The organism is Streptomyces sp. NPDC029041, assembly GCF_040637515.1.
Classification (GTDB): domain Bacteria; phylum Actinomycetota; class Actinomycetes; order Streptomycetales; family Streptomycetaceae; genus Streptomyces.
Map to the genome: position 1 here is coordinate 740,600 of NZ_JBEZWO010000002.1, position 57,671 is coordinate 798,270.

A 57,671-nucleotide genomic window follows, 5' to 3' on the forward strand; every position below is an offset into this window, starting at 1 on the left:
AAAGGGACACCGGCACCGGCGACATCACCGGCACGCGGGGCGCCGAGGCCGCGACACACGCCGCACGCAGGGGCGTCACGGCGCCCGTAACACCGGATGCACGCAAAGTCGTTGGTGGCGCAGCCGGCCGTCACCGGCACGCCGGGCGCCCGGCGCCGAGACCACGAGCACCGGCCCCGCACAGGACCCCCGGGCACCCGGCCCGTCTCAGGTGCCGGTGTTCCCTCGGGGGGTGCCGCCCTGGCCCCTGCCGGGGTCGGCTGCCCCTGGGGCTTCCGGACCCGTCCGGCCCTCCGCACCTGCCGCGGGCGGGACCTGGCGCAGCCTGTGGCGCGGCATCGACCGCATCGGCGGCCTGGTCAGGGTGATCTGGCGGACGACCTGCTGGAAGCACGCCAGGGCCGCGAGGCCGGGCAGGGCCGCCGCCGCGATGCCGAGGATGGTCCGGGGTGCCTGGACGACGCACAGCAGCACGGCGATGCAGGAGAAGACCAGGACCACGCACCAGGAGTGCACGGCACGGCGCTGGTGCAGCGCGGCCCGCAGGACGGACAGGGAGCCCACCAGCCACGGCCCGTACACCAGCAGGGGCCACCAGGTGCGCAGCCCGCGGGCCGCGGGGGACACGGCGACCAGGCGCAGCGGGTCGTAGGCGACGACACCGCTCAGGAGGCTCACCGCGGACGCGATGACGGCGGCCAGGGCCGCGACGAGGAGGCTCGTGGTGCGGAGCACGCCCGCGGCCTTGCGGGCCCGCACCTTGCGGTGCCGTCTCGGGATGTCCCGCACGGGCGGCAGTTCCTCGGTGATGTCCTGGAGGCGCCGCATGTGGGTCACCGGTGCGGGGGCCGGGGGCGGCTCCGCGACGGGGGGCAGGTCCTCGTCACGGGGGGCGGGAACCCTCGCCTGCTCCCCGAGTGCTTCCTCGAGGATGAACGCGAGTTCCTCCGCGGGGTCCCAGGTGGGGTCCGGGGGTGTCAGGGGTGTGATGAAATCCCGGGCCGGAGCCCGGTGCCGGCCGGTGCCCTCAACTTTGTCGTACACGGCGCGCCCCGCTTATTCCGCGAGAGCGAAAGCGGGCCAATCCGTGGCACTGATCCACCGCCGGGCAAGATCCTTTTCCAGCGTGCTCATGGCGTCGATGAAGTCGCGCAGCACCGCCTCGGTCACCTGCAGCGTGACCGGGCAACCGCCTTTGGTGAGCGTCCCGTTGACTGTCGCCGACGAGTGCGCGGGAGCGGGAATGTAGGTGTACGGGCCGAGCGTTACCGCCCACCCGTCTTTCCTGGTCGCCTCGGTCATGTACCGACTAACCGTCGGCCCACTACGGCGGATGCGCGGCAAACGAGTGAAGGAATTTCCCGAATGAGCATCTTTTTCATGCGCTATGAGGAGCATCAGTAATCTCCATATCCCTGTATGAAAAACAGAGAGCGAACGCTTCGCGCCATGGGCTTTTCGGCCTCGCGTCGGGATTCACAACACGGATGCGTGAGTGTGCACCGAACAGGTGTTGGACCTCCTGATCGTCCACGGGCGACGGTGGCCGCATGCCCCGACTCTCCCCGTACCGCCGCCTGTTCCGCCTGCCGGGCACCCGCGCGTTCACCGCGGGTAACCTCATCGCCCGCCTGCCGATGGGCATGTTCAGCGTCAGCGCGGTCGTGATGATCGCCGGAAGCCGTGGCTCGTACGCCCTCGCCGGTGCCGTCACCGCGACCGGACTCGCGGCGACCGCACTGGTCGCGCCGTGGATCGCCCGGCTCGTCGACCGGTACGGCCAGGCCCGGGTGGCCCTGCCCGCCACGGTGATCGCCGTGCTCGGCTCCCTCTCCCTGCTGCTGTGCGTGCGGTACGACGCCCCCGACTGGACCCTGTTCGCCTCCTACGCCGCCACCGCCACGACCCCCAACACCGGCGGCATGTCCCGGGCCCGCTGGGCGCATCTGCTGGCCGGCGACCCCGAGGCGCTGCACACCGCCAACTCCTTCGAGCAGGCGGCGGACGAGCTGTGCTTCATGCTGGGGCCGGTGCTCGCGGCCTTCCTGTGCGGGACGCTCTTCCCGGAGGCCGGCACCTTGGCCGGCGCGGTGCTGCTGCTGACCGGCATGGCCCTGTTCACGAGCCGGCGCGCGACGGAGCCCCCGGTCCGCGCTCCCATACCCGGCAGGGCGCCTCTGCGCGCCCCCGGGATCCCACCGCTGCTCGCGGTCTGCCTGGCGATGGGCGGGGTCTTCGGCGCCACGGAGGTCGTCACCTTGGCGTACGCCGACGCACAGGGGCGGCAGGCGGTCGCCGGTGCGGTGCTCGCGCTGCAGGCCGCGGGCTCCTGCGCGGCGGGCCTGCGGTACGGCGCCGTGAAGCCCACCGGCCCGGCCGCGGCCCGGCTGCCGTGGTGTGTGGCCGCGATGGCCGCGCTGCTGACCCTGCCGCTGCTGGCCGCGGCCCTCACCGGTTCGCTGCTGCTGCTGGCGGCCGCCCTGCTCGTCGCAGGAATGGCGACGGCCCCGACGATGGTCACCACCATGACGCTGGTCCAGGAGCGCACTCCCGAGGGCCGGCTGAACGAGGGCATGACCCTCGCGGTGACCGGTCTGCTCGGCGGCATCGCCTGCGGCAGCGCGACCGGCGGCTGGGCGGTGGAGCACCTCTCGCCGACGGCGGGTTACGTGGTCCCGGTGACAGCGGCGGCCGTGGCACTGACCCTGTCCTTGGCTCTGTCAGCGCAGTCCTCTTCGAATCGCTTCACCAAGACGCTTACGCACCATTGACGCTTTCAGCCGCCCCACATACGTTCGACCGTCGAAGCGCTTCGACATCGGGCGCGCCGGGAGAAGAGGGACCTCATATGAAGTTCACCGACGGCTACTGGCTCCTGCGCGAGGGCGTGACCGCGTCGTACCCGGCCCAGGTCCTCGACGTCACCGCATCGGACGGCGCACTGGAGATCCACGCGCCGACCCGGCCCATCCGCTCCCGCGGCGACCTGATGACCGGCCCGGTGTTCACCGTCCGGGTGCACTCCCCCATGCCCGACGTCATCGGGATGACCTTGACCCACTTCACCGGTGGGGAACCTCGCGGCCCCGAGTTCGAGCTCACGACGTCGGACACCACCGCGGAGGTCTCCTACGACGACGAGCACGCGACCCTGACCTCCGGCGACCTGTCGGTCCGGCTGGCCCGCGGCGGCCCCTGGGACGTCGAGTTCCTCGCCCACGGCCGCACCCTCACCCGCAGCGGCCACAAGAACGCGGGCATCATGCGGGACGCCTCCGGCGCGCACCACCTGCGCGAACAACTGGTCCTGACGGTCGGCACGTCGGTCTACGGCCTCGGTGAGCGCTTCGGCCCGCTGGTGAAGAACGGGCAGGTCGTCGACATCTGGCAGGCGGACGGCGGCACGTGCAGCGAACAGGCCTACAAGAACGTGCCGTTCTACCTCACGGACGCCGGCTACGGCGTCTTCGTCGACCACCCGGGCCAGGTGTCCTTCGAGGTCGCCTCGGAGGTGGTCTCCCGGGTGCAGTTCAGCGCGCAGACCCAGGAACTGACGTACTACGTCGTCCACGGCCCCACCCCGAAGGACATCCTGCGCCGGTACACGGCCCTGACCGGCCGCCCGGCCCTGCCGCCCGCCTGGTCGTTCGGTCTATGGCTGTCGACGTCCTTCACCACCTCGTACGACGAGGAGACGGTGACGTCCTTCATCGAGGGCATGCGGGAGCGCGAACTCCCGCTGTCCGTCTTCCACTTCGACTGCTTCTGGATGCGGGAGTTCCACTGGTGCGACTTCCGGTGGGACCCGCGGGTCTTCCCCGACCCCGAGGGCATGCTGGCCCGGCTGAAGGCCCGTGGCCTGCGCGTCTCCGTCTGGATCAACCCCTACATCGCCCAGCGCTCCCCGCTGTTCGCCGAGGGCAAGGCGCTCGGCCACCTGCTCAGGCGGCCGGACGGCGGTGTCTGGCAGTGGGACATGTGGCAGCCCGGCATGGCCCTGGTCGACTTCACGTCACCGGCCGCCCGCGACTGGTACGCCGCCAAACTGGAGGCGCTGCTCGCGCAGGGCGTCGACTGCTTCAAGACCGACTTCGGGGAGCGGGTGCCCCTCGACGTGGTCTGGTCGGACGGCTCGGACCCGGAGCGGATGCACAACTACTACACGTACCTGTACAACCGCACGGTCTTCGAGGTGCTGCGCAAGCACCGCGGTGAGCAGGAGGCCGTGGTCTTCGCCCGCTCGGCGACGGCGGGCTGTCAGCAGTTCCCCGTGCACTGGGGCGGCGACAACGAGGCGACGTACGAATCGATGGCGGAGTCACTGCGCGGCGGGCTCTCGCTCGGCCTGTCGGGCTTCGGCTTCTGGAGCCATGACATCGGCGGCTTCGAGGGCACTCCCACCCCTGCCCTCTTCAAGCGCTGGCTGGCCTTCGGCCTGCTCTCCTCGCACAGCCGTCTGCACGGCAGCCGGTCCTACCGGGTCCCCTGGCAGTTCGACGAGGAGTCGGTCGACGTGGCCCGCCACTTCACCCGGCTGAAGCTCCGCCTCATGCCCTACCTGTACGAGACGGCCCGCACGGCCCACACCGAGGGCCTGCCCATGATGCGGGCCATGGTGCTGGAGTTCCCGGACGACCCGGGGTGCGCCCACCTGGAACGGCAGTACATGCTCGGCCCGGACCTGCTGGTCGCCCCGGTGTTCAGCGACGAGGGCGACGTCACGTACTACGTCCCCGAGGGCACCTGGACGCATCTGCTGACCGGCGAGCCGGTGACCGGCCCGCGCTGGGTGCGCGAGCGGCACGGCTTCCTGAGCGCGCCGCTGCTGGTCCGGCCCGGCGCGGTGATCCCGCTCGGGGCGCGGGACGACCGCCCCGACTACGACCACGCCGACGGAGTGACCCTGCGGGCGTACGGCCTGCGGCCCGGCGACGAGGTGACGGTGCCGGTCGGGGACGTGACCTTCACGGTCGCCCGCACGGGGAACACCCTGCGGGCGACGTGCACCGCCCCGGCAGCCGCCTGGAGCCTGGCCGCGGGCGACCACGAGGTACAGGCCCCGCCCGGTACGGGCCTCCTCACGCTGGAACTCGGCTGATCGCCGGCATCACGCCGGGTACCGGCCCAGCAGCGCGGCCTCCAGAGGCTCCCCGGTCATCTCGATGACCACGGCGTCTTCCCGCATGCCCACGGGCAGGTGCGCGCACTCCTCCCGCCGGCACACGATCCTGCCCTCGCGCGGATCGATGGCGACCGCTCCCAGCCGGGACACCAGTTCCGCGACGATGCCGAAGACCGCGCCAGGGTGCGGGCGCTCCACCAGGACGCCGGTTTGACCGGCGAAGATCTCGGCTTCGCTGCCGTCGTCGGCACGGATCCAGAACTGGAGGTCGCCGTCGGGGTCGAACCGGAGCCGGGGGTCCCCGACGTCGTGGGGTTCCAGGACGGCTCGGACCAGCTCCAGGTCGAGTGGGACGGGGACGTCGGCGTCCTCGGCGAACTTGTGGATCCACGCGCTGTAGCCCATGAGGCCTCCCGGCTCTCTGCACGATCGCATGACGAAGGCCCCGCCGCTCGGAAGCGGCGGGGCCTTCGCCCACATGGGATGAGTGGAGATGGCGGGAATCGAACCCGCGTCCAACGGTGCAGAATCAGGGCTTCTCCGTGTGCAGTTCGCTGTGATTTTCTCGGCCCCGGCGATCACGCGAACAAGTCGCCGACGGGCCCAGTCACTGTTTGATTTCCCATCGAACCCCGTGACCGGGCTCGATGGTTTAGTTCCCTAGATTATGCCAGGATCCGGGCCGGGAACACTCCCGGGCTGACACCCATTTAGGGTCCTTCAGTCACTGCTTATTAGGCAGCGAGGGCGAAGGACTGGGAATCGCGCTTGGTGTTGGCGATTATTTTTTGCGACATATGGTTTACGAGATCATTGCCGCTTCCTCGACACGCTTCCCCTGCTTCGACAGCCGCTGTCGAAACCGATCATCCCCATGTTGTGTTGACAATCCCTCCGGAGAGGGGCGCGCACCCGCCCTGGGGTGCAGGCACCATCGTACGTGACCAACGCAGGTCGGTGCCAGCGTATTCCCTACGCCCCGCGCTGCCTCCGCTTCACGGCCGCGATCGCGCGGTCGGTCTCCCGGCGGTCCTGCTTCTCCCGGAGCGCCTGGCGCTTGTCGTACTCCTTCTTGCCCTTCGCCAGCGCGATCTCGACCTTGGCCCGGCCGTCCTTGAAGTACAGCGCGAGCGGCACGATGGTGTGCCCCGTGTCCCCCGACTTCGACTCCAGCTTGTCGATCTCGGAGCGGTGCAGCAGCAGCTTGCGCTTGCGCCGGGCGCTGTGGTTGGTCCAGGTGCCCTGGCTGTACTCCGGCACGTGCACGTTGTGCAGCCACGCCTCACCGTCGGTCAGCTGCACGAAGCCGTCGACCAGCGACGCCCGTCCCTGGCGCAGGGACTTCACCTCGGTCCCGGTGAGGACCAGGCCGGCCTCGTAGGTGTCGATGACGAGGTAGTCGTGCCGCGCCTTCTTGTTCTGCGCGATCAGCTTGCGCCCTTTTTCCTTAGCCATAGTGCCGACCATTTTCGCACTACGGAGGGGCCCTGCGGAAAGTCGATTACGAGGAGCTCGCGAGGCCGCGCAGCACGGTCCCGGCCCGCTGGAGGGCGTCCTCGCCGGTCACGAGGTCGGGCGTGATGCCCCGGCCGTCGACCCCGCGGCCGGAGGGGGTGCGGTAGTGCCCGACGGTCAGCTCCGCGACGGAGCCGTCGGGCAGCCGGCTCGGCATCTGGACCGAGCCCTTGCCGAAGGTGCGGGAGCCCACGACGAGCGCCCGTCCGCGGTCCTGCACGGCGCCGGTGAGGAGCTCCGCCGCGCTCATCGTCCCGCCGTCGACGAGCGCGACCAGCGGTCTGGTGGTGTCCCCGCCGGACTCGGCGTGCAGGGCGCGCTGCTCGCCGTCGACGTCGTAGGTGGCGACGAGGCCGCCGTCGAGGAAGGCGGACGCGGCGGTCACTGCCTCGGTGACCAGGCCGCCGGAGTTGCCGCGCAGGTCGAGGACGATCCCGGCGCGGGGCGGGGTCCGGCGGACGGCTTCGCGGACCTGGTGGCCGGAGCCCTTGGTGAAGGTGTCGACCTTGATGACGGTGACGCGGCCCGCGAGCTCCCGGACGGTGACCGAGTCCGTGGACAGCTGGGCCCGGCGTACGGTCTCGGTCCACGCGCGGCCGTCGCGCTCCAGGCCGAGACGGACGGTGGTGCCCGCGGGGGCGTCGGTGGCGTCACCGCGCAGTAAGGAGACGACCTCGGTGACGGGCCGGCCGTCGGTCTTCTCCCCGTCGACGCTGCGCAGCAGGTCGCCGCGGCGGATCCCGGCCGTGGCGGCGGGCGACCCGGCGCGCACCTTCGTGACCTCGATACGGCCGTCCCGGTCACTGCGGGCCCACAGGCCGACGCCGGTGTACTGGCCGTCGAGGGACTCCTCGAACTCCTCGTACTCGCCGCGGGAGTAGACGGCGCCCCAGCGGTCCCCGCTGCGGCTGACGGCGCGCTTCGCGGCCTGGACCGGGGACGTGCCGTCGGCCATGGCCTCCTCGGCGGCCCGGGCGACGTCCGCGTGGCGTGCGGCCGAACCCGCCGAACGGACCTCGTCCGGAGCGGACTTCCCCTGGCTCTGGGGCAGCGCCCCGGTGGCCGCACCGGCGACGAGCACGCTCGTGAACACCAACGTCAGGGCGGCCCCACGACGGATGCGACGGGGCTGACAGAACGGGTCACGACCTGACATGCCGGTGAGTCTAGGACAAGCGGAAGGGGCGTACGGTCGGTTGACCGTACGGCCCCTCGCGGCATGCGTCACACCTTCAAGTACTTGCGCAGCGCGAAGAACGCGGCCAACGCGGGCATCAGGAGACTCGTCGCGAGGATGAGCGGCAGGTACTTCAACACCGCGCCCCAGCCGATGAAGTTGATCAGTGTCAGCTGGTCGGCCAGGGCGAGTCCGTGGTCGATGAGGAAGTACCGGGCGAGCACCAGGAAGCCGCACGCGAGGGTGCCGCCGATGAGTCCGGCGACCGCGGCCTCCATGATGAACGGTGCCTGGATGTAGAAGCCGGAGGCGCCGACCAGCCGCATGATGCCGGTCTCACGCCGGCGGCTGAACGCCGAGACGCGCACGGTGTTGACGATCAGCATCAGCGCGACGACCAGCATCAGCGCCATCACCGCGCGCGCGGCCCAGTTCATGCCCTCCAGCAACTTGAAGAGGTTGTCCAGAATCTCCTTCTGGTCCTGCACGGACTGCACGCCGTCCCGGCCGTTGAAGGCGGTGGCGACCACCTGGTACTTCTCCGGGTCCTTCAGCTTGATGCGGTAGGACTCCTGCATCTGGTCCGGCGTGAGGGAGGCGGCCAGCGGGGAGTCGCCGAACTGCTCCTTGTAATGCTTGTACGCCTGGTCCTGCGACTCGTACGTGACGGCCTGGACGACGTCCATCTTGTCGAGGTCGGCCTTGATCTGCTTCTTCTGGTCCTCGGTCACCGCGCCCTTGGCGCAGTTGGGGTCGGACTCGGCGTCGCTCTTGTTGCAGAGGAAGATCGAGACGTTGACCTTGTCGTACCAGAAGCCCTTCATGGTGCTGACCTGGTCGCTCATCAGGAGCGACCCGCCGAACAGGGCGAGCGAGAGGGCGACGGAGACGACGACGGCGAAGGTCATCGTCAGGTTGCGGCGGAGACCGACACCGATCTCCGACAGGACGAACTGGGCGCGCATGGCGACTGGTTATGCCTTTCCGTGGATCTCGGGTGCGGTATCAGTGCTGGTAGCCGTAGACACCGCGGGCCTGGTCGCGGACGAGGCGGCCCTTCTCCAGTTCGATGACGCGCTTGCGCATCTGGTCCACGATGTTCTGGTCGTGGGTGGCCATCACCACGGTCGTGCCCGTCCGGTTGATGCGGTCGAGCAGCTTCATGATGCCGACGGACGTCTGCGGGTCGAGGTTGCCGGTGGGCTCGTCGGCGATGAGCAGCTTGGGGCGGTTGACGAAGGCCCGCGCGATGGCGACGCGCTGCTGCTCACCACCGGACAGCTCGCCGGGCATCCGGTCCTCCTTGCCGCCGAGCCCGACGAGGTCGAGCACCTGCGGCACGGACTTGCGGATCTCGCCGCGCGACTTGCCGATGACCTCCTGCGCGAAGGCGACGTTCTCGCCGACCGTCTTGTTCGGCAGCAGGCGGAAGTCCTGGAACACCGTCCCCAGCTGGCGCCGCATCTGCGGGACCTTCCAGTTGGAGAGGCGGGCGAGGTCCTTGCCCAGAACGTGCACCTGCCCGTGGCTGCACCGCTCCTCGCGGAGGATCAGCCGCAGGAAGGTGGACTTTCCGGAGCCGGAGGACCCCACGAGGAAGACGAACTCGCCTTTCTCGACCTCCAGGGATACATCCCTGAGGGCGGGGCGGGTCTGCTTGGGATAGACCTTGGAGACGTTGTCGAATCGGATCACGGATGCACCACGGGTCGCCGGGGGTAGATGAGCGTGACCATACGCGAACCGGGTGGGGCGCCGCAGTCACCGACCGTGCTTGCGCCATGGATGTGCCGTTTTGTTCCCAGCGCCGGGGGGCGTGGGCGGACTGTGCGTACCACCACAGAAAACGCGCAGCCGCGCGGGGGCCGACGGAACCTGGCAAAGTGGAGGGGGAACATTCCCACCCCCACGGACGTTGAACACGTGGAACCGGCGCAAGGAGGGCAAGCGCATGACGTACGACCGGCTGGTGTGCGCGAACTGCGCGTCCCCCGTGAACGAGGGCCGCTGCCCCGTGTGCCGCGCGAACCGCGAGCGGCTGCAACAGGAGAACTTCCTGGCGGGCCTGAATCCGATGGCTCTGATCGCCCTGCTGATGGTGCTGATCGCCGCGGTGGCCCTGCTGGCGCACCAGACCGCGTGACGGCGTAAGCCCCGAGGACACGGCCGAGGGCCCGGAGCGTTCGCTCCGGGCCCTCGGTGTTGCGCTGGGCGCACGGTCCGTACGGACGGGACTACCGTCAGGCGGCAGCGCCGCCGCGGCCGCCGACGAGGCGGGGCAGCAGACGGAAGCCGACACCGCCGGCGATCATCGTGGCGGCGCCGATCACCAGGAAGGTGGTCTGCGCGGCACCCGTCTCGGCGAGCTCCTGGCCGTTGCCCTGGGCCTGGGCCTGCGAGGCCGGGGTGGAGTCCGAGCCGATGTCGGTGAGGGAGGAGGAGCCCTCCTGCTGCGGCGAGGTGCCGCCGTCGGGGTCGGCGTTGTTGCCGCCGCCGTTGCCGCCACCGTTGGCGTTGCCGTTGCCGTTGCCGCCACCGTTGCCGCCGCCGGTGCCGTTCCCGTTGCCCGGATCGCTCGGGGCGTCCGTCGGGTCCTCGGTCGGCTCGGTGGGCTCGTCCGTCGGCTCGGTCGGCTCGGCGGTCGGCTCCTCGGTCGACGGCGGGTCCGTCGGGAGGTCCGTGGGCGGGTCCGTCGGGAGGTCCGTGGGCGGGTCCGTCGGGAGCTCGGTCGGCGGGTCGGTCGGCTCGTCGTCGCCCGTGCTCACGCCGACACCGACGCTGGTGTCGCCGAGGCCGACGTTCACGCCCAGATCGAGAGCGGATGCCGCGCCGGCGGCGGTCAGCGAGGCACCGGCGGCGATCACGGCGCCGGCCGCTATCCGCGCGACACGGATCCGCGTCTTCTTCGTCATGTGGTTGCTACCCCCAGTAGCTCATCGTCATTAGGCAGCGCTCGGGGCTGTGCTCGACGGGGACAACTGCGGTGAAAGGCGCCCCGGTTCACATGCGCCCCAGAGACACGCATGCCGCGCTTTACCCTTCCCATTTTTCAAGAACACGTCAAGGCCGTTTGCGGCCGCCATGTCCAACTACGGGGGCTATGCCGGGAGTCTGAGGGCGTGAGTGTGATGTAAAACCCGGACATGGAGTACGGAAAAGGCAACTGCCGCCCTGGGGGCGGCAGTTGCCTTGTCGACAAACTTACTTCTCCTGCTGCTTGCGCCAGCGAATTCCGGCCTCGATGAAGCCGTCGATCTCACCGTTGAACACAGCCTCGGGGTTGCCGACCTCGAACTCGGTGCGCAGGTCCTTGACCATCTGGTACGGGTGCAGGACGTAAGAACGCATCTGGTTGCCCCAGGAGCTGCCGCCGTCCTTGAGGGCGTCCATCTTGGCCCGCTCCTCCTGGCGCTGCCGCTCCAGCAGCTTCGCCTGGAGCACGTTCATGGCCGTCGCCTTGTTCTGGATCTGCGAGCGCTCGTTCTGGCAGGAGACGACGATGCCGGTGGGGATGTGGGTGAGGCGCACCGCGGAGTCGGTGGTGTTGACGCCCTGGCCGCCGGGGCCGGACGAGCGGTACACGTCCACGCGCAGTTCGGACTCGTCGATCTCGATGTGGTCGGTCTGCTCGACCACGGGCAGGATCTCGACGCCCGCGAAGGACGTCTGCCGCCGGCCCTGGTTGTCGAAGGGCGAGATGCGCACGAGCCGGTGCGTGCCCTGCTCGACGGAGAGCGTGCCGTACGCGTAGGGCGCCTGGACGGCGAAGGTGGTCGACTTGATGCCGGCCTCTTCCGCGTACGAGGTCTCGTAGATCTCGGTCTTGTAGCCGCGCTGCTCCGCCCAGCGCAGGTACATGCGCTGGAGCTTCTCGGCGAAGTCGGCGGCGTCGACGCCACCGGCCTCGGCGCGGATGTTCACCAGGGCCTCACGGGAGTCGTACTCGCCGGAGAGGAGAGTGCGGACCTCCATCTCGTCCAGCGCCTTCTTCACGGCGGTGAGCTCGGACTCGGCCTCGGCGCGGGTGTCCGGGTCGTCCTCCTCCTCGGCCATCTCGAAGAGGACGCCCAGGTCGTCGATGCGACCGCGCAGAGCCTCGGCCTTGCGCACCTCGGCCTGGAGGTGGGACAGCTTGCTGGTGATCTTCTGCGCCTCATCGGGGTTGTCCCAGAGGGACGGCGCGGCCGCCTGCTCCTCGAGCACGGCGATGTCTGCCCTCATCTTGTCGAGGTCCAGAACGGCCTCGATCGACTCCATGGTCGAGGAGAGGGACTTGAGCTCTTCGGATACGTCGACGACTGCCACGCCCTCCAGCGTAACGGCTCCGCCCGGCGGCCATGCCCGGGCGGCCGAGGCGGGCGGCCCGGACGGCACCCGCCGGGGCGCCCCGGCGGGTCATCCGTACTGGGGCGGGAGGCCCCCGGCGTCCTACGACGGCCTGCGGCAGGCTGCCTGCCCGACGGCGAACCGGCTGCGCGCCACGGGAAAGAGCCGAGGGGCCCGGCCACCGAGCCGGCCGACGCGCTGCGGTCCGCGGCGCCGGGGCCGTCCGGGGCTGCCCGGGGCTGTCCTGGGCGGAGTATCCGTGTGCCGCGGCGGCTCCTGCGGCACATCACCCTGCGCCGGCTCAGGGGGTCTGCGGGGCCGAGTTCTGGCTGTCCTGGGGAGGTGCGCTCCCGTCGTCGTCCGACGTGGTCAGCCAGGCTCCGACGCCGATCGCGGCCGCGAGGGCGACCGCACCCGCTCCCAGGGCCACCCGGCGGCGCCGGGCCGCGGCCCGGTTGCGGGCCGAGCCGGGGCGGGGGGCGCCCGCGGTGCGCGGGGCCCGGGCCGTGCCGTGGGCGCCGCCGGCCAGCTCGTCGGGGGCGGGGACGCGCATCGAGGTGTGGGTGTCCCGGTTGGAGTCGGCGGGCTTCGCGCCCGGCACCAGGGGGACCGCGCCCCGCCGCCTGACCCGCTCCCCGGCCGGCGCCGGCCCGGCGGGCTGCTCCTCGCGGTCGGACTCCTCGGCGGACTCGGTGTCCGGCTCGTCGACCTCCAGCGGGGGCATGCCCGCCAGCATCGGCAGCAGCTCCCGCAGCCGGACCCCGAGCTCCGAGGCCCGCAGCCGCGAGGCCGGGGCCTTGGCCAGGCACTGCACCAGCAGCTGCCACAGTTCGTCCGGGATGCCGGGCAGGGGGACGACCGTCTCCGTGACGTGCCGGCGCAGGACCGCGCCCGGGTGCCCGCCACCGAAGGGCGTGAAGCCCGCCAGCAGCTCGTAGAGGACCGTGGCGAGCGCGTAGATGTCGACGGACGCGCGCGGGGGCAGGCCCTCGACGATCTCCGGGGCGAGGTAGTCCGGGGTCCCGATGATCTTCGTGGCCTTGGTGCGGCGCGGGGTGTCGATGAGCTTGGCCACACCGAAGTCGGTCAGCAGCGCGCGGTGGGAGCCGCCGGGGCCCAGTGGGCCCTGCATGTCCAGGAGGACGTTCTCCGGCTTGACGTCCCGGTGCACGACACCCGCGGCGTGCGCGGCCGCCAGCCCGTCGGCGATGTCGGCCGCGATGGCCACGGCCGCCTCGGGGGCCATGCGCCGGTCCCGGTCCAGGCGGGTGCGCAGGTCCGTGCCGCGCACGAGGTCCATGACGAGCGCCAGGTCGTTGCCGTCGACGACCAGGTCCCGCACCGACACCACGTGCGGGTGGTCCAGTCCGAGCAGGGCCGTGCGCTCCTGGACGAAGCGTCCGACGAGTTCCTGGTCGGACGCGAGGTCCTCGCGCAGCAGCTTGATGGCGACGGGACCCTCGGGGCCCTCGCCCAGCCACACCGTGCCGGCGCTGCCCCGCCCGAGGATCTGATGGGCGGTGTACCGGCTGCCGATCTTCCGTGCCAAGGCTGCTCCTACCGACGCGTGTTGTCGCTAAAACTACGCGCACGGAAGGCCAACCTTCACCCGGGAGGCGGAAATCACCCGCCGGGTGTCGACAAATCACCAACGCCGCAGGGCGGTTCAGGTCACTTCGTGCCGGAACCGCTCCCGAGCTTCTCGAACCAGCCGGTCACGGCGTTGAACCAGTCGGTGAGCTGGTCCCAGTAGCCCTTGCCCGTGCCGATCCACTCCTGCAGCGGGCTCAGTTCCCAGACCAGCCAGCCCACGACGAACAGGATGACGATCGTGAAGAGGCAGCCCTTCAGGCAGCCGAGGCCCGGGATCCGCATCGGGTTGGCGCTGCGCTGCCGCGGCTGCCGGGGCTCGCGCTGGGGCCGTTGCGGCTGCTGGGGCTGGGCCGGGGGCGCGGGCGGGGCGTAGCGCTGCGGCGGCTGGGGCCGTTGCGGCTGCGGCTGCGGGGCGTACTGCTGGGGCTGCGGGTTGGCGTAACCCGAAGGGGGCGCCTGACGGCGCGGGGGCTGCTGCTGCTGCGGCCTGGCCACCTGGCGCTGCGGGCGGCGGCGCAGCGGGTCCTCGTTCGGGTCGAGGTACTGGACCTGCGTCTGCTCGTTGCGGTCGCGGGCCGCACGCAGCTGGTTCTGCCAGGGGTGCGGGTCCTCCGGGCCGCCCTGCTGGTTGTGCTGACCCGGGTGGCCGGGTGACCCCGGCGGCACGGGCGGCATGACGGCGGTCGGGTCGGCCGCGCCCCGGTGGGGCATGACGGCGGTGGGGTCGGCGGCGCCGGCCGGGCCGCCGGTGTGCGGCAGGACGCTGGTCGCGGCGTTCGGGTCGTAGGCGCCGGCGCCCTGCGGGAGGACCTGCGTGGGGTCGGCCGAGCCGGACGCGTCCGGTACCGGCGCGGGGGCCGGGTCGGGCACGAGGAGCATGCCGACGCCCTCGGCGGCGGCGATCTGCGCGGAGTTCGCGTGCACCCCGATGCCCTCGGCGACGACGCGCAGGCCGCGGGCGAGGTTCTCGGCACTGGGCCGCTCGTCGGGGTTCTTGCGCAGGCAGCGCTCGATGACCGTCCACAGCGGGTCGGGGACCGTGGAGGGGCGGCGCGGCTCGGCGCTCAGGTGCTGGTGCAGCACCTCCAGGGCGGAGCCGCCGCCGAACGGCGGGCGGCCGGTGACCAGCTCGTACAGCAGGATGCCGGCGCCGTAGATGTCGACGGCGGAGGTCTGCGGGCGGCCCTCGGCGGACTCGGGGGCGACGTACGCGGGCGTGCCGACGAACTCCTGGGTGCGGGTCAGTCCCGGGGAGTCGGCGAGCCGGGCGATGCCGAAGTCGGTCAGCAGCGGGTGCATCTGCCCGTCGTACTGCTGGAGCAGGACGTTGGCCGGCTTGAGGTCGCGGTGGACGACGCCGTCGGCGTGGCTGGCGGCGAGCGCGTCGGCGATCTGGGCGGTGAGCAGGGCCGCGGCGACGGGGGTGAACGGCCCGTTCTCGCGCAGGTAGCGGTGCAGGTCGGGGCCCTCGACGAGGTCCATGACCAGCGCCAGCAGCTCGCCCTCGACCACCAGGTCACGGACCCGGACGATGTTCGGGTGGGTCAGCCTGAGCAGGACGGACCGCTCGCGCAGGAACCGCATGACGATGTCCGGGTCGCCGGCCAGCTCCTCCTTGAGGACCTTGATCGCGACTGTCTCGCCGGGCTGCCCCGGCACGGCCGCCTCGGCGCCCGCGGTCTCGCGCTGGCGGGCTCGCCAGACGGTGCCCGTGGCGCCGCGTCCGAGCGGCTCCTCGAGCAGGTACTTGCTGCCTACCGGCCGCACGTCATGCGCTCCCTGGTGCTTGCCTTGCCTGCTGGCCTGTCCGACCCACTGTAGTGCCGGGGGGCCGGGGACCGGAGTGTCGTCTTTCTGTGGGTCTTACGTAGCGGCCCTCACACTCGTTCGAAGGAAAGACGCTCACCTCGGTCTCGTGGTTGCCGGCAAGGAACGTGAGTGATCCCAAGCGGTCGCCTGTGGGTCATCTCTCAGGCACTTTTGCGGGCAGAGCCGACCATTCAAGATCACCTTTTCCGGAGCGAGGGGCGCACTGTCAGTGGCAGGTGCGAGGATGCTGCCAGTTACTGGCCGACGTGCCGGGGCGGGGTGGGGGACTCCGCGCCCGGGCAGAAGGGACCGCTGACGGCGATGCAGATCCGGCTGACCGTCGTAGATCCGCTGGGCCCGTCGGCGCCGGCGCGGGATCGCGCCCCGCGCACCGACGTGCTGGTCACGGCACCCGCCGGTACGGCGCTCGCCGCGGTGGCGTCGGCGCTCGCCCAGGCGGTCTCCGGCGGTGACGGCTCGGGCACGCCCGTGCTGTACGCCGGGGAGCAGCGGCTGGACGCCCAGCGCTGCACGCTCGGCGAGCCGCCGCTGACCGACGGTGCCGTGCTGTCCGTCGGCGCGCCGGGCGAGCCGGAGCCGCACCCGGAGCTGGCGGACGCCCCGGCGCAGCTGCAGGTCGTGGCCGGTCCGGACGCCGGTGGTGTCCATCTCCTCCACGGCGGCGAGATCCGCGTCGGCCGCTCCGCGGACGCCGACGTGCCGCTCGACGACCCGGACGTCTCCCGGCTGCACTGCGCGGTGACGGTGAGCGCGGACGGCCGCGTCGCGGTCGCCGACCTGGACTCCACGAACGGCACGACGGTGAGCGGCGCGCGGGTGGGCGGCCGGGCGGTCCCCTTCGTACCGGGTGCGCTGCTGCGGATCGGCGAGTCGGCCCTGCGGCTGGCTCCCCCCGGGGGGCCGGGGGGCCGGGTGGAGACGACCCCGGACGGGGAGGGGCACGTGCGCGTGTCCGGGCCCGTGGAGGCACCCGCCTCCGGCGGGGCCGCTCCGAGGACGGCCGGATCCACGGGCTCCACGCACCACGCGCACGGCTCGGCGGCCTGGGGCGCCCCGGCCGCTTCCGCGCGCGGCTCGGCGGATCCGGCTGTGGTGCCGGGACAGGGCGGGGCGCCGTGGATCGAGGGCGAGGGAGCGGGCTCCGGGTCGGAAGCGGTGCGGGCCGGGAGCGGAAGCGTGGGCTCGTGGCCGGAAGCGCTGCGGATAGGCGGCGTGGGCCGGGGGCCGGAAGCGCCGGGAACCGCGGGCAGCGGCACCAGCTCGGAAGCGCCGCGGGAGCGGAGTCACGGCCAGGCGTCCCGCGCTGTGGACGGCGCGGGCGAGGCCCGCTCGGGGGGCCACCGGAGCGAGGTGCCGCACCAGGGTTCCGGCAACGAGGCCCGACCGGGACACCGGAGCGACGTGCCGTCCTCCGGTACGGGCGGTGAAGCCCGCTCCGCGGGACACGGGAACGAGATGCCACCCCGCGGCGCGACGGGCGCCGCCCACGCCGGGAGCCACCGCAACGAAGTCCCGCCTCCGGCCCCCCGCGGCGAAGCCCGGCCGGGACGCCGGAGCGAGGCCCCGGCCCCGGGCACCGGCGGCGAAGCCCGCTCCGCAGGACACCGGAACGAGATGCCACCCCCCAGCGCCGGTGGCGCCGCCCATGCCGGGGACGGTTGGAGTGAGGTGCCGCCGGGGGGCACGGGGGGTGAGGCGCGGCGGCACACGGCCGGGAGTGGGACAGGCCCGGGGGCCGCCAGATCCGCCCAGACCTTCCCGGAGACCCACGGGCCGCGCCCCGGTGCGCCGGAGGACACGCTCCGGACCGCTCGGCACCAGGATGCCGCTCAGGATGCGTCGCCCCTCGCTCCTCCCGGCGCCGCGCGGCAGCGCGATGCGGGCCCGGCGACCGGCGGTGCCGGGGACACGCATGCGGGTCGTTCCGGTGCCTGGGCGTTCGGCGGCGCGGCACCGGACCGCGCCGGACCGGCGTACGGCACCGGTCCCGGCGCCGACGTCGGCGCCGCGGACGGAAGCGGTCACCACCCCTGGAACCCGGACCCCGGCACCGACGACCCGGCCCTCGCCGATGAGCGTGCCGGTCGTGGGCGCAAGGGCACTCCCCTGCGCGGCACCGACGTGCCCCCGGCGCCCCGCCGGCGCGGCGGGCTCGGGGCGTGGGCCCGGCGGCTCACCGGGGGCCGCGGCGAGCAGGCGGCGGAACCACGCGAGACGTACGAGGACGAGCCGGCGGCGACGGTGGCCGCGCAGCACCACCCCCTCGTCGTGCCGTCCGGCCCGGAGACCTGGCCGGACCCGGCCACGCTGCTGCTCACGGCCCTCGGCCCGGGGCCCCGGCTGTGGGAGCGCGGCCCCGGCCACCCGGAGGCGCTCGCCGTGCGCCTCGGTACGGCCGACCGGGCGGCACCGGACGGCTCGGGCCTGCTGCCCGCCGTCCCCGTGACCGCCGGTCTGCGCGAGGTCGGCGCACTGGGACTGGCCGGGCCGCGGGCGCGGCTGGCCGGGCTGACGCGTGCCGTCCTGGCCCAGCTCACCGCCCTGCACTCCCCCGACACCCTGGAGATCGTCCTGATCGCCGCGGACCGCTCCCGTTCCCTCGAGGAGCGCACCGCCGACTGGTCCTGGCTGGGCTGGCTGCCGCACGTGCGTCCGGGGCACGGGCAGGACTGCCGGCTGCTCCTGGCGCACGACCGGGAGCAGGCCGCCGCGCGTACCGACGAGCTGACCCGCCGTCTGGAGGACCATCTGGCGGACACGGGTCAGGCCGGCAGCCACGGAGCCGATGCTCCACCGCCGGGCGGCGGCTCACAGCCCGAGGGGCAGCAGACCGTCCCATCGCCCCGCCGCCCCTCCTGGGCCCAGGAGGGCGCGGGCAGCGAAACGGCAGCCGGCTTCCCCGGCCCGTACACGGTCGTGGTCGTCGACGGCGATCCCGGCGGTGCCGACCTGCGCGGCGCTCTCGCGCGGCTGGCGCTGGAGGGCCCCCGGGCCGGAATCCACGTCGTCTGCCTGGCCGAGACGGCCGCCGCCTCCCCGGCCTCGCCGGTGACCGAGACGTACGAGGCGGCCTGCTCGGTCGCGCCGACCTTCCGGCAGTGCGGCGCGGTCGCGCTGCTCAGCGGGGACGTGGCGACGGCCCTGCGGCTGGTGCGCGTGGCCCGCACCGGCGGCGACGGCTCGTCGGCGGGACCCGTCGGGCACGGCACGGTCGCCACCGTCGACGCCGTCTCGGCGGCCTGGGCCGAGCGGTTCGCGCGGGCGCTGGCGCCCCTGCGGACGGACGGCCCGGCGAGCGAGCGCCAGCCGCGGGTCTCGGCGCCGCTGCCGCAGGCGGCCCGGCTGCTGGACGAGCTGGGCCTGGCCCGCGCCACCCCCGCGTCGCTGATGGCGCGCTGGGCGGACGCGGCCGACGACGCCGAGGCGCTGGGCGGGCGGGTGCGCGCGGTGCTGGGCGCGGGGCCGCGCGGTCCGGTCGGCGCGGACCTCGCCGCCCAGGGGCCGCATCTGCTGATCGAGGGCCCTGCGGGCAGCGGCCGCACGGAGCTGCTGCGGTCGATCGTCGCGTCGCTGGCCGCCGCCGAGCGGCCGGACCGCCTCGGCATCGTGCTGGTCGACGGCCGGGGCGGCCCGGGCGCGGGCGGCGGCAACGGCGAGGGACTGCAGGTGTGTACGGACGTACCGCATGTCACCACACTGCTCATGGCGCACGACCCGGTCCGCATGCGGGAGTTCGCGCAGTCGCTGAGTGCCGAGCTGAAGCGGCGCGCCGAGCTGCTCGGGCGGTCCGACTTCGCCGAGTGGCACACGGGCCGCGAGCTGTCGGGCCGTATGGTCGCGCAGCGCACGGCGACGGCCCGGGGCGGCGCCCAGGCCGACGCGGCGGGAGCGGGAGGGGCGGGTGACCTCGACTCGCCGTCCAGTTCCACCATGCGGCTGCGGCCCGGCGCGGCCCGGCGGCAGACGGAGGCGGCCGCGCCCCCGCTGCCCCGGCTCGTCGTGGTCGTCGACGACCTGGACGCGCTGGTCGCCCCGGCGCTCGGCTCGACCGGGCGGCCGGCGGCCGGGTCGGTGATGCGCGCGCTGGAGGCGGTGGCGCGGGACGGCGAGCGGCTCGGCGTCCATCTGGTGGCGGCCACCGGTCCGTGCGCTCGTACGGCGGAGACGGAACCGGCGCGCCGGGCCACCCTGCGCGTCGTGCTCGACGCCCCCGTCCCGGGCCCGGAGGAACCCGCGCCCGGGCGGGGAAGGCTGACCGGTGCGGACGGGCGGGTCACCCCGTTCCAGGGCGGCCGGGTGACCGGCCGGATCCCGCGGACGGCGACGCTGCGTCCCACGGTCGTACCTCTCGAATGGCACCGCATGGGTGACCCTCCGGCCCGGCGTCCGGTGCGGGAACTCGGAAACGGCCCGACCGACCTGGCACTGTTGGCCAGCGCGCTGGAAAGGGCGGCCCGGGAGGTCGCGGCTGCGAAGGTGCCGTCGCTCCTGTAGGCGGGGAGGGTCATCGGCCCCACCCGTGTCATGGGGCCGCGTCCCTGGTCACGAGGGAGTCACGATCCCCCGCTTGACAGCCGATGCCATCTTGCCGCCCCCGCACACCCGGGCGTAGACCAGATCGCACGGGAGCGCGCTCGACGTTCGACGAGGAACGAAGAAGCGGGGCAGTCATGCGCATGACGAGCAGCACCATCCGGACACGCTGGTCGCCCAAGCGGGACACGGCGACCCCCCAGAGCCGCAGAGCCGTCAAGGCCGCGGCCGCCGTCGCGGCGGGAGCCCTCGCGCTCTCGCTGAGCGCCTGCGGAAGCAGCGACAACGACAGCGGTGGAAGCACGGGCGACACCACGGAAACGAACAGCAACGTCACCCTTCCCAAGCTCGACGGAACGAGCCTGGAGATCGCCGCCGTGTGGACCGGCACGGAACAGGCCAACTTCAAGAAGGTCCTGCAGGAGTTCGAGAAGCGCACGGGCGCCAAGGTCACGTTCGTGCCCGCGCAGGACCCCATCATCAACTTCATCGGTTCGAAGGTGGCCGGCGGGCAGCCGCCGGACATCGTGATGCTGCCGCAGCCCGGCGCCATCAAGCAGGCCGTCGACAAGGGCTGGGCGAAGGAGCTGGGCTCCGACACCGTCAAGGAGCTCGGCGAGAACTACTCGCAGGGCTGGCAGGACATCGGCGAGGTGAACGGCAAGCCGTACGGCGTCTACTACAAGGCCGCCAACAAGTCCCTGATCTGGTACAACAACCAGGTCTTCGAGAACGCGGGGGCCAGTGAGCCCGAGACCTGGCCGGACCTGCTCAACACCGCGCAGACGGTCTTCGACTCCGGCGTCACCCCGTTCTCCGTCGGCGGGGCCGAGGGCTGGACGCTGACCGACTGGTTCGAGAACGTCTACCTCTCCCAGGCCGGCCCGGAGAAGTACGACCAGCTGGCCAAGCACGAGATCAAGTGGACGGACCCGTCCGTGAAGGACGCGCTGACCACGCTCGCGCAGGTCTGGGGCAAGCCCGACTGGATCGCGGGCGGGGCGAACGGGGCGTTGCAGACCGACTTCCCGGCCTCCGTCACGCAGGTGTTCACCGGCGGGGACCAGCCCAAGGCGGCCATGGTCGCGGCGGGTGACTTCGCGCAGGTCAACATCCCGTCGAGCATGAAGATCGGCACGGACGCGAAGGTGTTCCCGTTCCCGGCCGTGGGTGACCAGGGCCCGGTCGTCTCGGGCGGTGACGCGGCCGTGATCCTTCAGGACTCGAAGGGCTCGCAGGCCCTGGCGACCTGGCTCGCCTCGCCCGACGCGGCGCAGATCCAGGCCAAGCTGGGCGGGTACCTCTCGCCGAACAAGAACGTGCCGAACTCCGCGTACCCGAACGCGGTGCAGCAGAAGATCGCCAAGGCGCTCATCGACGCCGGTGACGACTTCCGCTTCGACATGTCCGACCAGGCCCCGCAGGCCTTCGGCGGTACGCCCGGCAAGGGCGAGTGGAAGATCCTCCAGGACTTCCTGAAGAACCCGAAGGACATCGCGGGGACGCAGGCGAAGCTGGAGGCCGAAGCGGCAGCGGCCTACGGGAACTGACGTCATGACGCCGGTTCCGGCGGCAGGGGGCACCGAGCCCCCTGCCGCTCCCAAGTCGCGCAAGAGTGTGACCGGCACCCGCAGGACCGTCGCGGCGCTGTTCCTGCTGCCCGCGCTCGTCCTGCTCGGCGCGCTCGTGGTGTACCCGATCGGGTACTCGGTCGTACGCAGCTTCTACGACCAGTCCGGTGACGGATTCGCCGGAATGGACAACTACAAGGCCCTCTTCACCGACGAGGGCATCCGCACCGCGCTGAAGAACAACATCATCTGGGTGGTGTTCGCGCCGACGATCGCGACCGCGCTCGGCCTGATCTTCGCGGTGCTGACCGAACGGGTGCGCTGGGGTACGGCGTTCAAGCTGGTCGTCTTCATGCCGATGGCGATCTCGATGCTGGCGGCGGGCATCATCTTCCGCCTGGTGTACGACCAGGACCCGGACAAGGGCGTCGCGAACGCGGTGTGGGTGGGCGTGCACGACACGTTCGCCCAGGCCTCGGCGTTCCCGAAGGCCCATCCGGGCCGCGACTCGCCGCTGAAGCCGGCCGGCGGGGGCGCGTTCATCACCACGTCGCCCGTCCGCACGGGCGAGGCGGTCTCGCTGCCCCTGGTGGGCGTGGCACCCGATCTGATGCCCGACGGCGCGAAGACCGCGGCGGCGCCGAAGCCCGAGCCGGACAAGATCACGGGCACGACCTGGCAGGACTTCACCCGCGGCAAGGGCGTCGGCGCACTCAACAGGGTCGATGCATCCGAACTGGGCTACGCCGGCATGCGGGTCGAGGCCGTGAAGGACGGCAGGGTCGTCGCGACGGCGACGGCCGCGGGCGACGGCACCTTCACGCTGCCCGCCTCGGCCGACGGGGCCCAGCTGAGGCTTCCGGCGAGCAACTTCAAGGAACCGTACAACGGCCTGGACTGGCTCGGCCCGTCCCTGGTCACCCCGGCCATCATCGGCTCGTACATCTGGATGTGGGCGGGCTTCGCGATGGTGCTCATCGCGGCCGGGCTGGCGAGCGTGCCCCGGGAACTGCTGGAGGCGGCCCGGGTCGACGGCGCGAGCGAGTGGCAGGTGTTCAGACGCGTCACGGTGCCGCTGCTGGCGCCGGTCCTGGCGGTCGTCGCCGTCACCCTCATGATCAACGTGCTGAAGATCTTCGACCTGGTCTTCATCATCGCTCCGGGCTCCTCCCAGGACGACGCGAACGTCCTCGCGCTGGAGCTGTACCGCAAGGGCTTCTCCGAGGACCAGCCGGGCATCGCCAGCGCCATCTCGGTGTTCCTGCTGCTGCTCGTGGTGCCGGTGATGTGGTTCAACGTACGCAGGCTCAGGCGGGAGGTGCGGCGATGAAGGCCAAGCAGTCGCTGGGGTCGCGGCTGGCCGAGGCGGTCAGCGGCGGGGTGCTGCGGGTGTTCCTCATCGTCGTCGGGCTGTTCTGGCTGGTGCCGACCATCGGGCTGCTGCTGTCCAGTCTCCGTACGCCGGAGGACATCGCGGCGAGCGGCTGGTGGAAGGTGTTCACCGAGCCCTCGCAGATCACCTTCGACAGTTACGCGAAGCTGCTGGAGAACGAGGACATCACCAGCTCCCTGGTGAACACGGTCTGGATCACCGTGCCGGCCACGCTGCTGGTCGTGATCATCGGCTCACTGGCCGGCTACGCCTTCGCCTGGATGGAGTTCCCCGGCCGGGACTGGTGGTTCCTGGGCGTGGTCGGCCTGCTGGTCGTACCCGTGCAGGTGGCGCTGATCCCGATCGCCGAACTCTTCGGCAGCATCGGCATCTTCGGCTCGGTGCTCGGCGTGGTGCTCTTCCACGTCGGCTTCGGCCTGCCCTTTGCCGTGTTCCTGCTGCGGAACTTCTTCGCGGAGATCCCGAAGGAACTGCTGGAGGCGGCGCGCCTGGACGGCGCGGGTGAACTGCGCCTGTTCTTCCGTGTCGTGATGCCGCTCGGCGCCCCGGCGATCGCGGCCCTGGGCATCTTCCAGTTCCTGTGGGTGTGGAACGACCTGCTCGTCGCGCTGATCTTCTCGGACTCCGGGAGCCAGCCGATCACGGTCGCGCTGCAGACGCAGGTCCGGCAGTTCGGCAACAACATCGACGTGCTGGCACCCGGCGCGTTCATCTCGATGGTCATCCCGCTGGCCGTCTTCTTCGCGTTCCAGCGGCAGTTCGTGTCCGGCGTGATGGCGGGCGCGGTCAAGTAGCGATCAGAGCACGGTAGTCGAAGGGGCGGGCCCGGGGCGGTCCGCCCCTTCCGCGTTCCCCCGGATGCCGTAGCGACCGTAACCAAGTCGGCCCATCGGCCGTTCCCGGGCCGAACGCCCGCGCCGACCGATGGATGGCCTCTTGCCCAGGTTCAGTGTCATTGTCCCCGCGTACCAGGTTCAGGCGTACCTGCACGAGTGCCTCGAATCGGTGCTCACCCAGTCCTGTCCCGATCTCGAACTGATCGTCGTCGACGACTGCTCGCCGGACGCGTGCGGCGCGATCATCGACGAGTTCGCCGCCCGCGATGCCCGCGTACGCCCCGTCCACCTGCCTCAAAACGTCGGCCTGGGCCGCGCGAGAAACGCCGGCGTGGCGCACGCGAGCGGGGACTACCTGCTGTTCCTGGACAGCGACGACACCCTCACGCCCGACGCGCTGCGGTCGATCGCCGACCGGCTGAAGGAGACGGGCGAGCCGGACGTGCTGGTCTTCGACTACGCGCGCACCTACTGGACCGGTGAGGCGATCCGCAACCAGGCGGCCGCGCAGCTCACCGAGCAGGGCCCGGCGCCGTTCCGCCTGGAGGACCGGCCGGGGCTGCTGCGGCTGCTGATGGTCGCCTGGAACAAGGCCTACCGGCGGGAGTTCGTCGAGGAGGGGGGCTTCGTCTTCCCGCCCGGGCTCTACGAGGACACGCCGTGGACGTACCCGGTGCTGATGACCGCCGAGTCGATCGCGACCCTCGACAGGGTCTGTGTGCACTACCGGCAGCGGCGGCAGGGCAGCATCCTGCGCACCACCAGCGAGCGGCACTTCGACGTCTTCGAGCAGTACGACCGGGTCTTCGCGTACCTCGACGAGCGCCCCGAACTGGCCCGGTGGCGTCCGGTGCTGTTCCGCCGCATGGTGCACCATCTGGTGATCGTGTACTCCCGGCGGGACCGGCTGCCCCGGGGCTCGCGTGCCGACTTCCTGCGCCGGGCCCGCGCCCACTACCGGCGCTACCGCACCCCCGGCGTCCCCGTCCCGGCCCCGCTCTCGGCCTCGCTCGAGCGGGGGCGCCCCCGCCGCCGCGTCCACCACGTCCTGATCCGCTTCGGCCTGCACCGCACCTACCGCACCCTCCAGCTGGCGTCGGCCCTCCACCGCGCGGCCGCCCGGACCACCGGGAAGCTGCTGCGAGGCCTTCGGGCGGCCGTCCTCCGGACGCATTACCTCGTGCAGCGCTGCCTGCCGCTGCGCGCCGACCGCGCCGTCTTCGCCGCCTACGACGGCCGCGGCCACGGCTGCAACCCCGGCGCGCTGGAGGCCGCGTTCCGCGACCTCGCGCCGCACATCCGCACGGCGTGGATCGCCCGCCGCGAGCACCACCACACCATCCCGCCCGGCCCGCGCCGCATCGTCCCCGGCACGGCCGCCTACTGGACGGCGCTCGCCCGCTCCCGCTACCTGGTCAGCAACACCGGCTTCGACGACCGGCTGGCCAAGCGCCGGGGCCAGGTCCTGATCCAGACCGGGCACGGCACCCCGCTCGGCCACATCGGCCTCGACCTCCAGGAGCGCCCCGCGGCGGCCCGCGGCCGTGACTTCGCGCGGCTCCTGAAGGACGTCGACCGGTGGGACTACGTGCTGTCCGCCAACCGGCACACCACCCTGACGAACGAGCGCGTCCACCCCGGCCGCTACACCACGCTGGAGTACGGCTACCCCCGCAACGACGTGTTCCGGACGGCGACCCCGGCGGACGTGGCCCGGCTGCGGGCCTCACTGGGCATCGCGCGGGGCGTGGTGGCGATCCTGTACGCGCCGACCCACCGCGACTACCGCCGCTCCCAGCGCCGCCCCCTGGACCTGCAGCGGATCGCGCGCCGCCTCGGCCCGCGCTTCATCGTCCTGGCCCGCGCCCACCACGCCTACGACGCCCCGCTGATCAGCACCTGCGGCCGGGTCGTGGACGTCTCCGGCCACCCGAGCGTGGAGTCGCTCTGTCTGGCGTCGGACGTCCTGGTCACGGACTACTCGTCGCTGATGTTCGACTACGCCAACCTGGACCGGCCGATCGTCGTCCACGCCGACGACTGGGAGGCGTACGACGCGGCCCGCGGCACCTACTTCGACCTGCGTGACGTCCCGCCGGGCGCGGTCGCCCGCGGCGAGGACGAGCTGATCGACATCTTCGCCACCGGCCACTGGCGCGGCTCCCGCTCGGCCCAGCTGCGCGCGGTGTTCCGCGAGCGGTTCTGCACCTACGACGACGGGCGGGCCGCCGAGCGGGTGGTGCGCCGGGTCGTGCTCGGGGAGTCGCAGCTGCCGCCCGTCGTGCCGCTCGGCGAGCGTCGTCCGGTGCCCTCGGCGGCGGCCTCGCTGACGCGTGAGCCGCTCACCACGGTGCCGCTCGCGGCCGGTCCCCGCGCCGTCACCGACAGCCTCTGACCACGGTTCGCACTCCGGGGAGTCCGCATGCCCGCCGGCCCGTCGCGGCCGACGCCGTCCCGGCCGCCGGCCTGGCGGCCGTCGGGGCGTCCGGGACGCCCGCGACCCGTGTGACCCGGCCCGCCCCGACAGACCCGCCTCCCGACAGAAAGAGCCACATGCCCCGCTTCAGCATCGTCGTCCCGTCCCATGGGGTCGCGGGCCGGCTGTCCCTGGCGCTGGATTCCGTCCTCGCCCAGTCGTTCGGAGACTTCGAGCTGATCCCGGTGTGCGACGCGCCCGACGCGCCGGCGGCGGACGTCGCCGCCGGGTACGCCGAGCGGGACTCCCGGGTGGCGCCGGTGCACTCGCCGCCGTCGGACGGACTGGCCGGAGCGCGCAACACCGGGCTGCGGGCGGCCGTCGGCGGCCATGTGCTGTTCCTCGACGGCGACGACCTCCTGGCCCCGGGGGCACTGGCGGCGCTGGACGCCCGGCTGGGCGAGACCGGTGACGTGGACGTCCTGTACTTCGAGCACGAGCGCACCCCCTGGTGGGAGGGCGAGCCGGCCAACCCGGCCGCGCCCCTACTGGCCAGGACGCCGGACGGGGCCTTCGCCCCCGGCCGGGCCCCGCGGCTGACGGGCGTGGCGCTCCCGGCGTGGAGCGCCCTCTACCGGCGGGCCTTCCTCACCGAGCAGGACCTCGCCTTCCCCGGGGAGCACTACACCGACATCGGTTTCGGCGGGCTGGCCGGCCTGCGGGCGGAGCGGGTGGCCGTGCTGCGCGCGGTCGTCGTCCGGCACCTGCTGCGCCGGCAGGGCAACCGGCTGGGCCTGCCCGGCGAGCACCACGCCGAGCTGCTCGACCAGTGCGAGCTGGTGCTGGCACGGGCCGCGGAGCAGGGGCTTGCGCCGGACCGGCTGTCGCCGCTGTTCGAGCAGCTCTTCGCCGCCGTGCTGAAGACGGCCGCCCACCCCCGGCGGCTGACCTCCGGCCGCCGGGCCTTCTTCCGGCGGGCGAGCGCGCTCTACCGGCGGCACCGCCCCGCGGGGTACCGGGCGCCCGGCGGCAGCCTCGGCGTCCAGCACCGGCTGCTCGCCTCCGGGTCCTACCCGGCGTTCCGCGCCCTGCGCGCCGTCAACCGGACCGCGGTGCGGGCGGCCACGCTGCTCCCCCGCCCGCGCGGGCTGCGCACCCGGCTGCGCTACGCGCTGGACCTGCGGCTCCCGCTGGACCGGAACCTCGTCGTGTACTGCGCCTACTGGGGCCGCGGCTACGTCTGCAACCCGGCCGCGATCCACGCCAAGGCCCGCGAACTGGCGCCGCACCTGCGCGCGGTGTTCCTGGTCGAGCCGGACGCGGTGGACAGCGTGCCACCGGGCGTCGCACACGCGGTGATCGGCAGCCGGACGTACTGGAAGGTGCTGGCCCGCGCCAAGTACCTGGTCAACAACGCGAACTTCGCCGACGCCGTGGTCAAGCGCCCCGGCAGCGTGCACCTGCAGACCCAGCACGGCACCCCGCTGAAGACGATGGGCGCCGACCAGGCGACGTACCCCGTGGTGGCCGCGGCGACCGGCAGCATCGCCAGGCTGCTGGCCCGGGTGGACCGCTGGGACTACAACCTGACCTCCAACCGGCACTCCACCGAGATGTGGGAGCGGGCGTTCCCGAGCGCGCACGAGACGCTCGAGTACGGCTATCCCCGCAACGACGTCTACTGCACGGCGTCCGCCGAGGACGTGGCCCGTGTCCGCAAGGAACTGGGCGTCCCCGACGGCAAGAAGGCCCTGCTGTACGCCCCCACGCACCGCGACTACGCCACGGGTTTCGAGACGGGCCTGGACCTGGCGCGGTTCTGCGAGGCGATCGGCGACGAGTACGTGGTGCTGCTGCGCGCCCACTACTTCTACGACCGGGGAGCGAGCAGGGGCGGCGGGCGGATCATCGACGTCACCGGGCACCGCTCGTCGGAGGACGTGTGCCTGGCGGCGGACGCGCTGATCACGGACTACTCGTCGATCATGTTCGACTACGCCAACCTGGACCGGCCGATCGTCGTGTACGCCGACGACTGGGACGTGTACCGGGAGACCCGGGGCGTCTACTTCGACCTGATGGAGTTCCCGCCCGGCCGGGTCGCGCGGACGCCCGGGGAATTGGCGGCCGTCTTCCGTGACGGCTCCTGGGCGGACGAGTCCGCCGCGTCGCTGCGGGCCGCTTTCCGGGAGCGCTTCTGCCAGTTCGACGACGGGCGTGCCGCCGAGCGCGTCGTGCGCCGGGTGCTGCTGGGGGAGCCGCCCGAGTCGATCCCGCCCGTGGTCCCGCTCGCGGAGCGCGTCCCGGCCCCCGCCTCCACCCTCACAAGGAGCTGACCGAAGACGTGCCCCGCTTCAGCATCATCGTCCCCGTCTACAAGGTGCAGGGCTTCCTGCGCGAGTGTCTCGACTCGGTACTCGGCCAGTCCTGCGGCGACTTCGAGGTGATCGCCGTGGACGACCGCTCGCCCGACGGCAGCGGCGCGATCCTCGACGAATACGCCGCCCGCGACGACCGGGTGCGGGTGCTGCACCTGCCGGAGAATGTGGGCCTCGGCCGGGCCCGCAACGCGGGCCTCGCGCAGGCGGCCGGCGACTACGTGCTGTTCCTGGACAGCGACGACGCCTACACGCCGGGCCTGCTGGCCGCCGTCGCCGCGCGGCTGGCGGCGACGGGCGAGCCGGACATCCTCGTCTTCGACCATGTGCGCACCCACTGGTGGGGCCGGGGCGGGCGCAGCGAGGCGGCGGACCTGCTGGCCGCGGCGGGCCTGGAGACGTTCGGCATCCGGCAGAGCCCGCAGTATCTGAACCTGTTCCTGGTCGCCTGGAACAAGGCCTACCGGCGCTCCTTCTTCCAGGAACACGGGCTCCAGTACGCGGCGGGGCTGTACGAGGACGCGCCGGTCACCTACCGGTCGATGGTGCTGGCCGAGCGCATCGCCTGCCTGGACCGGATCGGCGTGGAGTACCGCCAGCGCCGGCAGGGCGCGATCACCAAGACACCCGGGCGCCGGCACTTCGACATCTTCCCGCAGTACGAGGGGCTGTTCACGTTCCTGGAGCAGCGCCCCGACCTCGGCTGGGCGCGGCCGCTGCTGCTGGAACGGGCCCTGGACCACATGCTGTTCGTGCTGGCCCGCGAGGACCGGGTCCGGCCCGCCGACCGGGGCGACTTCTACCGCGAGATCCGCTCCTTCCACCGCCGTCACCTCCCCGAGGGCGGCTTCCGGCTGCCGGACGGCTGGCGCGGGGTGGAGATGCGGCTGCTGGCCTCGGCGCCCTACACGTCGTACGCGGCGGCACGCGGACTGCGGGACCTGCGCGCGGCCGCCCTGGGCGGGCGGCGGCGGGTGGCGAGGAAGGCGTCGGAGACCGCCAGGCGCGGCTGGTACGCGGCCCAGTCGAAACGCCCTCTCGATCCGCACCTCGCCGTCTACTCGGCGACCCACCACCGGGGCGTGACCGGTGATCCGGCCGCGATCTACGCCAAGGCGCGCGAGATCGCCCCGCACATCAGGGGCGTGTGGGTGGTCCGGGAGGACGCCGTGGACGCGCTGCCGCCCGGCATCGAGCACGTGACGCCGGGCTCGCGGCGCTATCACGAGGTCGTGGCGCGGGCCACGTACTGGGTGAACAACGTCAACTGGCCCGGCACCCTGGCCAAGCGGCCGGGGAGCGTGCACATCCACACCCACCAGGGCACCCCGCTGAAGTACATGGGCGCCGACCTGCTGACCAAGCCGGGCGCCCGGCACGGCTTCGACGTGCCGCAGATGCTGCGCCGGGCGGACCGCTGGGACTTCAGCCTGGTCGCGGGGCGGTACGCGGAACAGGTCTGGGAGCGGGCCTGTCCGTGCCACTTCACCTCGCTGCGGACCGGCAGCCCGCGCAACGACGTGCTGGTCGGCGCGGGGCCCGAGCGGGGCCGCGCGGTGCGCGAGCGGCTCGGCGTCCCGGCCGGTGACACGGTCGTGCTGTACGCCCCGACCCGCCGCGACTACCGGCGGGGCGGCCACGTCGACCGGTTCGACCTCGCCCGCTTCGCCGAGGACCTGGGCCCCGGGCACACGCTGGTCGTCCGGCTGCACCCGTCGCTGGCGGCGGGTGTCGCGCGGGGCCTCGGCTTGTCCGACCTGCACCGGCGGGGTGTGCTGGTGGACGTGACCGACGAGCCGCACGTCGAGGAGGTGATGCTCGCCTCCGACGTGCTCGTGACCGACTACTCCGCCCTGATGTTCGACTACGCCCTGCTGGACCGGCCGATCGTCGTCCACGCCGACGACTGGGGCGCGTTCGCGGCGAGCCGGGGCGCCTACTTCGACATCACGGCCGACGCGCCGGGCCATGTGTCGCGTTCGTACCGCGAACTGGCCTGGCTGTTCGCGTCCGGCACCTGGCAGGACGCGGAGGCGGCGCGGCTGCGCACCGCCTTCCGGGAGCGGTACTGCGAGTTCGAGGACGGGCGGGCCGCCGAGCGGGTCGTCCGGCTGCTGATGCTGGGCGAGCGGGGCGGGACGCTGCTGCCCGCGGCCCGCCGGACCGAGGGTGTCCGCACCCGGCCCGAGGCGCTGATCGAGAGATGAGGACTCCCGCGACCCCCGAGGCCGTCCCGTCCCTGCCCGGCCAGCGTGCCTCCTCGGCCCCGGCGCCCGCCGTCGCCGGGCGGCTGCGGCCGGCGCACTGGTGGCACGCCGCCCTGGTCGCCGTGCCGACCGCGGCCTTGTTCGTGCTGGGTTACCGGCGCCGCTGGATCTGCGACGACGGGCTCATCTACCTGCGCCCGGTCCGGCAGATCCTGGCGGGCAACGGGCCGGTGTTCAACGCCGGGGAGCGGGCGGAGAGTTCGACGGGCACCCTCTGGCAGTGGCTGCTCGCGCTCGCCGCCCGGGTCTCCGGCGAGGACCCGGCGTTCCTCGCGGTCGGGCTGGGACTGCTGCTGAGCACCGCCGGGTTCGCGTTCGCCCTGGTGGCGACGTGCCGGCTGCACCGGGGCGGCGGGCTGCTGCTGCCGGCGGGTGTGTTCGTGCTGCTGGCCGTGCCGCCGTTCTGGTCGTACATGACGTCGGGTCTGGAGAGCGGCCTGGGCGCCTTCTGGACCGGCCTGTCGTGGTGGCTGCTGACCCGGACCCGGCGTGGCCGGAACGCCCGTGAGACGTGCGCGGCGGCCTTCGTGTTCGGTCTGGGCCCGCTGGTCCGGCCCGATCTCGCGGTGGTCACGGCGTGCTTCCTGGCCGCCCAGTGGTGGGTGCTGCGCCCCTCCCGGCGGGGCACGGCGGCGATGCTGGCGTCGGCGGGGGCGGTGCCGCTGGCGTACGAGGTCTTCCGGGCGGGGTACTACGGGATCCTGGTGCCGCTGCCCGCCATCGCCAAGGAGGCGAGCGCCAGCGACTGGAGCCGGGGCGCCGGATACGTGCAGGAGACGCTCGGGCCGTACTGGCTGTGGCCGGTGGTCCCGGTGCTCGGGGCACTGACCGTGCTGCTGGTGCGGCGGACCCGCCGGGAGCGGCGGGGCCGCGTCCCGGGGCGGGCCTCGCTCGCGGTGCTGCTGGCGCCGCTGACCGCGGGCCTGCTGCTGGCCGGGTACGTGGTGCGGGTCGGCGGCGACTACATGCACGCCCGCATGATCCTGCCCGCGCTTCTGCTGCTGCTCCTGCCGGTGCTGGTCGTGCCCGCGAGCAGGGTCACCGGGGCCGCGAGCGCGCTGCTGGCGGTGTGGCTGTGCGTGACGGTCAGCCCGCTGCGGGCACCGTTCGACGTGCGCAGCACGCCCGGGTCGTTCAACGTGCGCAGTTCCGACGTGGAGGGCCTCGGCGATCACAACCCGGTGCGCACCGCCACCTGGGTGGCCAACTGGCCCGCCTTGCCCGAGGGGCGCGCCATGCTGGCCCGGGCGGAGCGTGCTCCCGGTCCGACGCTGCTCTACTTCGACGCCGGGCGGCGGCTGCACGCCACGCCGATGCGCGCGGACGCCCCGTACCGGGTGGTGATCGTGGGCCGTCACCTCGGAGTGACGGGAGCGGCGGCACCATTGGACGCCTATGTCAACGACGCCTGGGGGCTGGCCAGTCCGATCGGCGCGCACCTGACGCTGGAGCGGTGGAGCTGGCCCGGGCACGAGAAGTTCCTGCGCAACCACTGGATCTTCGCCGAGTGGGCGGCCGAACACCCTCCGCAGCGGGACCTGCTGCGGGCCGGGGCGACGCGGGAGACGGTCGGGGCGGCCCGGGCCGCGCTGGGCTGCGGCGAACTCGCCGAGCTGCGGGAGTCGGTGCGGGCGCCGCTCACCGCCGAGCGGTTCTGGCAGAACCTCACCGGGTCGGTCGAGCGGACACGGTTCCGCTTCGCGCGCTGGCCGGCAGCGGCCCAGCGGGCGCTGTGCGACTGACGGTCGTCAGGTGGGAGGGGGAGCGGCTGTCAGCCCCGCTTCGGCCGCAGGGCCCCGGCGTGCGGGGTGGGCGGCCGACCGTCGGCAGGTGAGGGGTGCGGCCGTCAGCCCCTCCGGCCCCTCCGGCTCACGGCGTGTGCGGTGGGCCGGTGCGGCGGGCCACCCCCGGCAGGTGGGGTAGCGGCCTCACTCGATGAAGTGATCCGGGGTCAGGGCATGCGTAGGGCGGGAACATTCGGCGCATGCCCCCGACCCCCTTCACCCTCCGGTGAGCGCCCCGGCCCCGGTCCGGCGGGCCGTGCGCGGCGCGACGGCGCTGCGCGGCGGCCGCGCCGGACGGCTCACCCCCTACCGGTTCTACGGCGCCCTGTTCTGGCTGGTGATGACGCTGGCGTACTGGCGGATCCCGCTGTGCTGCGACGCCGGGCAGCACGCGGCGGTCGTCGAGCGCCTCAAGGCGGACCTGCTGCACCCGGCCCACACCATGGCCGACCTGCCGGGCGGGGGCAGCCCGTACTACGGCCCGTACGCCGTCGCCCAGGGCGTGCTGGCGCGGCTGACGGGGCTGTCCGGCTGGGAGGTCGTGAAACTCGCCGGTCCGGTGCACCTGCTGGTGCTGCTGACGGGGATCGGCCGCTTCGTCAGGACCCTCACCCCGCGCCCCTGGGCGCCGGTGTGGGCGTTGCTGTTCATGACGCTGCTGTGGGGCACCACGCGGATCCTGTGGAGCGGCTACCTCGGGCTGATGTCGATGACGACGAATCTGGGCTACCCGTCCACGATCGCCATCGGCCTGACGTTCTGGGCGTGGGCCTGGACGGGCACCCGTGCGCGGGAGGACACCCCCGCCGTGCGGTTCGTCGGTCCGAGCGGGCTCGGCGGCTGGTGGGGGTACGCCGGGATCGGCGCCCTGTACGGGCTGATCCTGCTCACCCACCCCGTCACGGCGGCCTCGGCGCTCGCCGGGGCGGCGGCGATCGTGGCGGCCCGGCAGCGCGGCCGGCGCCGCCCGGTCGTGGCCCGGTGGGTCCTCACCGGGGCGGCCTGCGCGGCGGTCGCGGTGGCGTGGCCGTACTACGACGTGCTGACCCTGGTCGGCGACACCGGCATGGACGCGATGCACCGGCAGCTGTACGAGAGGATGCTCGCCAATTCCTGGCTCGCTCTGCTCGGCCTGCCCGCGCTGTGGGTCCGGGCCCGCAGGTCGGCGCGTGATCCGCTGGTGTGGATGTTCCTGCTGGAGTGCCTGCTGGTGGCGTACGGCTGGGCGAGCGGGCACTACACGTACGCCCGGGCGCTGTGGGCCGTGCTGGTGCCGCTGCAGTTCGCCCTGGCGGTGGAGCTGGCGGCGCCCCGGCCCTGGCGTCGAGCGAGACGGGTGCTGGGCGGGGCGGCGGCGGCCGGGGTGTGCGCCGGATTCGTCACCGTGCACGCCGGGGCGGTGGTGCCGCGCTCGGTCGACCCGGTGGGGTTCGCACAGCCGACGCGCTGGCCGTCGTACGACTGGGCGGCCCGGCACATCGGGCCGGGCGAGGTGGTGATCACCGACGGGTACTTCGCTTCCCACGCCATCGCCGGGTACGGGCCGAACCTCGCGGCGCCCATCTGGCCCGACCCCGCTCTCGACGAGGGGGAGCGGCAGCGCCGGGCGGCCGATGTGCGCGCCTATCTGGCCCCCGGTTCGACCCGCGCCGAGCGCTCCGCCGTCGTCCGCCGCTACCACGTGCACTGGCTGCTGCTGACGCGCTGGCACCCGGTGCCCGAGGAGGCGGTGGTGGTGGCGTGGAGCGGACGGACGGGGGAGGTGCTGGCACGGGTCGGGGGTGACGTCCGAACGGTTACTCGATGACGAGGTCGACCTCGATGTTGCCGCGCGTGGCGTTGGAGTACGGGCAGACCTGGTGGGCCTGCTCGACCAGCTTGCGGCCGGTCGCCTCGTCCACGCTGTCGGGCAGCTCCACGCGCAGGGTGACAGCGAGGCCGAAGCCCTCGCCCTGCTTGCCTATGGAGACCTCGGCGGTCACGGCGGCGTCGCTGACGTCGACCTTGGCGGCGCGGCCGACGAGGCCGAGGGCGCTGCCGAAGCAGGCGGCGTAACCGGCGGCGAAGAGCTGCTCGGGGTTGGTGCCCTGGCCGTTGCCGCCCAGCGCCTGAGGCATGCCCAGGGCGAGGTCCAGCACGCCGTCGGAGCTGACGGCCCGGCCCTCACGGCCGTGGGTGGCGGTGGCGACAGCGGTGTAGAGCGCGTCCATGGAAAACCTTCCCTCTCACGTCAACGTTTCGGCGGCCCGCTCCCGGGCCGCCTGACACCAGAATTAGAGCACACAATTCAGTTGTGCGCAATTGAATGGTGGGCTCGGGCTATCCTGGAGGCATGAACACGCCGGACGACGACTGGCTCCGCCTGGACCAGCAGATCTGCTTCTCCCTGCACGCGGCCTCCCGCGCCTTCAACGGGGTCTACCGCGGGATCCTCAAGGACCTCGGCCTCACCTACCCGCAGTACCTGGTGATGCTGGTGCTGTGGGAGCACGACGAGCTGCCCGTGAAGAAGCTCGGCGAGCACCTGCGTCTCGACTCCGGCACGCTGTCACCGCTGCTGAAGCGGCTTGAGGCGGCCGGACTGGTGCGCCGGGAGCGCAGCGCCCGCGACGAGCGGTCGGTGGAGGTGCGGCTGACCGAGGAGGGCGTCGCGCTGCGCGGCCGGGCGCTTCAGGTGCCGCGCCGGATCGCGTCCTCGACCGGCTTCGGCCCCGAGGAGGTCCGCGCCCTGCGCGCCCGCCTCGACGAGCTCACCACCGCGCTGGACGCCGCCGCAGCGCTCGCGGAGCAGCAGGGCGGCTCGCCGGCAGCCGGGCCGTCGTAGCCGCGCCGGGCGGGGTGTCGGCCTGCCCACCGGGCGGTTCGTCGCCCGGCTGCCGCCGGACGTGGAGGCGGAGGACCACCCCGTCCCGGGCGTGTTCCTCCCGGACGGTGAACTGCTCCCCCAGGACGGCGAGCTTGGTCCGCTCGACCGGATCGGCCAGGGGCCGGTGCGGGTTCGGCACGTGCGCCTCGGCGACGACCCAGACGTGGTTCACCGAGGCGAGCCGCCGGCGCAGTTCCCAGGGGGTCGCCTCTCTGCCCCACAGGGTCCCGGAGCGGGGCGCGGACTCCCGCAGCGCGATGTCCCGCACCCTCCGGAACCCCTTGGGGTAGGCCAGCGCGGCGAGTCTGCCGACCGACGGCACGAACAGCACCGGGTCACCGGGGCGCATCCGGCGGACGGCGAGCGCGGAGACCACGGCGAGGTTGTCCGGGCGGTGCGCGGCGGAGCGGTCCTGCCGGTGCACGGGGAGCTGCGTGAGGAAGGTGCCGACGAGGGCGAGCACACCGGTGACACCCACGACGACCCGCACCCGCCGCCCACCGGACCACATCCGCAGCCCACCCACCCGCATCCGCAGCGCGCCGAACCGCACCGGCAGCCCGACAACCCGCGCCGACCGCCCACCGACCGGCACCCGCGCCGACCGCCCACCGACCGGCACCCGCATCAGCGCCCGGCCCACTCGCCCGGCACCCGCCGCGACCAGCAGGGACGCGCCCGCCAGCGCATAGAGCACGTACCGGTCGTGGTAGAGCGGCCGGACCTGCGACACGGTCATCAGGATCCCCGGCGGCACGAGCAGCAGCGGCGCCGCGACCGCGGCCGTGCGCCGCTCCCGGAGTCCCAGGATCATCAGCAGCGACGCGCCCCAGAACACCGGCCCCGCCGGGCCGGGGGCGAAGTTGCGGGCGAGCCTGTCGACCCGGTCCCACCCGGGTGGCACCAGCCACGCCACCTGCCCCGCCTGCCCCTGCGACACCCACACCAGGGGCAGCAGAAGCAGCGTCGCCGCCCCCGCCGCGCGCCCCCAGCCGGACCACACCCTCCTCGGCACCCGCAACAGCGCCAGCGTCAGCGCGTGCGCGCCCAGCACCGGCACCGCCAGCTCGTGCAGCGCACAGGTCAGCGCGATGACCGTCCCGTACCCCCACCAGGCCCGGGGCCCCGGCCCCTCCACGGCCCTCAGGAGCAGCAGCGTCGCCCCTGCCACTCCCCCCGCGACCAGCGCGTACGACCGTCCCTCCTGGGCGTAGTGGCCGGTCATCGGGGTGATCGCGTAGAGGGCACCGGCCCCCAGGCCGACCCGGGGCCCGGCCAGCCGGGCGCCCAGGGCCGCGACCAGGCCGGCGGTCGCCGTCGCCGCGCACACCGACGGCAGGCGCAGCACGACCTCGTCCGGGTGGACGGCGAGGACGGCGTGCATGAACAGGTAGTACACGCCGTGCACCGCGTCCACGTCGTGCAGCAGCCGCCAGATCTGCGGGACGGTGCGCTGCGCGACCTGGAAGGTGACGCTCTCGTCTCCCCACATGCCCCCGCGGTCCAGTTCCCACAGCCCGGTCGCGAACATCACCGCCATGGGCACCGCCACGGGCAGCACCCCCGTGGCGAACCTGCCGCTCCCCCTCCACCCTCCGCTCTTCACGGCCCGATTCTGTGCTGAATCAGCATCTTCGCCGAGGTTTGGTGGTGTGTTACCACTTTCATGTCATTCGCCCGGCTTACGATCCACAGTGATGAATGCCGAGGGCGAGACCGAGCGGGCCACCCGGACGCCGCGTCCCCGGGTGGCCGTCGTGGTGATCGGTCATGACGACGCCGCCCATGTGACGGACGCCGTGCGCTCGGCGCTCGCCCAGGGACCGGCCGTGCGCGAGGTGGTGGCCGTCGACGACTGCTCCCAGGACGGCAGCGCCGGCCTGCTGGAACGGCTCGCCGCCGCGGAACCCCGGCTGAAGGTGATCCGCCGCCGGGTCAACAGCGGCGGCTGCGGCACCCCGCGCAACACCGGACTCGGCGCGGTGACCTCGCCGTACGTGATGTTCCTGGACAGCGACGACATCCTGCCGTCCGGCGCGGTCGAGGCGCTGCTCCGGGCGGCCGAGGGCGCGCACGCGGAGGTCGCGGGCGGCCTGTGCGTACGCCGGGAGCTGCCGTCGGGGCGCGAAGTGCCCTGGCAGGAGCGCCTCTACGCGCTGCACGCCGTGGTGCCGCACCCCGCGCGACGACCTCGCCTGGTCCACGACACGCTGTGCGTCAACAAGCTCTACCGCACCGACTTCCTGCGCACGCACGGCATCCGCTTCCCCGAGGGCCGCTTCCCGTACGAGGACGTCGTCTTCACCGCGCGCGTGCTGGCCGCGGCCCCGCGCATCGCCCTGGTCCCGGACCGGGTCTACGTCTGGCACGTGCGCCGGTCCGCGGGGCGGCTGTCGATCTCCCTGGACCGCGCCGGAGTCGAGAACTGGCGGGCTCGTACCGAGGCGTGCCGACAGGCGTACGAGGTGCTGCTGGGCGCCGGCCAGAAGGAACTCGCGCGGGCCGCGCGCGCCAAGTTCCTCGACCACGACCTGCGGATGTACGTGCGTGAACTGGGGTTGCGCGACGCCGCGTACCGGCGCGCCTGGTGGGAGCTCACGCGGGCGCACCTAGCGGAGTACGACGCCGACGACTGGGCCCGCAACCCGTCCGCTCCCGGCCGGCTGATCGGGCGGGTCGTCCTGGCTTCCCCGGAGCCGTGCGATCTGCTCCGGCTGCGGGAGCTCGCGGCCCGTCCGGCCCGCCTGTGCCCGCCGTACGCCCGCGCCGCGGACGGCACGCCCGTCTGGTCGCACGGCCTCCCGCAGGTCTCCCTGGAGCCCCTCCGCGCCCGGCCGGTGCGGGCGCTGCCCCTCGCCGTCGACGGGGAGCTGCGGCCGGGCGCGCGGGGCACCCGGCTGCGACTGCGCCTGCACGAGCTGTACGGGCGGGTGGCGCAGGCGGGTCCGGAGGCGCTGGAGGTGGAGTGGCGGCACCGGGACGACGCCGACGTGGTGGTCCGGGGTGCGAGGGTGGCGCTCGCGCCGGGTGCGGAGGTGCGGCCCGATACCACGGGGACCGCCGGCCCCGACGGGCGCGAGGCCACCTGGTCGGGGGAGACGGCCGTCGACCTCGGCGCACTGGCCGCGCTCGGCCCGGGCACCTGGGACCTGCGCCTCAGGGTCCGCTTCCGTGACGGCGCGAGCCGGGACGTCACGGCGCACGCTCTGCGGGGCGCCGGTCTGCTGCGCCGCCGCGCCGTCCCGAGCGCCCGGCTGGGCGTGGTACTCGTTCAGCCGTACTCCACCCACTCCGGTGCGCTGGCACTGCGGGTCGCTCCCGGCGTACGCGGTGTGCTGTCGGTGGTACGCGCACGACTGCTCCGCCTGCTTCACTGAGGGCACGACGACAGCGACGACCGCGACGGATCAGCGCGCAGCAGCACCACCACGGGCCCACAGACGAGGGGACGGCCGCACATGACCTGGTTGATCACCGGCGGCGCCGGCTACATCGGCGCGCACGTCGTTCGGGCGATGACCGCGGCGGGCGAACGGGTCGTGGTGTACGACGACCTGTCCACCGGCATCGCCGCGCGCGTCCCCGACGGGGTGCCGCTGGTGGTGGGCTCGACCCTGGACGCCCAGCGGATCGCCCGCACCCTCGCGGACCACTCGGTCACCGGCGTCGTCCACCTCGCTGCCAAGAAGCAGGTGGGCGAGTCCGTCGAACGGCCGCTGCACTACTACCGGGAGAACGTCGAGGGCCTGCGGGTGCTGCTGGACGCCGTGACGGCGGCGGACGTGCGGTCCCTCGTCTTCTCCTCATCGGCGGCGGTGTACGGCATGCCGGACGTGGACCTGGTCACGGAGGAGACGCGTTGCGCGCCCCTGTCGCCGTACGGCGAGACCAAGCTGGCCGGTGAGTGGCTGGTCCGTGCGACGGGCCGGGCGACCGGGCTGTCGACGGCGTCCCTGCGCTACTTCAACGTGGCGGGCGCGGCGGACCCGGAACTGGCGGACACCGGCGTCTACAACCTCGTGCCGATGGTCTTCGAAAGACTCACGGAGGACGCGCCGCCGAGCGTCTTCGGCGACGACTACCCGACTCCGGACGGCACCTGCGTGCGCGACTACATCCATGTCGTCGACCTGGCCGAGGCCCATGTCGCGGCGGCCCGGGTGCTGCGCTCCTCTCCGGGCCGCGACCTGACGCTCAACATCGGCCGGGGCGAGGGCGTCTCCGTCCGCGAGATGATCGACCGCATCAACGCGGTCACCGGCCACGACCGGCCGCCGTCCGTCGTCCCCCGCCGCCCGGGCGACCCGGCCCGCGTGGTCGCCTCCGCCGACCGCGCGGCCGCGGAGCTGGGCTGGAAGGCCCGGCTGGACGTGCAGGACATGATCACGTCGGCGTGGGAGGGGTGGGTGCGGCTCCACCCGGAGTCACGGCGGGGCTGAGCTGCCTGAACGGTGAGTCCGGCGCGGCCGACCCGCCCGGACCGTGAGTCCGGCGCGGCCGACCCACCCAGACACTGAGCGCGGCGCGGCCAATCCGCCCGCACCGTGAGTCCGGCGCGGCCGACCCACGCGGACCGCGAGTCCGGCGCGGCCGACCCACCCAGGCCATGCATGCGACGCGGCCGGCCCACCCGGACCGTGAGTGAGCCCCGGCGCACCTGCCGGGGTTCACTCGAAGGGCCCCCTGGCAGACCCGTCCTACAGCGCCTTCAGGCCCTGCGACGTGGCCCGGGCGAGGGCGCCCAGGTATCCCTTCGGGAGCTTCGGGCTGCGGATCACCACCGAGCGCCAGTAGAGGGGGCCGGAGATCAGGTCGAGGGCGAGGTCGTGGTCGATGCCCTCGCGCAGCTCGCCGCGGCGTTCCGCCGCCGTCACGATGCCGGTGGCGACGCCGTCCTGGCCCTCCCGCAGGGCCTTCTGCAGGGCCTCGGCGATCTCCGGGTTGCGGGCCGCCTCCGCCTGGAGGTCGGGGATGACCTGCGAGGCGACGGGGTGGCGCAGGGCACGGGACGTCACCTCGTACAGCAGCCGCAGGTCGCCCTCCAGGGAGCCGGTGTCCGGCACGGGCAGGCCCTGTACGGCGAGCGCCGACACGATGTCGAGGACCAGGTGCAGCTTGGAGCGCCAGCGGCGGTACACCGCCGTCTTCCCGACCCCTGCCCGGCGTGCGATCCCCTCGATGGACATCCGCGCGTAGCCGACGGCCGCGAGTTCCTCGAAGACGGCCGCCCGGATCGCTTCCGTCACGTCCTCCCGCAGGACGGCCGCCCCCGCGGGGGCCCGGCGACGCGGTGGCTGCTGGGGCTCGTCGGGGTTCGTCGTCATGCCGACAGCATAGGGCGTCACGACGAAACGGTTGCGTTCCGACGTTCGTCCGACGTACGCTCCCGTTACGACGATACGGTCCCGTCCCGACGTAAGAGTTCGTGAAGAGCCCGGCAAAAAATGCACCCCTCCGGACCTCACGGACCCCAGGCCCCAGCCCCCACGCCCTCCTCCGAGTGAAAGCAGCGGATGTGAGTACGGTCCTCCACACACCGCCCCAGCCCCCGGCCCCGGCCGACCACGACCTCGCGGCCCTCGCCGCCCGCCACGGCCTCACGGTCAGCGGCGCGCGGCCCTCCCTGCCCGAGTACGTCCGGCAGCTGTGGGCCCGCCGCCACTTCATCACCGCGTTCGCCACCGCCAAGCTCACCGCGCAGTACAGCCAGGCGAAGCTCGGCCAGGTCTGGCAGGTGATGACCCCGTTGCTGAACGCGGCGGTGTACTACTTCATCTTCGGCGTGCTGCTCGGCACCAAGCACGGCGTGCCGGACTACATCCCGTTCCTGGTCACGGGCGTGTTCATCTGGACGTTCACGCAGAGCTCGATCATGGCGGGCACCCGCGCGATCTCCGGCAACCTCGGCCTGGTGCGCGCCCTGCACTTCCCGCGCGCCGCGCTGCCGATCTCCTTCTGCCTCCAGCAGCTCCAGCAGCTGCTGTTCTCGATGGGCGCGCTGGTCGTCATCCTGCTCTGCTTCGGCGTGCCGGTCTCCGCCTCCTGGCTGCTGGCACTGCCGGCCCTGTTCCTGCAGTTCACGTTCAACGCGGGCGTTTCGATGGTCATGGCCCGGATGGGCGCCAAGACGCCCGACATCGCCCAGCTGATGCCGTTCGTCCTGCGCACCTGGATGTACGTCTCGGGCGTCATGTGGAGCATCGACAAGCTGGCGCAGAAGGACAGCCTGCCCCACGTGGTGAAGATCGCGCTGGCGACCAACCCGGCGGCCGTGTACATCGACCTGATGCGCTTCGCCCTGATCGACAGCTTCCACGCGAGCCAGCTCCCCGCCCACGTGTGGGCGATCGCGGTCGGCTGGGCGCTGCTCGCCGGCGTCGGCGGCTTCATCTACTTCTGGAAGGCTGAGGAGACCTACGGCCGTGGCTGAGCACCCGAACGAGAAGATCCCCACCGTCGTCGCCGACGGCGTCGACATCGTCTACCGCGTCAACGGCACCGGCGCCGGACGCGGCTCCGCGACCGCCGCCCTCAACCGCATCGTGCGCCGCAAACAGACCGAGAAGGCGTCGGGCGTGCGCCGGGTGCACGCCGTGAAGAACGTGTCCTTCGTCGCCTACCGCGGCGAGGCGATCGGCCTGATCGGCACCAACGGCTCCGGCAAGTCGACCCTGCTGAAGGCCGTCGCGGGTCTGCTGCCCGTGGAGAACGGCGCCATCCACACCGACGGCCAGCCCTCCCTGCTCGGCGTCAACGCCGCCCTGATGAACGACCTCACGGGCGAGCGCAACGTGCACCTCGGCGGCCTGGCCATGGGCATGTCCCGCGAGCAGATCAGGGACCGCTACCAGGAGATCGTCGACTTCTCGGGCATCAACGAGAAGGGCGACTTCATCACGCTGCCCATGCGGACGTACTCCTCCGGTATGGCCGCCCGGCTGCGGTTCTCCATCGCCGCCGCCAAGGACCACGACGTCCTGCTGATCGACGAGGCGCTGGCCACCGGCGACCGCTCCTTCCAGAAGCGCTCGGAGGAGCGCATCCGCGAGCTGCGCAAGCACGCGGGCACGGTGTTCCTGGTCAGCCACAACAACAAGTCCATCCGCGACACCTGCGACCGGGTGCTGTGGCTGGAGCGAGGTGAGCTGCGCATGGACGGGCCGACGGAGGACGTCCTCAAGGAGTACGAGGCGTTCACCGGGGACAAGGCGCCGAAAGCCAAGCCGAAGGCCGCCGTTCCCTCGTGAGGCCCACCCGATCGGCCCTTTTGTCTCATTGATGGCAGCATGACCGCATACGGTGCAGCTGTGAGAGGGGGTCCCCGGGATGACCGAGCTCAGTGTGATCGTCCACGGGCCGAACGTTCAGGACCATCTGACGGAACTCCTCGACTCCCTCGCCGCCCACCCCCTGCCGGACGCCGAGGTGATCGTGGCGGCGGTCGGCGACTGGGCCCGCGAGACGGCCGAGCGGCACACCCCGGACGGCGCGGTCGACGTAGTGCCGCTGCCGGACGGCACCGGTGACGCGGCGGCCCGTGCGGCGGGCGCGGCCCGGGCCTCAGGCCGCTGGCTGCACTTCGTCCACGCCAAGGACGGCCTGCCCGCCGGCGCCCCCCGCACGATCGCGGAGCGGGTGGCCGAGCTCCCCGGCGAGGTCGACGTCCTCCTGTTCGACCATGTCCGCAGCACCTGGCACACCTCCGGCATGCCCTCCCCCGACGGCCCGCTCCTCGCCCGGGCGGGCCGCGCCGAGGTCGCCCTCGACGACTGCGCGCCCCTGCTGCGACTCACCCCGCTGCTCGGCACCCGCGTCCTGCGCGCGGAGTTCTGGCGGGCGCACGCGTCGCGGCTCAGCACCGACGACGAGCCCTACTCCGCCCTGGCCGCCCTGCTGCTCGCCGGGCGCGTCGCCTGCCTGCCGCACGTCGCCTACGAGGACCGCAGGCTGCGGCCCGCGAGCCTGCCCCCGGTCCCGCCCGAGCAGCGGTACCGCCTCGTCGAGCGCTACGAGTCCCTCCTCGACCTCACCCGCGACCGGCGCGCCGCGCACACCGTGCTCTACGACCTGATGGTCCGGGACTGCCTGCGCACCTTCGCGCGCGGCGGAATGCCCGAGGAGGTCGCGCGCGAGTTCTTCCACCGCGCGTCCCTGGCCGCCCTGCGCCGCCGCCCCGAGGGACACCGCCGCCCGGCCGGGCTCGAAGGCGTCCGCCGCTCCCTGCTGGAGGAGGGCGCCTACGCGAAGTACCGGGCCTTCCAGACCGTCAACCGCGCCCGCCGCAATGCCAGATCGGTCCTACGGACCCGGAAGCGCCAGGCCGGTGCCAAGCTCCGCGACCACCAGTACCGCAGGGCGCTCGGCCGTCCCGTCAACCCGCATCTCGCGGTGTTCGCGGCCTACTGGAACCGCGGCGTCGCCTGCAACCCCGCCGCCATCGCCGCCAAGCTCGCCGAACTCGCCCCGCAGATCCACGCGGTGTGGGTGGTCACCGAGGAGAACGCGGCCCTCCTGCCGCCCGGCACCGACCACGTGGTGCCCGGCAGCCGCCGCTACTGGGAGGTGCTGGCGACCGCCAAGTACCTCGTCAACAACGTCAACTTCCCCAACGCGGTGGTCAAACGCCCCGACGCGATCCACGTCCAGACCCACCACGGCACACCCCTGAAGCGCATGGGCCTCGACCAGATGGCGTTCCCGGCCGCCGCGCAGGGCCTGGACTTCCAGGCACTGCTGGAGCGCATCGACAAGTGGGACTTCAGCGTCTCGGCCAACAGCCACACCACCCGGATGTGGGAGCGGGCGTACCCGTCGCGCTACGTCTCCCTGGACCACGGCTATCCGCGCAACGACGTCTACTACACGGCCGGCGCCGACGACATTCGCGCGGTCCGCGACCGCCTCGGCATCGCCCCGGGCCGCCGTGCCGTCCTGTACGCGCCGACCCACCGCGACTACGAGGCCGGCTGGACCCCGCGCCTGGACCTCGCCGCCCTCACCGACCGCCTGGGCGAGGACACGGTCCTGCTGGTGCGCGGCCACTACTTCTACGGCGGTGCCGCCTCCCCGCTCACCAACCTGCGCCGCACCGGCCGGATCGTCGACGTCTCCTCCTACGACCCCGTCGAGGAACTGTGCCTGGCGGCGGACGTCCTGGTCACGGACTACTCCTCGATCATGTTCGACTACGCCAACCTCGACCGGCCGATCGTGATCCACGCCGACGACTGGGAGACGTACCGCACCACCCGAGGCGTCTACTTCGACCTGATGGACCAGGCCCCGGGGCCCGTCTCCCGCACCCAGCGGGAGCTGACGGAGATCCTCACCACGGAGGCCTGGCGCGACGAGAACGCGGCGAAGACCCGGGCCGCCTTCCGGCGCCGGTTCTGCGAGTACGACGACGGCCGCGCCGCCGAACGCGTCGTCCGCCGCGTCTTCCTCGGCCAGGACGAGCGGGACCTGCCTCCCGTGCTGCCGATCGAGGAGCGCACCCCCGCCCCGACCCCGCGGGAGGCGACCGCATGAGCACCCCCGACGTCACCGTGACGGTCATCGTCTACAACGACGCCGAACGCCTCACCCGCGCGGTCGAATCGGTGCGCCGCCAGACCCACGCGAACCTCGAGATCATCATCAGCGACGACCACTCCACGGACGCGACCCCGGCGGTGGCACAGCGGCTGGCCGCCCAGGACCCCCGGGTCCGGCACCTCCGCCTGGAACGCAACAGCGGCGGCTGCAGCGCCCCGCGCAACCGCGCCCTGCGGATCGCGCGTGCGCCGTTCCTGATGTTCCTCGACAGCGACGACGAACTCCCCTGCAACGCCGTCGAACTGCTGCTCGCCGCGCACCGCGAACGCGAGATCGACTTCGCGATGGGGGCGGTGCAGCGGATCCGGGTGGACAACGGCCGCCGCTCGACGTGGATGCCCCACCTGGTCGCCGAGCGCCGCACACTCGACGGCATCGAGGCCGACCCGCGCCTGCTCTTCGAGCACCTGTCCACCGGCAAGATGTACGCCCGCGCCTTCCTCGACCGGCACGACCTGCGCTTCCCCGAGGGCATCCACTACGAGGACCAGCTGTTCTCAGCACAGGCGTACTGCCTGGCCAAGCGCTTCACGATCGTCCCGGAACCGGTCTACCGCTGGTACGTGGCGCCCTACGCGGCCTCCGGGACGGCCTCGATATCGAACCAGCGGCACAAGCTCGCCAACGTCCGGGACCGGATCCACGTCCAGCACCTCATCGACGCGTTCCTGTCCGAGAGCGGGCACGAGTCGCTGCGCGAGGACAAGGACCACAAGTTCCTCAAGCACGACCTGCGGATGTACACCGGCGACCTGCCCTACCGGGACGACGCCTGGCTGACGTCCTTCGCGGACCTCGTCACGCCCTACCTCGACACGCTCGCGCCGGGCGCCTTCGCACGCCTCCCGCGCGCCGAACGCGTCGTCATCCAGCTGATCCGCGACCGCCGTCTTCCGGAGGCACGGCTGGCCGCCCGGGGCCTGGGCCACGCCGTGGGCCCGAGGAGCGTCACCGCCGACGCGGCAGGCCGCACCTACTGGGGGGACCGGGTCCCCGAGTCGGCGTGGTCACGCCGCGAACTGAGCGTCTCGGACCTGGAACTGGAGACGCGGCCCTTCCCCAGCGCCCAGTTCCGTCACGAGATCAAGGAGATCACCCGGGGCCCGGGCGCGTCGATCGACCTCACGATCCGCACCTACGACCCGGCCCTGCGCCTCCCCGTCGGCCCCCAGCGCGCGACCCTCCTCATCGCTCCGGGCGGACGCCGCCTCCACGTCCCCTTCCGCCTCTCCCCCGTCCGCCCCGGCCTCTTCGAGGGCCACGCCCACCTGGACCTCGCGGCGGCCCCGCTCCCCCTTCAGGGCTTCGCGGGAATCCGCCACCCGATGCTCCGCCTCCAGCACCAGGGCCTGTCCCACACGGGCCCGCTGCTGGCCCCCCTGACCTTCCCGACCCTGACGACCCGTGTCCCCTCCCACCACCTCACGGTGGAACCGGAGGGCCACAACCCGGGCCGCCTCCAGGTCCGCTGGGAGCCGGTGGGCATCACGGCGACCCTGATCCGCCCGACGGTCCGCAGACTGGCCCGCCCGCGGGTGAAACGGGCGGTGCGGCTGGTGGCGAGCGCGTTGAAGTAGCGCCCCTCCCTCGCGGCCATGGTCACCGAGACGAGAGTGAGGCGAGCAGCCCGGTCCCTTCCGCCAGCACGCCGGGCTGCCCGAGGGCGCGGAAGTCGGTCTCGACCGCTGCCAGGCCGAGGGCACCGGCGCGCACGGCGTGGTACCGGATGACCGACCACAGGAAGACGTCGAGGTTGTCGAACTGCGTCCGGGCCTCTATGACCTCCTCCTCGTGGAACCAAACCGCGACCCGGCCATCGGTCAGCACGACGTAGTAGTTGCCCCCTCCGTCGGCGCCGAGGGACCACACGTCGTCATCGGACAGCTCCGTCTCATGGTCGGAGTCGAGGATGCGGCAGTCGTTGGCCGCGAAGTCGAACCCGTACGACCAGTCGTAGATGTCGAGAGACCCCGCGGGCATGGTTCCCGAGCGGACCCTGCGGTCGAAGCCGGCCAACGCGGTCGCGGCGTCGCGCGGAAGCCTGGCGAGGAACGGTTGGACCGGACGGGCCGTCGCCGGGACGTCGGCCCGCGGCTCGTCGGGGAACCAGCGCGCCAGGTCGGCGTCCAGACCCCGGTCCACGTACCCGGCCAACTGGTCAACGGTGAGAGGCATGCGGTGAGGCTAGCCGAGGGAAAGGTGACGGACTCCCGGCTCACCTGCGGAGTAAGCGATTGCGGGGCTGCGGGCCCCCAGCCCCGCCCCACCCGCAGCCCCCCGCCAGCGCTCCACCGCGTACAGCACCTGCCCCTCCGGCCCCCGCGCCACCTCCCGCAACCCGGCACCCCGCATGCCGACCCCCGCGATCACCCACCGCACCCCGTACTCCCGCAGGATTCCCGCCCGCTCCTCCTCCGGCGTCCCCTGCGCGAAATACCTCCGTACGGCCCCCACCCGCCGCTCTTCGTCCGGCAGGAAGAAGTCGGGATACCCGGGCGCCACCGTGTACGCCCCGTACGCCGGGACCTGCCGCGCCGGCCGCCCCTCCCGCGCCATCACCACGTCCCCGTACTTCACCCACGGCGTCATCCACTGGTACCCCGTCCACGGCCGCCGGTACTTCTGCGCGACGGCCTGCGGAAGATCCCCCGGCTTCACCACGTACCCGACCGTCCCCGCCTGCGTCCACGCCCCCAGAGCCAGCGCGGCGCCCAGGACGCAGGCCCACCCCACCCGCAGCCCCCGCCGCCCCGCCTCGCACACCTCCACGGCGACCGCGACCTGCGCCGGGATCAGCACCGCCGGCAGGGCCCGCCCCCACGACCAGTGCCCGCTCACCCCACCGGCCGTCACCAGCACGGCCCCCAGCAGGAAGAACAGCACCAGCGGATCCCACCGGTCCCGCCACCACCGCACCCCGAGGGCCACCACGCCGAGGAGTACCAGCCAGTACCGCCCCACCAGGTCGTCGTACAGCGGCCGGTGCACCGACTCGAGCCCGCCGCCCGCCCCGAACAGCGCGAAGAAGTCGTAGTACGGCCACAGCGCCAGCACTCCGAGCCCCACCGCCAGCCCGCCGCCGAGCCGAAGCCACGTCGCACGGTCCGGACGGGCGGCGACCACCGTCGCCGCCGCCCCCAGCGAAGCCACCACTCCCGAGAACTGGTGGCACAGCAGAATCACCGCCCACAGCACCCCGAGTCCGAGCCACACCCCCCATCCGGCACCCTCGCGCGCCACTCGCCCGAGCCACGCCCAGAGGTGAAACGCCAGCGCGAGCGCGAACAGGCTCGGATACGGCACCGTCAGCGCCAGCGAGCCGAGCCCGTAGAAGCCGCTCCACTTGAACACCGCTGTCCCCCACAGCAACAGCAGGCTCAGCAGGGCCAGCGCGGGCGCGGCGCGATGGCCGGTGAGGGTGCGTACGTAGCGCCACACCCCCGTCACCAGCAGCGCGAGTCCGGTCAGCGCCCCGAGTCGCAGCACCACGAAGACGGACAGGCCGGTCACCCGCGCCACGCACCCGAGGACCAGCGTCCAGGGCGAGTAGTACGGGCTCGGCGCGTCCGCGTCGACCAGCGGATCGCCCGGGTCGACGAGGTCGTGCCGCAGGCGCTGGACGGTCGCGGCGTGCATCCCGAGATCCCCGGCCCAGGGCAGGCGGACGATGACCAGGAGGAGCAGCAGGACGACCACCGAGGCGGTGGCCCACGGGGCGAGGACGGCCGGTCTAGGCGTGGCGCGCATCGTGCGGGAACACCCAGGTCCGGTAGACGAGGAAGCGGAAGGCGGAGGCCAGCACGATGGACAGCGCCTTGACCGCGTTGGATTCCAGCGGCCCGTTCAGGCCCAGGTCGTGGTAGCCGACGTAGAACAGCCCGCTCTCCATGGCGACGCCGATGGTGCTGAGGACGAAGAACAGCGTGATCTGACGCCGGGTCCGGGAGGCCCGGTCGCGGTAGGTGACGTACCGGAAACCGAGGTAGTTGCCGCCCATGGCGATCAGGCTGGCCGGCACGGTGGCCACCATGGCGGGCAGGCGCAGCCCGTGCAGGAGCGCGTTGAACACCAGGAAGTTCACCGCGACGCCGCTGCCGCCGACCAGCGCGAAGTGCATCACTTCGAGGACGACGTGCCGGGCCGGGCGGGCGGGGGCGGCCAGGCGTTCCTCGGAGACATCGAGAGTCACGTCCCCAGCCTTAGCCGGATCGGGTAAGTCCTCCAGTCGAATCGCCCTAAAGCACGCCAAGAAGGGGCGCCCCGGGCCGGAAGCGGCCCGGGGCGCCCCTCACGCCGTACGCCCTACGAGTGCGTCCGCAGCAGCGTCCTCATCGTGCGCATCGCCACCGACAGGTTGGCGAGGTCGAACGCGTCGGAGCTCTGGATCTCCTCCAGCGTGCTGCGGGCCCGGCCGAGGATCGCCGCGTTCTTCTGCTCCCACGCCTTGTACCGCTGCTCCGGAGTGGATGTGCCGTCGCCCACCGCCAGGACGTCCGCGGTCAGCGCCGCGTGCGCCGCGTACAGGTCCTCGCGGATCGCCGCGCGGGCCATGGACTGCCAGCGGTCGGCGCGGGGCAGCTCGATGATGCGGTCCATGAGCTGGGTGATGCGCAGCCGGTCGGCGAGGTCGTAGTAGACCTCGGCGACGTCCAGCGGCTCCCGGCCCATGCGGTCGGCGATCGAGACGATGTCGAGCGTCGGGAAGGCCGAGGAGAAGCCCGCCACCCGGGTGGCGAGGTCCTCCGGAACGCCCGCGCCCGTCAGCTCGTCGTGGATCTTCTGGTACCACTCCAGGTCGGCGCCGCGCAGCAGCTTCGGCAGCTGACCCCAGACCTGTTCGACCCGGTCGGCGAAGAAGTCGACCGTCCCGGCGAGCTCCAGCGGCTGCGGCCGGTTGTTGAGCAGCCAGCGCGTGCCGCGCTCCACCAGGCGGCGTGCGTGCAGCCGGATGCGGGTCTGGACCTCGGCCTCGACCTTGTTGTCGAGCGCCTCGACCCCGTCCCACACCGGGGACTGCCGGAAGATCGCCCGGGCCGCGGTCTGCGCCCGCACGATCTCCTCCAGCGACGCGCCGGTCTCCTCGCGCAGCCGGTGCAGGTACGTCGTACCGCCCGTGTTCACCGTGTCGTTGACCAGCACGGTCGTGGTGATCTCCCGGCGCAGCGGGTGGCAGACGAGGTGATCGGGGTACTGCTCGCGCAGCTCCTTGGGGAAGTACGCGTGCAGCAGGGTGCTCAGGTACGGGTCGTCCGGCAGCGAGGTGTGCAGCAGTTCCTCGGCGACCGTGATCTTCGTGTACGCCAGCAGCACGGCCGTCTCCGGGCCGGTCAGGCCCTGGCCCTGGGCGAGCCGCTCGCGGATCTGCCGGTCGGTGGGCAGGAACTCCAGCGCCCGGTCCAGGTGCCCCTCCCTGACCAGGTGCTTCATGAAGCGCTGCTGGGCGTGGAGCATGGCGCTGGACTGGGCGAGGGCGTTGGCGATCGCCGTGTTCTGCGCGTAGTTGTTGCGCAGCACCAGGCGGCCGACCTCGTCGGTCATCTCGGCGAGCAGCTTGTTGCGCTGCTTGACGGTCATGTCGCCGTCCCGCACCAGGCCGTTGAGCAGGATCTTGATGTTCACCTCGTGGTCGGAGGTGTCCACGCCCGCGCTGTTGTCGATGGCGTCGGTGTTGATCCGGCCGCCCTGCAGCGCGAACTCGATCCGGCCGAGCTGGGTCAGGCCGAGGTTGCCGCCCTCGCCGACGACCTTGACGCGCAGGTCCTTGCCGTCGACGCGGATGGCGTCGTTGGCCTTGTCGCCGACGTCCGCGTTGGACTCGGCGGAGGACTTGACGTAGGTGCCGATGCCGCCGTTCCACAGCAGGTCCACCGGCGCGTGGAGGATCGCCTTCATCAGGTCGGCCGGGGTCAGCTTGGTGACCTTGGCCTCGATGCCGAGGGCCTCGCGGATGTGGGCGTTGACCGGGATCGCCTTGGCCGTGCGCGGGAAGATCCCGCCGCCGGCCGACAGCAGCCCGGTGTTGTAGTCCTCCCAGCTGGAGCGGGGCAGCTCGAACAGGCGGCGGCGCTCGGCGTAGGAGGCGGCGGCGTCCGGGGTCGGGTCGATGAAGATGTGCCGGTGGTCGAAGGCCGCGACCAGGCGGATGTGCTCGGAGAGCAGCATGCCGTTGCCGAACACGTCACCGGACATGTCGCCGATGCCGACGACCGTGAAGTCCTCGGTCTGGGTGTCCACGCCCAGCTCCCGGAAGTGCCGCTTGACGGACTCCCAGGCGCCGCGGGCGGTGATGCCCATGCCCTTGTGGTCGTAGCCGGCGGAGCCGCCGGAGGCGAAGGCGTCTCCGAGCCAGAAGTTGTAGTTCTCGGCGACCCCGTTGGCGATGTCGGAGAAGGTGGCGGTGCCCTTGTCGGCGGCGACGACGAGGTAGGTGTCGTCCTCGTCGTGCCGGACGACGTCGGCCGGGGGCACGACATCGCCCGCGACCATGTTGTCGGTGATGTCGAGCAACGCCGAGATGAACGTCTTGTAGCTGGCGATGCCCTCGGCCATCCACGCGTCCCGGTCCACGGACGGGTCGGGCAGCTGCTTGGCGACGAAGCCGCCCTTGGCGCCGACCGGCACGATGACGGTGTTCTTCACCATCTGTGCCTTGACCAGGCCGAGGATCTCGGTGCGGAAGTCCTCACGCCGGTCGGACCAGCGCAGACCACCGCGCGCGACCTTGCCGAAGCGCAGGTGCACGCCCTCGACCCGCGGCGAGTACACCCAGATCTCGAACGCCGGGCGCGGCGCCGGCAGGTCGGGGATGGCCTGCGGGTCGAACTTCATGGAGACGTAGTCGTGCGGCTTGCCGCCCGCCGCCTCCTGGAAGAAGTTGGTGCGCAGCGTCGCCTTGATGACGGTGAGGAAGGACCTGAGGATCCGGTCCTCGTCGAGCGACGCCACCTGGTCGAGGGCCGCGTCGACCTCTTCCAGCAGCGCGTCCACGATCTCGTGTCCCGCGCGCTGCCGGTCGGGGGACATCCGCGCCTCGAACAGGGAGACGAGCAGGCGCGTGGTGTGGACGTTGTTGCGGAGGGTGTCCTCCATGTAGTCCTGGCTGAACGTCGACGCCGCCTGGCGCAGGTACTTCGCGTACGCCCGCAGCACCATCGCCTGGCGCCAGGTCAGCCCGGCGCTCAGCACGAGGGCGTTGAACCCGTCGTTCTCCGCCTTGCCGGTCCACGTGGCGGCGAAGGCGTCCTGGAAGCGCTCGCGGGCGTCGTCGCCGAAGTAGTCCCCGCCGCCGTTCGCGCGGGGCATGCGCAGACCGAAGTCGTAGATCCAGGCCACGCTGCGGTCCGAGCAGCGCAGCTCGTAGGGCCGCTCGTCGACGACCTCGACGCCGAGCCGGTTGAGGACCGGCAGGACGGCGGAGAGGGAGATGGCGTCGCCGGTGCGGTAGATCTTGAAGCGGCGCTCCTCGGGGGCGGCGCCGACCGGCTCGTACAGGCTGAGCGAGAAGTCCTTGTCCGCCTCGGCGTTCAGCTGTTCGAGGTGGACGAGGTCGGCGACCGCGGCACGCGGGTTGTGGTCGGCCTTGTAGCCCTCGGGGAAGGCGTGCGCGTAGCGGCGCAGCGCCTCGGCCGCGTGCTCCTCGCCGAGCTCGGCGTTGAGCGCGTCGGCGAAGGCGTCCTCCCAGGAGCGGGCGGCCTCCACCAGCCGGGCCTCGATGCGCTCCTTGTCGGAGTCGGACAGCTCCGGCAGCTCGGTGCCTTGCGGGACCCGGACCACGAAGTGCAGCCGGGACAGGATCGACTCGGTGTTCCAGGCGGTGAAGTCGACGCTGATGCCGCCGAGCTCCTCCTTCAGGATCTCGATGATCCGCAGGCGGACGGCGGTGGTGTAGCGGTCGCGCGGGAGGTAGACGAGGGCGGAGTAGTAGCGCCCGTACTCGTCCTGGCGCAGGTAGAGCCTGAGGCGCCTGCGCTCCTGGAGGTAGAGGACGGAGGTGACGATCGACCGCAGCTCGTCGACCGGGGTCTGGAACAGTTCGTCGCGCGGGTACGTCTCCAGGATCTGCAGCAGGTCGCGCCCGTCGTGGCTGTTGGGCGAGAACCCGGCCTGCTGGAGGACTTCCTCGACCTTGCGCCGGATGACCGGGACGCGGCGCACGGATTCGGTGTAGGCGGCGGAGGAGAACAGCCCGAGGAAGCGCCGCTCGCCGATGACGTTGCCGTCGGCGTCGAACTTCTTGACCCCGATGTAGTCCAGGTACGACGGGCGGTGCACGGTCGCCCGGCTGTTGGCCTTGGTCAGCACGAGCAGCTTGTGCTCGCGCGCCTTGGCCCGGGCGTCGGCGGGCAGCCGCTCGAAGGAGGGGCTGACCGGGTGGCTCTCCTCGGCCGCGTGGTGCGGGTCCGCGCGCAGTATGCCGAGCCCGGTGCCGGGCACGGCGGCCAGCGAGTCGTCGTCGCGCAGCTGGTACTCGCGGTAGCCGAGGAAGGTGAAGTGGTCGTCGGACAGCCAGCGCAGCAGCTCGCGAGCCTCCTCGACCTGCGGTCCGGGCAGGTCACTGGGGATGGGCTCGTCCGGCAGCCCCTCCGCCAGCCGGATCGCCGCTTCCCGCATCTTGCCCCAGTCCTCGACGGCCTCACGGGCGTCGGACAGCACGCGCAGCAGGTCGGCGGTGATCTGCTTCAGATCGGCCCGGTCGGTCTCGCGGTCGATCTCGACGTGGATCCAGGACTCGACGTGCGCGTCGTGCGGAAGGGCTCCGGTCGCCGGGGTCGACAGGACCTCGATGAGCTTGCCGGTGACATCGCGCCGCACGACGAACTGCGGGTGGATGACGACGTGGATCCCACGCCCCTGCCGCGTCAGCTCGTTGGTGACGGAGTCCACGAGGAAGGGCATGTCGTCGGTGACGACCTCGACGACCGAGTGGCTGCAGGTCCACCCGTTCTCTTCCACGGTGGGGGTGTGCACCCGCACGTTGGCCGTGCCCTGGGGGCGGTTCTCGGCCAGCCGGTAGTGCGATACGGCAGCTCCGAAGACGTCGACCGGGTCGCGGTCGGTGAGGTCCTCCGGGGCCGTGTGCAGGTAGTAGCGCTGGAGGAACGTGTGGAGGGTCTCGCGGTCCGGGGCCTTGTGGGCGTCCGGGGTCTCCTCGCCCGTCGACCCGGTCGGTAGGTGCCCCCCGACCGGGCTGTTCTCAGCTACCCGGGCGGCCCTCTCGAGCAACTCGGCCTTGGCTTCGTCCAGCTTGGTCTGCATTGTCCTCTGGCTCCTGTCGCGCGCCGTTGCGTGACGTAGAAGGAAGTACGGCCTCCGCGCTGACGGCCTCACGTCGTGACACGGGGTATCCGGTCTGGTCCGACGCTATGCCGCAAGGCGAGATGAGCGGGGGTGTCTGAGCCAATTTTGAGCTGCGCCACCGGTGTGACGCTGCTCTCTGCGACGCCCGGATACGGATGATGCTCGGCGTCCCGGGAGCCCTGGATGGCACGTCCCGCCCGCGAGGACCAGCGACTGCCGCCCGGTCACGGATGTCGTCCGTGCTCTCCGGGCGCAGGGCAGGGACGACGGCGTCCCCGCGGACTATCGCGCTGATCACGCCATCAAGGCTATCGCTCCTCACAGGGGCTCCGTCATGAGCCGTATGTGTACAAAACCAGCCGTGGAAGTTTGACGTTCTGCACAGTGCTGCTACGGGTTCCGGTCCGGAAGGCCCGTCACGCCGCGAGCCGCTCCGCCTCCGCGACCGCTTCCTCCAGCGTGTCCACGACAGGAACGCCGACGGTTTCCAGGCTCACTCTGCTGTGCGATCCGCCGGTGTACAGCACGGCCCGGGCCCCGACATGGAGCGCCGCCACCGCGTCGTCCGCGGCGTCCCCGATCACCACGGTCCGCTCCGGCGCCACCCCGCTCAGCGACGCCAGGTGCCGCACCATGTGCTCGGCCTTGCTGCCCCCGGACGGTCCGGTCCGCCCGTCCACCCGTATGAAGTGCGGCTCGATGCCGAACCCCCGCACCAGCGGAACCAGCTCGTCGTGCACGTACATGCTCAGGATCGACTGGCTGCGGCCCGCCGAGCGCCATCCGGCCAGCAGCTCCACGGCCCCCACCGTCAGCCCGCACGACGTCCGGTGCTCGGCGTAGTACCGGTGGAAGACGTCGTCCATGGCCTCCCACTCGGCCTCGGTCGGCAGCCGCCCCATCAGCCGCTCGTAGAACTTCGGCACCGGTACGCAGTACAGCTCCCGGTACTTCTCCAGCGTGAGGGGCTCCAGGCCCAGCTCGGCGAAGGCCGCGTTCGTCGCCCCGATGATCGCGCCGTTGTCGTGGAACAGGGTGCCGTTCCAGTCCCAGACGATGTGCGCGCCCGTCTTCATCCCCATGCCCGAAAACGTACCCGCCTCCACTGACAATCAAGAGAGCGGTGCCTCGACGCGCCCCCGGCGACGGGTTCAGTCCCCGCCTCCCACCAGGTTCGCGATCTCCTGGGTGGCGAACCACAGCAGCTCGTGGTCCTCCGCCCCGTCCACGACGGACTGCGCGTCGTCGTCCCCGCCGTCCGCCGCCGGCAGCGCCTCGGCGGCCGCCGTCACATCGGCGTCCGCGTCCGCCGCGTCGACGTGCACCGACGCCGCTTTGCCGAGCGGCACCGGGCCCGCGACCCGTACCTCCCCCGGCGCCTCCAGGCCGTCCGCGCTCACGGCGCGGTCGGCGACGTCGACGGCGATCACGACCCGGCGCCGCGGCGCCCCGGGCTCGGCCGCCAGCAGGCGCAGCGAGGCCAGCGCGGCCCGGCCGAGCGCCGCGTACTCCAGTTCCTCGATGTCGTCCGAGGCGTACCACTCGCGCAGCCCCGGCGTCACGGCGTGGGCGACGAACGGCCCGCTCCCCAGCTCACCCGTCTTGTACGCCTCGGCGAGGCCGGGGAGGGTCAGGGGCACGTAGACACGCATGGCTGGCCGCTTTCGTGGTCGTGGCGGGCGGTCGGAGGTCTCGGCACGGCTCCGGAAGGTCTTCAGGATACGTGCGGGGCGTCCCCTTTCGAGCCCCGCCCCGTGACGCCGGACGCGTCCACCCGCGGCCCGGAATTCACCCGGGACACCCCCGGCGTCCAAGGGCCTCCCATCCCGACACCACCCGGATAGGTGAACTTCGCTGCGCCCCGCGACCCGATCCGCGCTTCCTTGCCGCGGCCCCGGTCCGCCCCGTACAAGATCACCGACTTGAAGTTACTCCCTGGTACCCACCGGACCCACGAAACGGGGACCCCCCATGCACAAGGTCATGACCAGGACCCACCACCGCCCGGCCACCCACCCCCCGGTCCACCGCGACCCACGCGGCCCGGCCACGACCACGGCACCCCACCCGCCGGTGACCACCACACCTCACACCCCGGCCGGTACATCGCCTCGCACCGCCGGGAACGCCACACCGCGCACCCCGGGGGACGCCGCTTCCCGCACCCCCGGCAACCCAGCGAGCCGCCCTCCCATGAGCACCGCGACCAGTGCTCCCAGCAGCCCCAGGCCCGGCCCTCCGGGCAGCTCCCCGCGTGCCACCGGCACCTCACCCCTCGCCCCCGGGTACACCGCACCCCGCACCCCCGTCGCCGCCGCCTCCGCACCGCCCCTTCCCGGCGGCTCCGCGCCCCCGCGCTCTCCCGGCAGCGGCCGGGCCCGGCCTCCGGCTGCGGGCGGTCGTCCGCCTGCCTCCGCCCGCGCCAGGGCTTCCCGCACCCGCCCGGCGGACACGCGCCCACCGTCCCTCTCAGCCACCCGCACAGCCCCGCGCAGGTCCCCGGAAGCAACCGGCTCCCCGGCCCGCACGAACGCCACCGGGCCCGACTCCACCGACATCACCCGACGCGTCCCGGCCGAGGGCTCACGCCACGCGGCGGTCCCCCGGCTCCTGCCCACCGACGTCTTCGCCGACCTCCTCGTCGCCGTCCTGAGCGGCCACCGGCCCGTCCACTCGATGCTCCGCCACACCCGCGGCCGCGCTTACGACGAGCTGGCCTGGCTGGCCGAACGCGGCCCCCTGCGCACCCGCGGCGCCCGCCCCGTCGTCCGCGACATCGGCTGGTACGAACCCCGGCCGGGCGCCATCGAGGCCTTCGCCCGGATCGGTGCCGGCGACCGGCTGCGCGCCATGGCCTTCCGTCTCGAACTCGGCCAGGACCTCCGCTGGCGTTGCACGGCGGTGGAACTCGGCGGCCCCCGCCCACCCCGCCCGGAATGCGACTGAGGCCTGTCGAGGCCCCGGCAGCAGGTGCCGGGCGTCGGGCAGGCCGCGCAGAAGCCGCCCATGACGAAGGGCCGGACACTCTCAGGTGTCCGGCCCTTCAAGCCGCTACGCGGCAACGGTCACTTCTTGCGACGCCCCCGGCCCCGCGCCTGCTTGCGCCGCTCCGCGCGCGTCAGGCCGTCGGCCTCGGAGCGCACCGGCTCGCCGTCCTCGGTGAAGTCGCCCTC

The 57,671-nt window shown here is 72.7% G+C and carries 41 protein-coding genes and 1 other RNA gene (1 of these 42 cut by a window edge); 20 read left to right on the forward strand and 22 right to left on the reverse strand.

Features of this window, described 5'->3' with window-relative positions; translation table 11 throughout:
* Nucleotides 1–207: 207 nt before the first annotated feature.
* Both AB0F04_RS06945 and AB0F04_RS06950 read right to left on the reverse strand, forming a co-directional pair.
* Nucleotides 208–1,044: a hypothetical protein gene (locus AB0F04_RS06945; protein ID WP_362038543.1), complete on the reverse strand. Its 837-nt coding sequence runs from the start codon at nucleotides 1,042–1,044 to the stop codon at nucleotides 208–210.
* 12 nt (nucleotides 1,045–1,056) lie between these two features.
* On the reverse strand, nucleotides 1,057–1,302 hold the full coding sequence (locus AB0F04_RS06950) for a hypothetical protein (protein WP_053669824.1): 246 nt from the start codon (nucleotides 1,300–1,302) through the stop codon (nucleotides 1,057–1,059).
* A gap of 248 nt (nucleotides 1,303–1,550) precedes the next feature.
* Here AB0F04_RS06950 and AB0F04_RS06955 point away from each other — a divergent pair, with 248 nt between their 5' ends.
* Together AB0F04_RS06955 and yicI are read left to right on the forward strand one after the other, a co-directional pair.
* The gene (locus AB0F04_RS06955; protein ID WP_362038545.1) at nucleotides 1,551–2,771 is read left to right on the forward strand and encodes an MFS transporter; all 1,221 of its coding nucleotides are present in this window, start codon (nucleotides 1,551–1,553) and stop codon (nucleotides 2,769–2,771) included.
* A 77-nt stretch (nucleotides 2,772–2,848) separates the two neighbouring features.
* Entirely contained in the window at nucleotides 2,849–5,098 is a 2,250-nt protein-coding gene (gene yicI / locus AB0F04_RS06960; RefSeq protein WP_362038547.1) for an alpha-xylosidase, read from the forward strand.
* A gap of 9 nt (nucleotides 5,099–5,107) precedes the next feature.
* On the opposite strand, the gene AB0F04_RS06965 is transcribed toward yicI, so the two are convergent.
* The 6 genes from AB0F04_RS06965 to ftsE form a co-directional block, all read right to left on the reverse strand.
* Nucleotides 5,108–5,527, reverse strand: coding sequence for a hypothetical protein (locus AB0F04_RS06965; RefSeq protein WP_362038548.1), 420 nt, complete (start codon nucleotides 5,525–5,527; stop codon nucleotides 5,108–5,110).
* 80 nt (nucleotides 5,528–5,607) lie between these two features.
* Nucleotides 5,608–5,996: a transfer-messenger RNA gene (ssrA, locus tag AB0F04_RS06970) on the reverse strand.
* A 98-nt stretch (nucleotides 5,997–6,094) separates the two neighbouring features.
* Nucleotides 6,095–6,577, reverse strand: a complete 483-nt coding sequence (smpB, locus tag AB0F04_RS06975; RefSeq protein WP_351644763.1) for an SsrA-binding protein SmpB — start codon at nucleotides 6,575–6,577, stop codon at nucleotides 6,095–6,097.
* Between the two features lie 46 nt (nucleotides 6,578–6,623).
* Nucleotides 6,624–7,793 (reverse strand): S41 family peptidase, encoded by a 1,170-nt coding sequence (locus AB0F04_RS06980; protein WP_362038550.1) that lies wholly within the window; start codon nucleotides 7,791–7,793, stop codon nucleotides 6,624–6,626.
* A gap of 68 nt (nucleotides 7,794–7,861) precedes the next feature.
* A complete protein-coding gene (gene ftsX, locus AB0F04_RS06985; protein WP_362038552.1) occupies nucleotides 7,862–8,779 on the reverse strand; it encodes a permease-like cell division protein FtsX in 918 nt (305 codons plus the stop codon).
* A 40-nt stretch (nucleotides 8,780–8,819) separates the two neighbouring features.
* Nucleotides 8,820–9,509: a cell division ATP-binding protein FtsE gene (gene ftsE / locus AB0F04_RS06990; RefSeq protein WP_003990615.1), complete on the reverse strand. Its 690-nt coding sequence runs from the start codon at nucleotides 9,507–9,509 to the stop codon at nucleotides 8,820–8,822.
* A gap of 256 nt (nucleotides 9,510–9,765) precedes the next feature.
* On the opposite strand from ftsE, the gene AB0F04_RS06995 reads away from it, so the two are divergent.
* Nucleotides 9,766–9,957, forward strand: a complete 192-nt coding sequence (locus AB0F04_RS06995) for a hypothetical protein (protein ID WP_352097909.1) — start codon at nucleotides 9,766–9,768, stop codon at nucleotides 9,955–9,957.
* Between the two features lie 97 nt (nucleotides 9,958–10,054).
* On the opposite strand, the gene AB0F04_RS07000 is transcribed toward AB0F04_RS06995, so the two are convergent.
* The 4 genes from AB0F04_RS07000 to AB0F04_RS07015 form a co-directional block, all read right to left on the reverse strand.
* Nucleotides 10,055–10,726 (reverse strand): hypothetical protein, encoded by a 672-nt coding sequence (locus AB0F04_RS07000; RefSeq protein ID WP_362038555.1) that lies wholly within the window; start codon nucleotides 10,724–10,726, stop codon nucleotides 10,055–10,057.
* A gap of 289 nt (nucleotides 10,727–11,015) precedes the next feature.
* Nucleotides 11,016–12,119 carry a peptide chain release factor 2 gene (prfB, locus tag AB0F04_RS07005; RefSeq protein ID WP_161366359.1) on the reverse strand — a complete coding sequence of 368 codons (1,104 nt, stop codon included), beginning with the start codon at nucleotides 12,117–12,119 and terminating at the stop codon, nucleotides 11,016–11,018.
* A 322-nt stretch (nucleotides 12,120–12,441) separates the two neighbouring features.
* A complete protein-coding gene (locus AB0F04_RS07010) occupies nucleotides 12,442–13,689 on the reverse strand; it encodes a serine/threonine-protein kinase (RefSeq protein WP_362038557.1) in 1,248 nt (415 codons plus the stop codon).
* 122 nt (nucleotides 13,690–13,811) lie between these two features.
* Nucleotides 13,812–15,500, reverse strand: coding sequence for a serine/threonine-protein kinase (locus AB0F04_RS07015; RefSeq protein WP_362038559.1), 1,689 nt, complete (start codon nucleotides 15,498–15,500; stop codon nucleotides 13,812–13,814).
* Nucleotides 15,501–15,863: 363 nt separating this feature from the next.
* Between AB0F04_RS07015 and AB0F04_RS07020 the strand changes: the two genes are divergently transcribed.
* The 9 genes from AB0F04_RS07020 to AB0F04_RS07060 all read left to right on the forward strand — a co-directional run bounded on the left by AB0F04_RS07020 (nucleotide 15,864) and on the right by AB0F04_RS07060 (nucleotide 34,548).
* Nucleotides 15,864–20,057: an FtsK/SpoIIIE domain-containing protein gene (locus AB0F04_RS07020; RefSeq protein ID WP_362038561.1), complete on the forward strand. Its 4,194-nt coding sequence runs from the start codon at nucleotides 15,864–15,866 to the stop codon at nucleotides 20,055–20,057.
* 176 nt (nucleotides 20,058–20,233) lie between these two features.
* A complete protein-coding gene (locus AB0F04_RS07025; RefSeq protein ID WP_362038563.1) occupies nucleotides 20,234–21,646 on the forward strand; it encodes an ABC transporter substrate-binding protein in 1,413 nt (470 codons plus the stop codon).
* 67 nt (nucleotides 21,647–21,713) lie between these two features.
* A complete protein-coding gene (locus tag AB0F04_RS07030; protein ID WP_362038705.1) occupies nucleotides 21,714–22,997 on the forward strand; it encodes a sugar ABC transporter permease in 1,284 nt (427 codons plus the stop codon).
* On the forward strand, nucleotides 22,994–23,854 hold the full coding sequence (locus AB0F04_RS07035) for a carbohydrate ABC transporter permease (protein WP_362038565.1): 861 nt from the start codon (nucleotides 22,994–22,996) through the stop codon (nucleotides 23,852–23,854). The genes AB0F04_RS07030 and AB0F04_RS07035 overlap by 4 nt, the downstream gene beginning before the upstream one ends.
* Before the next feature lie 142 nt (nucleotides 23,855–23,996).
* Nucleotides 23,997–26,291: a bifunctional glycosyltransferase family 2 protein/CDP-glycerol:glycerophosphate glycerophosphotransferase gene (locus tag AB0F04_RS07040; RefSeq protein WP_362038567.1), complete on the forward strand. Its 2,295-nt coding sequence runs from the start codon at nucleotides 23,997–23,999 to the stop codon at nucleotides 26,289–26,291.
* A gap of 158 nt (nucleotides 26,292–26,449) precedes the next feature.
* Nucleotides 26,450–28,648 carry a CDP-glycerol glycerophosphotransferase family protein gene (locus tag AB0F04_RS07045; protein WP_362038569.1) on the forward strand — a complete coding sequence of 733 codons (2,199 nt, stop codon included), beginning with the start codon at nucleotides 26,450–26,452 and terminating at the stop codon, nucleotides 28,646–28,648.
* A gap of 8 nt (nucleotides 28,649–28,656) precedes the next feature.
* Nucleotides 28,657–30,897, forward strand: coding sequence for a bifunctional glycosyltransferase family 2 protein/CDP-glycerol:glycerophosphate glycerophosphotransferase (locus AB0F04_RS07050; protein ID WP_362038570.1), 2,241 nt, complete (start codon nucleotides 28,657–28,659; stop codon nucleotides 30,895–30,897).
* Nucleotides 30,894–32,699 (forward strand): hypothetical protein, encoded by a 1,806-nt coding sequence (locus AB0F04_RS07055; protein WP_362038572.1) that lies wholly within the window; start codon nucleotides 30,894–30,896, stop codon nucleotides 32,697–32,699. The genes AB0F04_RS07050 and AB0F04_RS07055 overlap by 4 nt, the downstream gene beginning before the upstream one ends.
* 268 nt (nucleotides 32,700–32,967) lie before the next feature.
* Nucleotides 32,968–34,548: a hypothetical protein gene (locus tag AB0F04_RS07060; protein ID WP_362038574.1), complete on the forward strand. Its 1,581-nt coding sequence runs from the start codon at nucleotides 32,968–32,970 to the stop codon at nucleotides 34,546–34,548.
* On the opposite strand, the gene AB0F04_RS07065 is transcribed toward AB0F04_RS07060, so the two are convergent.
* Nucleotides 34,538–34,951: an organic hydroperoxide resistance protein gene (locus AB0F04_RS07065; RefSeq protein ID WP_161368937.1), complete on the reverse strand. Its 414-nt coding sequence runs from the start codon at nucleotides 34,949–34,951 to the stop codon at nucleotides 34,538–34,540. The two genes, AB0F04_RS07060 and AB0F04_RS07065, sit on opposite strands and share 11 nt — an antisense overlap.
* 122 nt (nucleotides 34,952–35,073) lie before the next feature.
* Between AB0F04_RS07065 and AB0F04_RS07070 the strand changes: the two genes are divergently transcribed.
* A complete protein-coding gene (locus AB0F04_RS07070) occupies nucleotides 35,074–35,565 on the forward strand; it encodes a MarR family transcriptional regulator (RefSeq protein ID WP_362038576.1) in 492 nt (163 codons plus the stop codon).
* Here the strand turns inward: AB0F04_RS07070 and AB0F04_RS07075 are convergent.
* The gene (locus AB0F04_RS07075) at nucleotides 35,492–37,147 is read right to left on the reverse strand and encodes a glycosyltransferase family 39 protein (protein ID WP_362038707.1); all 1,656 of its coding nucleotides are present in this window, start codon (nucleotides 37,145–37,147) and stop codon (nucleotides 35,492–35,494) included. The two genes, AB0F04_RS07070 and AB0F04_RS07075, sit on opposite strands and share 74 nt — an antisense overlap.
* A 157-nt stretch (nucleotides 37,148–37,304) precedes the next feature.
* On the opposite strand from AB0F04_RS07075, the gene AB0F04_RS07080 reads away from it, so the two are divergent.
* Nucleotides 37,305–38,984 carry a glycosyltransferase family 2 protein gene (locus AB0F04_RS07080; protein ID WP_362038578.1) on the forward strand — a complete coding sequence of 560 codons (1,680 nt, stop codon included), beginning with the start codon at nucleotides 37,305–37,307 and terminating at the stop codon, nucleotides 38,982–38,984.
* A gap of 81 nt (nucleotides 38,985–39,065) precedes the next feature.
* Nucleotides 39,066–40,046, forward strand: a complete 981-nt coding sequence (gene galE, locus AB0F04_RS07085; RefSeq protein WP_362038579.1) for a UDP-glucose 4-epimerase GalE — start codon at nucleotides 39,066–39,068, stop codon at nucleotides 40,044–40,046.
* A 258-nt stretch (nucleotides 40,047–40,304) separates the two neighbouring features.
* Here the strand turns inward: galE and AB0F04_RS07090 are convergent, their stop codons facing one another.
* Entirely contained in the window at nucleotides 40,305–40,931 is a 627-nt protein-coding gene (locus AB0F04_RS07090) for a TetR/AcrR family transcriptional regulator (protein WP_362038581.1), read from the reverse strand.
* A 191-nt stretch (nucleotides 40,932–41,122) separates the two neighbouring features.
* Between AB0F04_RS07090 and AB0F04_RS07095 the strand changes: the two genes are divergently transcribed.
* The 4 genes from AB0F04_RS07095 (at nucleotide 41,123) to AB0F04_RS07110 (ending at nucleotide 46,778) form a co-directional block, all read left to right on the forward strand.
* Entirely contained in the window at nucleotides 41,123–42,037 is a 915-nt protein-coding gene (locus AB0F04_RS07095; RefSeq protein ID WP_362038583.1) for an ABC transporter permease, read from the forward strand.
* Nucleotides 42,030–42,854 (forward strand): ABC transporter ATP-binding protein, encoded by an 825-nt coding sequence (locus tag AB0F04_RS07100; protein ID WP_362038585.1) that lies wholly within the window; start codon nucleotides 42,030–42,032, stop codon nucleotides 42,852–42,854. Before AB0F04_RS07095 ends, AB0F04_RS07100 begins: the two co-directional genes overlap by 8 nt.
* A 79-nt stretch (nucleotides 42,855–42,933) precedes the next feature.
* Nucleotides 42,934–45,135, forward strand: coding sequence for a CDP-glycerol glycerophosphotransferase family protein (locus AB0F04_RS07105; RefSeq protein WP_362038587.1), 2,202 nt, complete (start codon nucleotides 42,934–42,936; stop codon nucleotides 45,133–45,135).
* A complete protein-coding gene (locus tag AB0F04_RS07110; RefSeq protein ID WP_362038589.1) occupies nucleotides 45,132–46,778 on the forward strand; it encodes a glycosyltransferase family 2 protein in 1,647 nt (548 codons plus the stop codon). The genes AB0F04_RS07105 and AB0F04_RS07110 overlap by 4 nt, the downstream gene beginning before the upstream one ends.
* 22 nt (nucleotides 46,779–46,800) lie before the next feature.
* On the opposite strand, the gene AB0F04_RS07115 is transcribed toward AB0F04_RS07110, so the two are convergent.
* The 6 genes from AB0F04_RS07115 to AB0F04_RS07140 form a co-directional block, all read right to left on the reverse strand.
* Nucleotides 46,801–47,376 carry a hypothetical protein gene (locus AB0F04_RS07115; protein ID WP_362038591.1) on the reverse strand — a complete coding sequence of 192 codons (576 nt, stop codon included), beginning with the start codon at nucleotides 47,374–47,376 and terminating at the stop codon, nucleotides 46,801–46,803.
* A gap of 9 nt (nucleotides 47,377–47,385) precedes the next feature.
* Nucleotides 47,386–48,948, reverse strand: coding sequence for a hypothetical protein (locus tag AB0F04_RS07120; RefSeq protein WP_362038593.1), 1,563 nt, complete (start codon nucleotides 48,946–48,948; stop codon nucleotides 47,386–47,388).
* Nucleotides 48,932–49,390, reverse strand: a complete 459-nt coding sequence (locus AB0F04_RS07125) for a GtrA family protein (RefSeq protein ID WP_362038595.1) — start codon at nucleotides 49,388–49,390, stop codon at nucleotides 48,932–48,934. Before AB0F04_RS07125 ends, AB0F04_RS07120 begins: the two co-directional genes overlap by 17 nt.
* A gap of 113 nt (nucleotides 49,391–49,503) precedes the next feature.
* On the reverse strand, nucleotides 49,504–54,456 hold the full coding sequence (locus AB0F04_RS07130; RefSeq protein ID WP_362038597.1) for an NAD-glutamate dehydrogenase: 4,953 nt from the start codon (nucleotides 54,454–54,456) through the stop codon (nucleotides 49,504–49,506).
* Between the two features lie 458 nt (nucleotides 54,457–54,914).
* A complete protein-coding gene (locus AB0F04_RS07135) occupies nucleotides 54,915–55,580 on the reverse strand; it encodes an HAD family hydrolase (protein WP_362038600.1) in 666 nt (221 codons plus the stop codon).
* Nucleotides 55,581–55,649: 69 nt separating this feature from the next.
* Nucleotides 55,650–56,150: a hypothetical protein gene (locus AB0F04_RS07140; RefSeq protein WP_362038602.1), complete on the reverse strand. Its 501-nt coding sequence runs from the start codon at nucleotides 56,148–56,150 to the stop codon at nucleotides 55,650–55,652.
* Between the two features lie 541 nt (nucleotides 56,151–56,691).
* On the opposite strand from AB0F04_RS07140, the gene AB0F04_RS07145 reads away from it, so the two are divergent.
* Entirely contained in the window at nucleotides 56,692–57,444 is a 753-nt protein-coding gene (locus AB0F04_RS07145; protein ID WP_362038603.1) for an Rv3235 family protein, read from the forward strand.
* Between the two features lie 119 nt (nucleotides 57,445–57,563).
* Here AB0F04_RS07145 and secA read toward each other — a convergent pair whose 3' ends face one another.
* Nucleotides 57,564–57,671, reverse strand: the end of a protein-coding gene (gene secA / locus AB0F04_RS07150) for a preprotein translocase subunit SecA (protein WP_362038605.1). The gene runs 2,739 nt beyond the window's last position; only the last 108 of its 2,847 coding nucleotides appear in the window; its start codon lies off the right edge, out of view — the gene reads right to left on this strand; the stop codon is at nucleotides 57,564–57,566.

Bases quoted from the DNA above. Each gene is read 5' to 3' on its own strand.
- AB0F04_RS06955 (WP_362038545.1), top strand. From the start codon at position 1,551: ATGCCCCGACTCTCCCCGTACCGCCGCCTGTTCCGCCTGCCGGGCACC.
- AB0F04_RS07065 (WP_161368937.1), bottom strand. From the start codon at position 34,951: ATGGACGCGCTCTACACCGCTGTCGCCACCGCCACCCACGGCCGTGAG.
- AB0F04_RS07090 (WP_362038581.1), bottom strand. From the start codon at position 40,931: ATGACGACGAACCCCGACGAGCCCCAGCAGCCACCGCGTCGCCGGGCC.
- AB0F04_RS06965 (WP_362038548.1), bottom strand. From the start codon at position 5,527: ATGGGCTACAGCGCGTGGATCCACAAGTTCGCCGAGGACGCCGACGTC.
- AB0F04_RS07105 (WP_362038587.1), top strand. From the start codon at position 42,934: ATGACCGAGCTCAGTGTGATCGTCCACGGGCCGAACGTTCAGGACCAT.
- AB0F04_RS06995 (WP_352097909.1), top strand. From the start codon at position 9,766: ATGACGTACGACCGGCTGGTGTGCGCGAACTGCGCGTCCCCCGTGAAC.
- AB0F04_RS07025 (WP_362038563.1), top strand. From the start codon at position 20,234: ATGCGCATGACGAGCAGCACCATCCGGACACGCTGGTCGCCCAAGCGG.
- AB0F04_RS07110 (WP_362038589.1), top strand. From the start codon at position 45,132: ATGAGCACCCCCGACGTCACCGTGACGGTCATCGTCTACAACGACGCC.
- galE (WP_362038579.1), top strand. From the start codon at position 39,066: ATGACCTGGTTGATCACCGGCGGCGCCGGCTACATCGGCGCGCACGTC.
- smpB (WP_351644763.1), bottom strand. From the start codon at position 6,577: ATGGCTAAGGAAAAAGGGCGCAAGCTGATCGCGCAGAACAAGAAGGCG.
- AB0F04_RS07145 (WP_362038603.1), top strand. From the start codon at position 56,692: ATGAGCACCGCGACCAGTGCTCCCAGCAGCCCCAGGCCCGGCCCTCCG.
- AB0F04_RS07080 (WP_362038578.1), top strand. From the start codon at position 37,305: ATGAATGCCGAGGGCGAGACCGAGCGGGCCACCCGGACGCCGCGTCCC.
- AB0F04_RS07070 (WP_362038576.1), top strand. From the start codon at position 35,074: ATGAACACGCCGGACGACGACTGGCTCCGCCTGGACCAGCAGATCTGC.
- AB0F04_RS07115 (WP_362038591.1), bottom strand. From the start codon at position 47,376: ATGCCTCTCACCGTTGACCAGTTGGCCGGGTACGTGGACCGGGGTCTG.
- AB0F04_RS07045 (WP_362038569.1), top strand. From the start codon at position 26,450: ATGCCCCGCTTCAGCATCGTCGTCCCGTCCCATGGGGTCGCGGGCCGG.
- AB0F04_RS07130 (WP_362038597.1), bottom strand. From the start codon at position 54,456: ATGCAGACCAAGCTGGACGAAGCCAAGGCCGAGTTGCTCGAGAGGGCC.
- AB0F04_RS07055 (WP_362038572.1), top strand. From the start codon at position 30,894: ATGAGGACTCCCGCGACCCCCGAGGCCGTCCCGTCCCTGCCCGGCCAG.
- AB0F04_RS07120 (WP_362038593.1), bottom strand. From the start codon at position 48,948: ATGCGCGCCACGCCTAGACCGGCCGTCCTCGCCCCGTGGGCCACCGCC.
- AB0F04_RS07035 (WP_362038565.1), top strand. From the start codon at position 22,994: ATGAAGGCCAAGCAGTCGCTGGGGTCGCGGCTGGCCGAGGCGGTCAGC.
- AB0F04_RS06950 (WP_053669824.1), bottom strand. From the start codon at position 1,302: ATGACCGAGGCGACCAGGAAAGACGGGTGGGCGGTAACGCTCGGCCCG.
- AB0F04_RS06980 (WP_362038550.1), bottom strand. From the start codon at position 7,793: ATGTCAGGTCGTGACCCGTTCTGTCAGCCCCGTCGCATCCGTCGTGGG.
- AB0F04_RS07135 (WP_362038600.1), bottom strand. From the start codon at position 55,580: ATGGGGATGAAGACGGGCGCGCACATCGTCTGGGACTGGAACGGCACC.
- AB0F04_RS07075 (WP_362038707.1), bottom strand. From the start codon at position 37,147: ATGGCGGTGATGTTCGCGACCGGGCTGTGGGAACTGGACCGCGGGGGC.
- AB0F04_RS07140 (WP_362038602.1), bottom strand. From the start codon at position 56,150: ATGCGTGTCTACGTGCCCCTGACCCTCCCCGGCCTCGCCGAGGCGTAC.
- ftsX (WP_362038552.1), bottom strand. From the start codon at position 8,779: ATGCGCGCCCAGTTCGTCCTGTCGGAGATCGGTGTCGGTCTCCGCCGC.
- AB0F04_RS07000 (WP_362038555.1), bottom strand. From the start codon at position 10,726: ATGACGAAGAAGACGCGGATCCGTGTCGCGCGGATAGCGGCCGGCGCC.
- yicI (WP_362038547.1), top strand. From the start codon at position 2,849: ATGAAGTTCACCGACGGCTACTGGCTCCTGCGCGAGGGCGTGACCGCG.
- AB0F04_RS07020 (WP_362038561.1), top strand. From the start codon at position 15,864: ATGCAGATCCGGCTGACCGTCGTAGATCCGCTGGGCCCGTCGGCGCCG.